The sequence below is a fragment of the Pseudomonas lactucae genome (assembly GCF_036688725.1).
Taxonomy (GTDB): Bacteria; Pseudomonadota; Gammaproteobacteria; order Pseudomonadales; family Pseudomonadaceae; genus Aquipseudomonas; species Aquipseudomonas lactucae.
Genome location: NZ_JAQQPT010000021.1, coordinates 53,536 through 109,915 on the forward strand (window position 1 = coordinate 53,536; position 56,380 = coordinate 109,915).

Here is a 56,380-nt window from a genome sequence, read left to right on the forward strand (position 1 = left end):
GCCAAGGCCTGTCGGTGAATAACACCTTGTATGCCTTGCCGTTTTACGGCGAAAGCACCGTCACTTATTACCGCACCGACCTGTTCAAGCAAGCCGGCCTGAACATGCCCGCGCAACCCACCTGGACCCAGCTCGGCGAATTCGCCGCCAAGCTCACGGCCAAGGACAAAGGCCAATACGGCATGTGCCTGCGCGGCAAGGCCGGCTGGGGCGAGAACATTGCGCTGCTGAGCACCATGGCCAACGCCTTTGGCGCGCGCTGGTTCGATGAGCAATGGAAGCCCGAGCTGACCAGTCCCGAATGGACCGCCGCCGCCAACTTCTACGTCAACACCCTCAAGCAGTACGGCCCGCCGGGCGTTTCCAGTAATGGCTTCAACGAAACCCTGGCGCTGTTCAACAGCGGCAAATGTGCGATCTGGGTGGATGCGAGCGTGGCCGGCTCCTTTACCACCGATGCCAGCCAGAGCAAGGTGGCCGACAACGTCGGTTTTGCCGCAGCGCCCACCGAGGTGACGGACAAAGGTTCCTCCTGGCTCTACGCCTGGTCATTGGCCATCCCGGCGACCTCTAAACACAAAGACGCCGCCAAGGCCTTTATCACCTGGGCGACGTCCAAGGACTACATCCAACTGGTCGCCGACAAAGAAGGCATCACCAACGTACCGCCCGGCACGCGCCAGTCCACCTACAACGACGCCTACCTGAAAGCTGCGCCGTTTGCCCAGGTCACGCTGGCGATGATGAAGCACGCCGACCCCGCGCATCCCTCGGCCAAACCGGTGCCATACGTGGGCATCCAGTACGTGACCATCCCTGAGTTCCAGGCCATCGGCACCTCCGTCGGCAAGTTGTTCTCGGCGGCGCTGACCGGCGGCATGACGGTTGATCAGGCGTTGGTGCAGGCGCAATCGACCACTGAGCGCGAGATGAAACGCGCCGGATACCCGAAGTGATTGTTACAGGACATCCTCATGAAACGACTTGAAGGTAAAAGTGCGCTGATCACCGGATCGGCGCGTGGGATTGGCCGCGCGTTTGCCCAGGCGTATATCGCTGAAGGCGCCACCGTCGCCATCGCCGATATCAACCTGCAACGCGCCCAGGCCACCGCCGCCGAACTCGGTCCCCAGGCCTATGCGGTGGCGATGGACGTCACCGACCAGTTCTCCATCGACGCCGCGATTGCCGCTGTGGTGGCCCATGCCGGCAAGCTGGATATCCTCGTCAACAACGCGGCACTGTTCGACCTGGCGCCCATCGTCGACATCACCCGCGACAGCTTCGAGCGGCTGTTCTCGATCAATGTCGCCGGTACGCTGTTCACGCTGCAAGCTGCGGCTCGGCAGATGATCCGCCAGGGCCATGGCGGCAAGATCATCAACATGGCCAGCCAGGCCGGGCGGCGCGGTGAGGCATTGGTGGCGGTGTATTGCGCGACCAAGGCGGCGGTGATCAGCCTGACCCAATCGGCGGGGTTGAACCTGATCAAACAAGGGATCAACGTCAACGCCATCGCCCCCGGCGTGGTGGACGGTGAGCATTGGGACGGGGTGGACGCGTTGTTTGCCAGGCATGAAGGGTTGGCGCCGGGGGAGAAGAAGAAACGGGTAGGGGAAGAGGTGCCGTTCGGGCGGATGGGCACGGCGCAGGATTTGACCGGGATGGCGATTTTCCTGGCATCAAAGGAGGCCGACTATGTGGTGGCCCAGACGTACAACGTCGATGGCGGTAATTGGATGAACTAGCGGCCTACACCGATCAAAACTGTGGGAGGGGCGGTGCGACGATTCGACTTGCCCCTCCCACATTTGAATTTCATTGTTCTTGAAAACAGGGCTACTCAGCAAAACTGCGATCAAAGAAGTAGATCTCCCCAGGCTTCAACATCTCCACCGTCGCCTGCGGCCTGCCGCCTTCACCCTGTTTTTTGCGCCCCGTCTCACGCAAATATCCCGCCTCGGTCAGCTTCAGCAAACGTTGGCGAACACTGGTCTTCAACACCGGCCGCGCCAGTACCAGTGAGAAGATCGTAGTCGCTTGCGGGGCACTGAACTCATCGCCCAGGAACATCAGCGGCAAGCTGCTGTACAGCGACTTGGACAACAACCGATCCTGCACCGCCGCCACGATCAGGTTGTGATCGAACGGCAGCTTGAGACTGCCGTTCGCCACCGCGTTCAGTGAAAACCAGGCTTGATGCTCGCCCAGTGTCACTTCATCCGCCACGATTGCCAGGTAGAACGTGGACGACGACCAGCAGCGCGGGTCGCGAAACGCGTCGCCCACCGTGCCCACCTGCTCGCTCCAGGCCAGGGTCAGGCCGACTTTGTCACTGGCGCGCAACCGTTCCACGGCATCCTTGAGGCTCAGATCTTGCACGCCGCCATTGACTACCACGCCTGGCAGCGCCCAATGCCCGGCGAAGGGTTCGGCGTCACGTTTGTTCAGCAGCAGTTTGAGTTCGCCCGAGGCGCGGCAGTAAAACAGTACGCACAGGTCGACGGTGTGGAGGTAAGCGCTAAGTGGCATGTGAAGTCCTTCCAAACGGCATTGGGGCACAGTCTAACGGATCGAACAGCGATGTCATGTACTTGCTCAAGCATAGATAAATAAATGTTTCTTGCAATGAAGGTACATGACGTGTACTTTTGTTTCCAGGCCATAGGAGAACCATCATGACCCTCGCGAAAACCGCCGTTGCTTCATTCGACGTCGACGCCCAAAAGAGCTTCACGCCGCTGTGCCCCAATGAGTTGCCTGTGGCCGGTGGCGATCAGATCGGCGCCGAGCTCAACTACATGGCCAGCCTTGCCGGCCACCGCGTCGGCAGCAAGGACGCGCACACCCCGCAGGCTCCCTGGGTGGTCGCACACCCGAGCGAGATGATGAAAGCCACCGGCCTCGTACATGCCGACCTCACCTGGGTCGCCCACTGCGTACCGGGCACCGAAGGCTTCACCTTGCTCGACGAACTGCCGACGCCGTATGACTACGATTACTTCGTCTGGAAAGGCGTCGAACCCGACCTGCACCCCTACGGCGCCTGCTACCACGACCTGCACGACAAGCTGTCCACCGGCGTGATCGAGTACCTCAAGGCTCAAGGCGTGGTCCGCGTGATTGTCGGTGGCCTGGCCCTGGACTACTGCGTCAAGACCACCGCCTTGCAATTGCTCAAGGCCGACCTGGAAGTGGTCCTGCACTTGCCGGCCTGCCGCGGTATCAGCGAGGAGGGCGGTGTACAGGCTGTCAATGAGTTGCTCAGGGCCGGTGCTGTCATCAGCAGCACCCGCGAAGAACTGGCCGCGATGGCCGCGCGTTGAGGAGAAACACCATGGAAAGTGCCTACGACTACGAATCCCCGGTTATCCAGGGCTTGCTCGACACTGACTACTACACCTTCACCATGATGCAGGCCGTGCTGCACCAGCATCCCAATGTGGATGTGGAATACAATTTCATCGTCCGCTCCAAGGAAAAACTCGGTCATCTGATCCCGCAATTGCGCGACGAGCTGGAAAAACTCGCCGGCCTGCAGATGCGTGAAGGCGAGCTGCGCTTTCTGTTCAACCCGCGCTTTCGCGAATACCTCACCCCGGACTATGAGCGTTTTCTTGGCCTGTTCCGTTTCAATCTGCGCTACATCCACGTCAGCGAGGTCGACGGCCAGCTGAACATCCGGGTGATCGGTCCGATGCTGCACTGCATCATGTTCGAACAACCGGTACTGGCGTTGGTGAGCGAGTTGCGCAACCGCGACAAATACCCCGACGTGAGCCTGGAAGACGTCACTCGCAAGCTCTATCGGAAATTCGACTGGCTGGAGAAAAACTTCAGTCGCGAGGAACTCGCCGATCTGCGCGTCTCTGATTTCTCCACCCGCCGCCGCCTGTCGTTCAAGGCCCAGCGCGAGGTCGTGGACATCATGCGCCGCGACTTCCCCGGCCAGTTCGTCGGCACCAGCAACGCGCACCTGGCCTACGAATTCGACTTGCCGCTGATCGGCACCATGGCTCACCAGTGGATGATGGTGCACCAGCAATTGGGCCGGTTGCGCGAAAGCCAGAACGCCGGCCTGGAAAACTGGGTGCGTGAATACCGGGGCCGCCTGGGTGTGGCGTTGACCGATACCATCAGCACCGATTTTTTCCTCAAGGACTTCGACCTGTACTTCGCCAAGCTCTACGACGGTCTGCGCCAGGACTCCGGCGACCCCATCGTCTGGGCCGACAAAGTGCTGGCCAAATACAAGGAACTCGGTATCGACCCGATGACCAAAGACCTTATGTTCTCGGACGGGCTGAACTTCGAGAAATGCCTGCCGATCCTGCGCCATGTGCGTGGCAAGGCCAAGTTCGGCTTCGGCATGGGCACCAGTCTTGCGTGCGATGTGGAGGGAGTGCAACCCCTGAGCATCGTGATGAAACTGGTGCGGGTCCACGGCGAACCGGTGGTGAAATTCTCGGATGATCCGATCAAGAACGTCTGCGAAGACGCCTCGTTTTTGCAGTATGCAGCCAAGGTATTCAACATCGGCAACGTGGAGGTGTGACATGCAAGACCGTATCGCGCAGGAACTGAATATCGACCGCACACTGGTGAAGGGCGGTGAGGCCAAGGAAATCCAACGGCGCATCGACTTCATCAAGACCACGTTGCGTCAGGCCGGCTGCACGGCCCTGGTGCTCGGCATCAGCGGCGGCGTGGATTCCCTCGCGGCTGGCCGCCTGTGCCAATTGGCGGTGGAGCAACTGCGCCGCGAAGACTACGCCGCGCGGTTTATCGCCATGCGCCTGCCCTACAAAACCCAGGCCGACGAAAGCGACGCCCAGGCCTCCCTGGATTTCATCACCCCGGACCACATCGACACCCTCAACATTGCCGCCAGCGTTGACGGCCTGATGGCCAGCCTGTCGGCAACCGAAGCCAGCGCCGCCCATGTCGACTTCGTCAAAGGTAACGTCAAGGCTCGCACCCGCATGATCGCCCAGTACGCCGTGGCCAACCTGCACAACGGCCTGGTGGTCGGCACCGACCACGGCGCCGAAGCGCTGATGGGCTTCTTCACCAAATTCGGCGACGGCGCCTGCGACCTGGCCCCGCTGTCCGGTCTGACCAAAACCCAGGTGCGCCTGCTGGCCAGCGCCCTCGGCGCCCCGGCGACCCTGGTGCGCAAACACCCCACCGCCGACCTCGAAGAACTGGCGCCGGGCAAGCTGGATGAGCATGCCTATGGCTGTTCGTACGACGAGATTGATGCATATCTGATGGGCGAGCCGGTGAGCGAGCGGGTCCGGGCGATTGTCGAGGGCGCATACCGCAAGACAGCGCACAAGCGCGCGCTGCCGATTGCTCCGGTTTAATCAGCGCTCGATCGACCGACTCCACCGCGCATTCCACTCCGGCCGTGCCTGGTTCACCTGGTCCCAATCGATCGAAATCGCCGTCTGCAAGTAACCCTGCATCGCTTCCACCCGTGCACGGGTCTTGTCAGTGGTGGGCGTGGTCGGGTTGGACGGGATCTGGTCGCCTTCTTCCAGCGCCGGCGCCTGGGCTTGGGCGGTAATCAGGAACGCCGCGAGTTTCTGCGCCAGTTCCGGCTGGTCGTTGCGCGCGATCACGCATTCGGCCACGTTGAGCACCACGGCGCCTTCCTTGGGTTGGGCATATTCCATCGGTACGCCGAGCAGCTTCTGGGTGGTGACCTGGGTCGGCGTCAGCGGAAAGATCGCCGCTTCGTCGGTCTGCACCATCTCGGAGATTTTCGCCGAGCTGGCGATGTACTCCAGCACGTTGGGGCCGACGGTGTTTGGCCAAGCCTTGAACCCCGGTTCCACGTTGGTTTCATCGCCGCCCTGGAGGCGGTTGAACATCAGGAAGCCGTGCAGGCCGAAGGTGGACGAGGCCAGGGATTGGAACACGACTTTTTCCTTGAAGCGCGGGTCGGCCAGGTCCATCCACGAGGTCGGCGCGGCCCAGCCTTTTTCCTTGAACATCTTGGCGTTGTAGCCCAGGCCGGTGACGCCCAGGGTCACGGCCACCGCTTCGTCCTTGATTTTTGCCTTGGCCGGGATCTGCGCCAGGGACGGGCTGGGCGCCAGCTTGTCGCACAGGCCCATGGAGATGGCGCGGTACATGATGCCGTCATCGAGGAACATCACGTGCATCTGCGGGTTGTCCTTGTTGGCCTGGACCTTGGCGAGAATGTCCGACGAGGTGCCGGGCACGATCACCACCTTGACGTTATTGGCTTTTTCAAACGCTGGCAGCACCTTGTCGGCGTAGACCCGTTCCATGGTGCCGCCGTTCATGCCCAGGTACAGCGTCGGCGCGGCGTGGGCGGTGGACGCGAGCAGAGCGAGGGACAAGCAGGACAACGCAATACGAGTACTCATGGATGTTCTTCCTCTCAGGCTTGGAAACGACGGATGGAAAACGCTTCGATGGGTTGGCGGCTGGCGCCTTCGCAGACGATTTCTGCCAGGGCTTCGCCGACGGCCGGGCCCAGCTGGAACCCGGCGCCGGCAAAGCCGAAACCGTGGAGCAGGCCAGGTTGGGTGCTGCTGGGACCGATCACCGGTTCGTGATCGGGCAGGTAACCTTCGGTGCCGCTCCAGGTCCGAATGGCCTGGGCGCCCTTGAGAAACGGGTACAGCTCGGCGGCGTTGCGCAGAATCTCCAGGACCGCCACCTGGCCCGGCCGAGCCTGCAAGGCCCCGAGGGCAAAGCCGCGCCCGCCGCCAAGGATGCAATTGCCCCGGGCGACCTGGCGCGCATAGATCCCGCCGCCTTCAACGCCCGTGCTGACGTCCATCACCACCGGCAACGGCTCGGTCACCAGCATCGCCGGGTGTGCCGAGGTGATCGGCACCGGCTCGCCAAACTGCGCCGCGACAGCACCGGACCAGGCCCCGGCGCAATTGAGCAGCCACGGCGCCTGCAGGTGCAGGCCGTTGGCGCAATGCACCTGGAACAGGCCGGCGTGGTGTTCGATTCGGATGACTTCGGCCTGTTCGAAAATCGACGCGCCGTGTCGGCGGGCCGCGCGAGCAAAGGCGGGCGATACCAGGCGCGGGTTGGCATGCCCGTCTTCAGGGCACAGCGAGGCGCCAACCGCCACATCCCCGACCCACGGGAAACGTGCGCGCAGCTCGGCGTGATCCAGCAGTTGCAAGCCCAGGCCATAGCCGCGGGTCTGCTCGGCGTAGGCCTGCAGCGCGGCGAAATCCGCATGACTGCGCGCCAGCTTCAAATGCCCGGAGCGCACATATTCACCGTCGATGCCGATCAACCCCGGCAAGTCCGCCCATAGCTGATGGGCGCGCTGCGACAGCGGCAACTGGTGCAACGGCCGTCCCTGGCGGCGCACGCCGCCGTAGTTCACGCCGCTGGAGTGCGAGCCACAGAAGTCCCGCTCGACCAGCGCCACACGCTGGCCTTTGTGCGCCAGCATCAATGCCGCCGACGCGCCGACAATCCCGCCGCCCAATACGATCACGTCGATCATGGCTGCACCTGCACGCCAAACGGCAGCGGCTTGATCGGCGCCTGGCCGCGCAGGCGACCCACGCTTTCGATCGCACGACCACTGCGCTCGGCCACAATCTCCGCCGCCGCCAACCCGCACATGCGGCCCTGGCAGCGGCCCATGCCCACCCGGCAATGGGCTTTGACCCGGTTGATTTCCCAATGGCCTTCATCCACCACCGTGCGCACATCGCCCGCGCTGACTTCTTCGCAGCGGCACACAATCAGCATATCCGGCGCCCGCGCCGCCCATTGCTCAGGGAAGGGGAACGCGGTTTCCAGGCCCTGGCGAAAGCGCTGGATGCTTGCCAATTGCCGCTCCAGAACGGCCGGGCGACGAGGGTCGCTCACGATGCCCGTATCCTCCAGCACCGCCAGTGCCGCGCGCTCACCGGCCATTTGCGCGGCATCCGCGCCCATGATGCCGGCGCCGTCGCCTGCCAGGTACACCCCGTCGATACTGCTGCGCCCGGCGCTGTCGCGCTGAGGCAGCCAGGCGCGGTTCAATGCGTTCCAGGCAAATTCGCAGCCGAGCAGATCCGCCAGTTGCGTCTCGCTGCGCAGCGCATGGGCGAACGCCACGGCGTCGCAGTCCAGGCTGCACTCACCAAAACGAATGCCGCTGACCCGCTGCTCACCATCGATCCGTTCAAGCGTCGCGCCCTGATGCACCGGAATCCCATGGGCCGTCAGCCAGGCGCGGTAGTACAAGCCCTTGGCCAAGGTTGCGGGTTGCCCAAGCAGGGCCGGTAACGCCCGGCATTGGGCGCTGAACGGTGCGCTGTCGAGTACCGCCACCACCGTGGCGCCGGCCTTGGCGTACTGGTAAGCCACCAGGTACAGCAACGGTCCGCTGCCGCAGAACGCCACACGCTCGCCAATCGCACAGCCCTGGAACTTCAGCGCGATCTGAGCCGCGCCCAGGCTGTAGACCCCGGGCAAGGTCCAGCCCGGTACCGGCAGGATGCGGTCGGTGGCGCCGGTGGCCACGATGAGCTGTGCATACTCGACGCTCTCGGCGCGGCCGTGATTGAGCATGTCCAGACGCCCGTCCTCGGCATTCCACACCAGGGTGTCGGGGCGGTAGTCGATCAAACTCGCCAGCTCGTCCAGGGTGCGATGCACAGCCTCGGCCTTGCTTGCCTCAAAACCATAGAGTTGCTTGGCGGTGCGTTGAAAACCCTGGGGTTGGCGCCGATAAATCTGCCCGCCACCGCGCAGGCTCTCATCCACCAGGCAGGGCTTGAGGCCATGGTCGAGCAAGGTACGCGCCGCGCTGATGCCGGCCGGGCCCGCGCCCACAATCACAATCGGTTTCATACCTGGCGCCCCGGATCGCGGCTGATCGCCTGGCCAGCTTCCAGCAAGGTCGAACAGGCGCGAACCCGCCGCCCATCCGCCAGCCGTACCCAGCAATCCTGACATGCACCCATCAGACAGAACCCCGCACGGCGCTCGGCACTGAAATCACTGCCGCGCAGGTGTTCGGCGCAGGTCAGCACGGCGGTCAGTACCGTGTCGCCGAGCAGGCCGGCGGCGGGTTGCCCGTCCAGCGTGAACGCCAGGGCAGGGCGCTGGGTTTCGGCCAAGCGTTTGAACAAGGCCATCAGTGTTTCCCCACCAGCACGCGGTCCAGGCCGTAGACCCGGTCGAGCAGAATCATGGTCGCCGCCGTCAGCGCAATCACCAGCGCCGACACCGCCGCCATCATCGGGTCGATAGACTCGGTGGCGTACACATACATGCGCACCGGCAGGGTTTGCGTGGCCGGCGAGCTGACAAAAATCGACAGCGTCACTTCATCGAAACTGTTGATGAACGCCAGCAGCCAGCCACCGGCCACGCCGGGCAGGATCATCGGCAGGGTGATCTGGCGAAACAGGGTAAAGCGCCCTGCGCCGAGGGATTCGGCCGCCTGTTCGGCACTGCGATCAATGCCGATGGCGGCGGCCAGCACCAGGCGCAGCACATACGGGGTGATGATTACCACATGGGCCAGCATCAGCCAGGTAAAGCTGCCGTTCACGCCCATCAGCGCAAACAGGCGCAGCATCGCCACCCCCAGCACCAGGTGCGGGATGATGATCGGTGAGAGGAACAACGCGCTGAAAAAATTGCGCCCCGCAAATTGATAGCGACTGATCGCCAGCGCTGCCGGCACCGCAATCAGCGTCGCCAGGCTTGCAGCGGTAAACGCCAGGATCAGGCTGTTGTAGAACGCCTGGATAAAGTCGGCACGCTCGAACACCGCGCGAAACCAGCGCAGGGAGAAGCCCGACGTCGGCAGACTCAAGGTGTTTTCCGGGGTGAACGCCACCAGGCACACCACCACCAGCGGTGCCATCATGAACAGCACCACCAAACCATGAAAACCCAAGGCCAAAGGACCGTTTCTGGACATGCGCTTAAACCCCCAGGGACTTTTTGTAGCGGCTTTCGACCACGCGGTTCCAGCTCAGCATGATCAACAGATTGACCAACAGCAGCACTACCGCGATGGTCGCGCCCATGGGCCAGTTGAGTTCCGAGAGGTACTGGTCGTAGACCACGGTGGCGACCATTTTCAGGCGCCGACCGCCCAGCAGGCCGGGGATCGCAAACGAGCTGGCGGCCAGGCCGAACACGATCAACGTGCCGGACAGTACCCCCGGCATCACCTGGGGCAACACGATCTTGCGCATCACCGTGGCCTGGCTCGCGCCCAGCGACAAGGCGGCTTGTTCGGCCGACGGGTCGAGCTTTTGCAGCGAGGTCCACACCGGGATGATCATGAACGGCAGCATCACGTGCACCAGCGCGATGATCACCGCGAACGGCGTGTACAGCAGTTTTACCGGACGCCCGCCGAGCAGTTGGATCAGTTGGTTGACCAGCCCGTCCGCGCCCAGCAGCAGGCTCCAGCCAAACGCGCGCACCACCACCGAAATCAGCAACGGGGTGAGGATCAGAATCAGGAAAATCGAGCGCCACGGGGTGCCCATGCGACTGAGGATGTAAGCCTCCGGCACCCCGATCACCACGCAGAGCAAGGTCACCAGCGCGCTGATCCAGAAGGTGCGCCAGAAGATTTCGTAGAAGTAGGCGTCGCTGAACAACGACAGGTAATGGGCCAGGGTCCATTCATCGGCCTTCACGCCCACCTGGTAGTCGAACACGTTGAACGACAGCACCAGCGTCAGGCCCAGCGGCAGCATCAGTAGCCCGGCGAACAGTACCAGCGCCGGCAGTGACAGCAGATAACCCCGGCTCATGCCGGCACCTCGTCCGCGGCCAACACCCGCAGCAACTGCGCCTGCCACTCCAGGCCGACCGCCGCGCCGTTGGCCAGCGGCGCGTTGCCGTCGTTACCGCGCACTACGGTGATTTCGCCAAGGTCAGTGTGGATGCGGTACAGCCATTGGCTGCCGAAGAAGTAGCGGTCGAGCACCCTGCCTTGCAGGCGACCCGAACCTGCGTCGACCAAGGTGATTTTTTCCGGGCGCAGGCTCAGGGTCAGCTCGCCGTCACCGTTTGCGTGACGCACCTGCGGGATGCCGTGTTGATCGTAATCGCCGGGCAGCAGGTTGGCCTTGCCGACGAAGTCCGAGATGAACCGTGTGCGCGGGTGTTCGTACAGCGTGTAGGGCGCGTCGATCTGGGTCACACGCCCGGCCTGCATCACCACCACGCGGTCGCTGATCGACAGCGCTTCGGCCTGGTCGTGGGTGACCATCAAGGTAGTGATGCCCACGGCGCACTGGATGCGGCGGATTTCGAACTGCATCTCTTCACGCAGGTTGGCGTCGAGGTTGGACAGCGGTTCATCGAGCAGCAACACCGGCGGCTCGATCACCAGTGCGCGGGCCAGGGCCACGCGCTGGCGTTGGCCGCCGGACAGCTCGCGCGGGTAACGGTCGGCATGTGGGGCCAGGCGCACCAGTTCCAGCACGGTCTTGACCTTGCTGGCGATATCGGCGGCCGACACCTTGCGCATTTTCAGGCCAAAGGCGACGTTGTCGCGCACCGTCATGTGCGGGAACAGCGCGTAGCTCTGGAACACCACGCCCAGGCCGCGGCTGGCGGGCTTGGCGTGGGTGATGTCGCGCCCGTCGAGCAGGATCTGCCCGCCGCTCACGTCGACGAAGCCGGCGATCATTTGCAGGGTGGTGGTCTTGCCGCAGCCCGAGGGGCCGAGCAGGGAGACGAACTCGCCTTTTTCCACGGCAAGGTCGGTGGCGACCACTGCATCGACGGCGCCGTAGCGTTTGCTCAAGGCGTTGAGTTGGAGAAATGCCATGCCTGCGTTCCACCTTTTTGAGTCGCGTCGAGACGCGCTTTTTTGTTTTGGGCAGATGCGAAAAGGTCTTGCCGGTGCGTTGGCGCTCGATCTCAAGTCGGCTGCCGGTTGTTGTTCATTTCGCCCCTGTGGACGCAGATTAGGACGAAGACTAGGATGCGCGGAAGATCAAATTTCATTGAATGGACTGCTAATTTCAGTTTTATTCATTCACTAGAATCCATGCAGGAATAAAGCGTTATGAATTCCACTGAGCGGAATGAAGTCGGTTCGGGTGGGGTGTCACGTCTGTTTGCTTTGTTGCGGGCTCTGGGTGATATCCCCGAGGGCGGTGAGCGCGTGACCCAGCTCGCCCAACAGGTCGGCCTGTCCCAACCCACCACCCACCGCCTGCTGCGCAGCCTGATGGACGAAGGCATGGTGGAGCAGGACGCACGCAGCAAGCGCTATCGCCTGAGCCTTGAGTTCTTCGCCCTGGCGGCTAATGCGGGCAAGACCGGCAACCTGCGTGATGTGGTACGCCCGAGCCTGTTGCGTCTGAGTGCTTCGCTGGGCGACTCGCTGTTTTTGCTGGCGCGCAGCGGGTTTGACGCGATCTGCCTGGATCGCAGCGAAGGGCCATACCCCATCCGCACGTTCACCGGCGATATCGGTGGGCGGGTGGCGCTCGGGGTGGGGCAGGGCAGCCTGGCGATCCTGGCATTCCTGCCGGAAGAGGAGCGTGAAACCGTGATTCGCTACAACCTGCCTCGGCTCAAGGATTTTCACCTGTATGACGAAGTGCTGCTGCGCTCGGAAGTGGAAAACGTGCGGCGCCTGGGCTATGCCGCGCGCAATACCGGCGTGCTTGAAGGCATGGCCGGCCTGGCGGTGCCTATTCTCAATCGGGATGGGCACGCGGTGGCGGCGTTGAGTGTGGCAACCATCAGCGATCGGCTGGGGCCGGGTCGGCTGCCGATGGTGGTGGAGTTGCTCAAGCGTGAAGCGGCGGCGATCGGGCCACGGATCAATCCGTTTGATCCGACGTTGCGCCGGCCTTCGCAGACCTTTGGCGGGTAGTATTCCTACGTATTTGGTGGGTGACTTCATCCACCGGCATGGTTCTTTTACACGGTACTGGACGCGGCCTTCGTACGAATAACTGTATATCTACCTGCTTTTTTTGGAACCGCCCATAGAGACGTCACCACAGAAGTAGCGTTGACCCGGTGGGGGTTTTTTACCGGGTTGATAGTTGAGTATTTCTATTATCTAAGGTGATGCTATGGCCGGACCATTTATGAGACTTACGCCCCCGTTCGACATGAACGTTGATGCTTTCTGCAATTACCCAGGCCGTGGCGCCGGCCAGCCCGCATATAACGGTAGCGGGCTGCCTGCCTCTCAAGTGGCGCAAGAGTTTGTCTCCAGCTTCAGTTACTTCCAGACGCCGGGTTCTTCTTTTGTCGCGCGTGATTCACTTGAACATGCGGCCGATCGTCCAATGACGGGCGATCCTTACCATGATCGAATGACAATGCTGGCTCGGGAGATAACCCGTAATCCTCAAATGAGTTCGATGTTGGACGGCATCAGCCAGGGTGGCCAACAAGACGGGCTTATCAGCCAAGGCGATGCAGACCACACACTCGCGTATCTGCAAGCCCAGGAGATGCCCTTCAGCGGCCCCTCTCAGAGGCAACAGTCTTGGGCAGACCACAACGGGGACAACGGTGGCATGCGGCATCCCTTGATGAATCCACCGTTTGCGCAAAACGCTGCCCAGCCGTCAGCGTTTACCGAACGAGCAGCCTTGCAGAACTCTTCGGCTGATTATTCCCAGTATGGCCAGGGTTCGATGTCTGCGCTTGGGCCCTATGCCAAGGACAGTAATGAGGATTTCGCCAATAAAGTACTGACTCGCTTTGGCGCCCTGGAAGACCCCAATACACCAGGCTTCATCACTGACAACTCACTCGGTTCGATCGCGAGCGGCTATCATTTGGACGGCCGACCGGCCACGCAAGATGAAATGGATCTCTCCCGGGAGATGCAGAACCGTGGCGGGCTATTCAAACAGCTCGACCAAGGTAAAACAGGCACCCTGGATGGACGTTTTTCCCGGGAGGATCTGGGTGATGCGTCGAACACGTTCCGGACCATGAGTGATCACGATCTTCTGCAAAATCTTAAGGAGAACTTCGGTCAAATAAGCCAGGGTACTTACAATGGCTATGTCAACTTTGACGAAGTGAGAAAGGCAGCAGGAGTCATGGCAAGTGATGCCACTTATAGTCCGCAGGTGCGTGAACTTGCCCAGGAGCTGCTCAAGCGCCAGCCTCTGCTGAATGAGTTGGACATCGGTACTAACGGCTACGGCGGTAAAGGTATTAAAGATCAGCGGTTCGATATCGACAATATCGATTTCCTGATGGAAAAGAGGCGATAACCAACCGTTTTTTCTCGACTTGTCTGCGACGGGTACAACTTGAACCCCCTGTTGGATTGAGTCGTCGCCGTTTCAGGCAAGCGCGCCTTTATGAAAAGCGAGTTGACCCACAGGTCGCTCGCGCCGTTAACCCGCCCGCCCCCTCGCAGCGGCCACTGCTGGATAAAGCGCAGCTAAATCGGATCCAATTACGGTATAACCCTCGGACGCTTTTGTTTTTCGAGGCCCCGTATTTCATGCAAAGCCCTTTGCAACGTCCGCTGTGGCAGGTCTACCTGATCTTTCTCGCACCGATGGTGCTGTCCAATTTCCTGCAGAGCTTTTCCGGCACCCTCAACGGCATCTACGTCGGGCAGATGCTCGGCACCCAGGCGCTGGCGGCGGTGTCGGGGATGTTTCCCATCGTATTTTTCTTTATCGCCCTGGTGATCGGGCTGGGGGCGGGCGCCTCGGTGCTGATCGGCCAGGCGTGGGGCGCCCAGGAAACAGGTTTGGTCAAGAAGATCACCGGTGCGACCCTGACCCTCGGCGCACTGGTGGGTTTGCTGGCGGCGGTGCTGGGCAGCGTGTTCGCGAGACCCGCGTTGCAGGCCCTGGGTACGCCGCTCGATGTGCTCGACGATGCGGTGGGGTATGCGCAGATGATGATGCTGATCATGCCGCTGCTGTTGGTCTTTATCCTGTACACCCAGTTATTGCGCGGGGTCAGCGATACGATTTCGCCGTTGTTGGCGCTGATGGTCTCGACCCTGGTCGGTCTGTTGCTGACGCCGGCGCTGATTCGCGGTTGGCTCGGCCTGCCGACCCTGGGTATTCAAAGCGCGGTGTACGCGGGCTTGGTGGGGAACGCCGCGGCGATGCTGTTCCTGGTACTGCGCCTGCGCCATAAACATCACGTCATGGCGCCGGATCGCGAGCTGCTTGCCGCCTTGCGCCTGGACCGCATCATTCTTGGCAAAGTGCTGCGCATCGGCTTGCCCACGGGCTTGCAGATGGTGGTGTTGTCACTCTCGGAACTGGTCATCCTGGCGCTGGTCAACGGCCACGGCTCCCAAGCCACGGCGGCCTATGGCGCGGTGACGCAGATCGTCAACTACGTGCAGTTCCCGGCTCTGTCGATTGCGATCACCGCCTCGATCCTGGGTGCCCAGGCGATTGGTGCGGGGCGCCTTGAGCGCATTGGGCCGATCCTGCGCACCGGGCTCGTGATCAACACCTGCCTCACCGGTGGCCTGATCGTGCTGGGGTACACGCTGTCGCACTGGCTGCTCGGCCTGTTCATCACCGACGACGCGGCGCGGGTCAACGCCGAGCACCTGTTGCACATCATGCTCTGGAGCATTCTGGTGTTTGGTTTCCAGGCGGTGATTGGCGGCATCATGCGCGCCAGCGGCGTGGTGTTGATGCCGGTGGCGATCTCGATCTTCTGCGTGCTGGGCGTCGAACTGCCGATGGCCTACCTGTTCAACGCGCACTTGGGCCTGGAAGGGGTGTGGATGGCGTTTCCGGTAACCTACCTGGCCATGCTGGTCTTGCAGACCGCTTATTATCGGTTGGTATGGCGGCATAAGCAGATCAAGCGGTTGCTGTGATACAAGGTTGCGCAATTTAAGGACAAAAGGCGTTCAAATCATGGCAAACCCTTACGCCGAGTTGTTCCAGGCGCCCGGCGCGCGTGCCTTTGTGCTGGCCGGCATGCTTGCGCGCATGCCGGTGTCCATGACCGGTATCGGCCTGATCACCATGCTCTCCCAAGTGCATGGCGGCTATGGCCTGGCGGGCGCGGTGGCGGCGGTGTTTGCCCTGGCCACGGCGTTTTGTGCGCCGCAGGTGTCGCGCCTGGTGGACCGTTACAGCCAGGGCAAGGTGTTGCCCGTAGCGGCGCTGATCGGCGGTGGCGCATTGTTGCTGTTGTTGCTGTGCACCCGCCTGCAGGCGCCGAACTGGACATTATTCCTGTGCGCCGCCCTGGCCGGCTGCATGCCCAATATGTCAGCCATGGTGCGGGCGCGTTGGACGCAGTTGTACCGCGGCCAGCCCAGGCTGCAAACCGCATTTGCCCTGGAGTCGGTGCTCGATGAGGTGTGCTTCATCATCGGCCCGCCGATTTCAGTGGGGCTGAGTGTGGTGCTGTTCCCCGAAGCCGGGCCTCTGGTGGCGGCGCTGTTGCTGGCGGTGGGCGTGACCGCCTTCGTGATGCAGCGAGCGACCGAGCCGCCGGTGCATGTGCATCAGGATGAGCACGCGGGCTGGCTGATCGCCTCGCCTTCGGTGCTGATCCTGATGATCCTGCTGCTGGCCATGGGCATGATCGTCGGCGTGGTGGATGTGGTCAGCGTTGCGTTTGCCCAGCATCAAGGCCAACCGGCGGCGGCGAGCATTGTGCTGTCGGTGTACGCCATCGGCTCATGCCTGGCAGGCCTGGCTTTCGGCACCCTTAAGCTCAAGGCGTCGCTGCCTCGGCAGTTCCTGTTCTGTGGCGTGGCCACGGCGTTGACCACCTTGCCGCTGCTGCTGGTCACCCACATTCCGGGCCTGGCGGTGGCGATCTTCGTCTCCGGGCTGTTCTTCGCCCCGACCCTGATTGTGTCGATGGCCTTGGTGGAGCGGATCGTGCCGCCGAGCCGCCTGACCGAAGGCATGACCTGGCTGATCACCGGCCTCAGCATCGGCGTGGCCATCGGGGCCGCCAGCTCCGGCTGGATGATCGACCATTCCGGCGCCGCCAGCGGGTTCTGGGTAGCGTTGGTTGCGGGGGCGGTGGTGCTGGGGGCGGCGGTGTCGGGTTATCGGCGGTTGGGATAATCAGCCAGCGGCTGGGTGTGCATCCGCGCAGTGATGCTGCAAAAACTCATTCAACGCCTGGCGAGTGAGGTCGTTGAGCGTCACTTTCTTTCGGCTCGCCGCCAGGGCCGCGGCCAGGTGCAGGTCATGGCCGGTTTGTGAGTCGTTCCTGAGTTTGATGTAACCCCTGATGACACCTCGCTCCATGCGTCTAAAGCGTCAGCGCACAGGCGCGGGTGCAGGTGGCCAGGGCTTGCTGCACGTCCGCCAGCAGGTCGGCGGCGTCTTCGAGCCCGACCGATAAGCGCACCAGCCCTTCGCTGATGCCGTGATGCATGCGCTCTTCGGGGGTGTAGGTGGAATGGGTCATGCTCGCCGGGTGCTGCGCCAGCGATTCGGCATCGCCCAGGCTGACGGCACGGGTGAACAATTTGAGCGCGTTCATGAAACGTCGTCCGCTGGCGATCCCGCCTTTGAGCTCGAAGGCGATCATGCCGCCGGCCTGGCTCATCTGCCGCGCCGCCAAATCGTATTGGGCGAAAGAGCGCAGGCCGGGGTAAGTCACCCAGGCTACGGCTGGATGCGCCTGCAAGGCTTCGGCCACCCGCTGGGCGTTGCTGCAATGGCGGTCCATGCGCAGGGCCAGGGTCTTGAGGCCGCGCATCAGCAGCGCGGCGTCCTGGGGCGACATCACCGCGCCGGTCAGGTCCTTGAGGCCCTGCAAGCGAATACGCTGGGCCAGGGCCTGGTTGCTCACGGCGATACCGGCAGTGATATCGCCATGGCCGCTGAGGTACTTGGTGGCCGAATGCACCACTACATCGGCGCCCAGCTCCAGGGGGCGCTGCAGGTAGGGGGTGCAGTAAGTGTTGTCGACCACCACGGTCACCTTCGGTTGCTGATGGGCGATGGCGGCGATGGCGGCGATGTCCACCAGTTGCAGGGTGGGGTTGGCCGGGGTTTCGCAATAGATCATGCGGGTGGCGGGGGAGAGCGCGGCTTGCAGCGCGGCCAGGTCGGTGAGGTCGACATGCCGCACCTTGATGCCGAACTCGCCGATGCCGTGGTGCAGCAAGGCGAACGTGCACCCGTAGAGCGTCTGGCTGACGATCACTTCATCGCCGGGGCGCAGCAGCGTCCAGAACGTCGCCGCAATCGCACCCATGCCGGAACTGAATGCCACCGCGGCTTCGCCGTTTTCCAGCGCCGCCATGCGCGATTCGAGCAGCGCCAGGGTCGGATTGGAAATGCGCGTATAGAAGTGGCCACTGGCTTCACCGGCAAAACAGGCCGCGCCATATTCGACGGTGGGAAAGGCAAACGTCGCCGACAGGTAAATTGGCGGCACGAGTGCGCCGTGGTGATCCTTGGGGTCGTAACCGTGGTGGATGGCGCGAGTGGAAAAGCCGAATGCATGGTGTTTATTGTTCATGTCGGACGCTCCTTATTTCCTACAATGCTATGCTCATAACCGCAGATGAACATTGCAAACTTTGCCGACAATTCCGGTATATCGGGATGAAAATGCGCAAACAATCACGAATAGAGGCAAATCATGCCCGTCACTCTGGACCGTACCGACAAAGCCTTATTAAACGCCCTGCAAGGCAATGCCCGTCTAACCGTGGCCGAACTGGCCGACCGCGTCGCCCTGACCACCTCGCCGTGCTGGCGACGGGTGCGCCATCTGGAGGAGAGTGGGGTGATCAGCGGGTACCAGGCGATCCTCTCGCCCAAGGCGCTGGGGTACGGGGTGACGGCGTTTGTCAGCATCATGATGGAGAGCCACACCCAGGAAATCGCCCGGGCGTTCGAGCAGCGGCTGTTGGAAATTCCCGAGATTGTGGCGTGTCATAACGTGTCGGGACGGTATGATTTCCTGTTGGAAGTGGTGGCCAGGGATCTGGAATCGTTTGGAGAATTTGCGCGTGAGGTGCTGCAGACACTGCCTTGCGTCAAGGAGATCTATTCGAGTTTTTCCTATAAGTCGGTGAGGCCGTTGCGAGTGATTCCGCTGCCGGAGTAGCCGTGGTTTTTAGCACGTACATCCCGTTAGCTGAAGGGATATGCAGGCTGAACCCCAAACAGCACGTACATCCAATTTTCCCCACCCCCATCCCCCGCAAACTCCCCTCATCGCTGAAACATCAAGGCAGAGGGGCACCCCATGGACCCAGCAGCAAAAACAGGGCCCGACGAAGTCGTCACCCTGGTCGTCAAACACCTGATAAAACAGGGCCAGGAAACCCATTATGAAGCCTGGTTGCGCCGCATCGTGCGCATCGCCGGCGAGCGCCCGGGCCACCTCGGTGTCGATGTGGTACGCAGCAAACAGAGCAACCTGACGTTGTTCACCTGTGTATTGCGCTACCGCTCCACCGATGACCTGCAAACCTGGCTCGACTCCGCCGAACGCAAAACCCTGATCGCCGAAGCCACGCCCATGCTGGCAGACGGCGACAAGACCGAAATCGGCGCGGCCAATGAGTTCTGGTTCTCGCCCCTGGCCGACAGCGCCGCCAAGCCGCCCCGTTGGAAGCAGGCGGTGGTCAGCCTGTGTGTGATTTTGCCGCAAACCCTGCTGCTGCCCTTTATCTGGGGACCGATCCTGCGGTTGCACCCGTTTCTGTCCAACTACGTGGTCTCCACCTTTCTGGTCACCCTGACCATCGTCCTGCTGGTGGTCTACCTGCTGATGCCGGCCGCCACCCGCCTGTTCGCTCCCTGGCTCGAAGCCTCTGTAAAGGAAACCCTATGAACGCCGATCTGATTCTGTTCAATGGCCAATTCCACACCGTGGACCGTGAAAACCCGCGCGCGACGGCCGTCGCCATCCACCAGGGCCGCTTCGTTGCCGTCGGCACCGACGGTGAAGCCATGGCCCTGAAGGGCAGCGGTACTCAGGTGATCGACCTCAAAGGCCGCACCGTCATCCCGGGCCTCAATGACTCGCACCTGCACCTCATCCGGGGCGGCTTGAACTATAACCTCGAACTGCGCTGGGAGGGCGTGCCGTCCCTGGCCGACGCCCTGCGCATGCTCAAGGACCAGGCCGATCGCACTCCCACGCCGCAATGGGTCCGCGTGGTCGGCGGCTGGAACGAATTCCAGTTCGCCGAAAAGCGCATGCCCACCCTGGAGGAACTCAACCAGGCGGCGCCGGACACGCCGGTGTTCGTGTTGCACCTGTATGACCGCGCCTTGCTCAACCGCGCCGCGCTGCGCGTGGCCGGCTACACCAAGGACACGCCGAACCCGCCGGGCGGCGAGATCGTGCGCGACAGCAACGGCAACCCCACCGGCATGCTGGTGGCGCGGCCCAACGCGATGATTCTGTATTCGACCCTGGCCAAGGGCCCGAAACTGCCCTTGGAATACCAGGTCAACTCGACCCGTCAGTTCATGCGTGAACTCAATCGCCTGGGCCTCACCAGCGCCATCGACGCCGGCGGCGGTTTCCAGAACTACCCCGATGACTACGCGGTGATCGAGCAACTGGCCAAGGATGAACAGCTGACGGTGCGCATCGCCTACAACCTGTTCACCCAGAAACCCAAGGAAGAACTCAGCGACTTCAAGAACTGGACCGGCAGCGTCACCCTGCATCAGGGCGACGACTACCTGCGTCACAACGGCGCCGGCGAGATGCTGGTGTTCTCGGCGGCGGACTTCGAAGACTTCCTCGAACCGCGTCCGGACCTGCCGTTGACCATGGAACAGGAACTGGAGCCGGTGGTACGCCATCTGGTCGAGCAGCGCTGGCCGTTCCGGCTGCATGCGACGTACGACGAATCCATCTCGCGCATGCTCGATGTGTTCGAGAAGGTCAACCGCGACATCCCGTTCAATGGCCTGCCGTGGTTCTTCGACCACGCCGAAACCATTACCCCGAAAAACATCGAGCGCGTGCGTGCCCTGGGCGGTGGTATTGCGATCCAGGACCGCATGGCGTTCCAGGGCGAATACTTCGTCGAGCGCTATGGCGCCAAGGCCGCCGAAGCCACGCCACCGATCAAGCGCATGCTCGCCGAAGGCGTTCCGGTAGGCGCAGGCACCGACGCCACGCGGGTGTCGAGCTACAACCCGTGGACTTCGCTGTACTGGATGGTCAGCGGCCGCACCGTCGGCGGCCTGGAACTGCACGCCGAAGGCCTGCCGCGCCTCACCGCGCTGGAATTGTTCACTCACGGCAGCGCCTGGTTCTCGTCCGAGCAGGGCAAGAAAGGCCAGATCAAGGTCGGCCAATTGGCGGACGTGGCCGCGCTGTCGGCGGATTTTTTCAGCGTCGATGAAGAAGCCATCAAGTGGATTGAATCGGTACTGACCGTGGTCGGCGGCAAAGTCGTATACGGCGCCGGCGACTTCGAAGATTACGCACCGTCGCGCGTGCCGGTGCTGCCGGACTGGTCGCCGGTGGTCAAGGTGCCGGGGCACTGGCGCCCGAGTTCGCCCTTGCAGGCTCAAGTACACCAATGCAGTGGCCCCTGCGGCGTGCATTCCCACAGCCATGAAAAAGCGCGCCTTTCCAGCGTGCCGGTCAGCGACTTCCAGGGTTTCTGGGGTGCGTTTGGCTGCTCATGCTTTGCGTTCTGACGATTAAAACCCACGAAGGAGTTAACCCATGACTTACAAGCGCTTGAACAAAGATGACGCCGTTGTCCTGTTGGTCGATCACCAGACCGGCCTGATCTCCCTGGTACAGGATTTCTCCCCCAACGAATTCAAGAACAACGTGTTGGCCCTGGCCGACGTGGCCAAGTTCTTCAAGTTGCCGACCATCCTCACCACCAGCTTCGAAAGCGGCCCCAACGGCCCGTTGGTACCCGAGTTGAAAGAACTGTTCCCGGACGCGCCGTACATCGCCCGTCCTGGCCAGATCAACGCTTGGGACAACGAAGATTTCGTCAAGGCGGTAAAAGCCACCGGCCGCAAGCAGATCATCATCGCCGGCGTGGTGACCGATGTATGCGTAGCGTTCCCGACCCTGTGCGCCCTCGACGAAGGCTTCGAGGTGTTCGTGGTCACCGACGCTTCCGGTACCTTCAACGAAACCGTGCAACAAGCGGCCTGGGCGCGCATGACCGCTGCCGGCGCGCAACTGGTCAACTGGTTCGCCGTGGCCTGCGAGCTGCAAGTTGACTGGCGCAACGACATGGAAGGCCTGGCCAACCTGCTGTCGCCGCGCATCCCCAACTACCGCAACCTGATGAACAGCTACTCGGCGTTGACTGCCAAGTAAGCTGCTCTCAAGCCTGCAGATAATCAATGTGGGAGGGGGCTTGCTCCCGATAGCGGTGTATCAGTCGCCACGGTTTTGACTGACACACCGCTATCGGGAGCAAGCCCCACTCCCACATTTGATTTGTGGTGTTGCGACTATCCAGTTATAAGTCCAATAAATGTCCACCGAGAAGCGACAATGAACCCCTTCGAAGACATGCGCCTGTTCTGCCAGGTCATGGAGTCCGGCAGTTTCACCGCTGCCGCCGAACAGCTGGGCCTGTCCAAACAGTTCGTCAGTCGCCGCCTGATCCAACTGGAAGACCGCCTGGGCGTGCGTCTGCTCAACCGCTCCACGCGTCGCCTGGATATCACGCCCCTGGGGCAGAGTTACTACGAGTCGGCCCTGCGCCTGCTCGGTGAAGTCGAGCAGGTGGAGCAGGGCATCGCCGGCCAGAACAGCGAGCCGCGCGGCACCCTTCGCCTCAGCGCGCCGTTGTCGTTCGCCATGGCTCACCTGGGCTGCCTGTTGCCGTTGTTCCTGCAACGCCACCCGCAAGTGGCGGTGGAAGTCGACCTCAGCGACCGCCCGGTGGACCTGATCGGCGAGGGTTACGACCTGGTGCTGCGGATCGGCACGCTGGAAGATTCCACGCTGATTGCCCGGCGCATCGCCAGCATCCCGCGGGTGTATTGCGCCAGCCCCGAGTACCTGGCGCTGCGGGGCACGCCGCACAAGCCTGACGACCTCGCCGAGCATGACTGCCTGCCTTATGGCCATGGCCGCCAGGTGCAGTGGCGCTTCAAAGGCAAGCTGCAAGCGCTGAATGTCAGCGGGCGCATGCGCGTGAATAACGGCGATCTGCTGCGCGACACGGCCATTGCCGGCCTGGGCGTCACCTACTTGCCGACCTTTATCGTCGGCGACGCGTTGAAGGACGGTCGCCTGGTCACGATTCTCGATGATTTTGCGCCTGAGGCCCTGACCCTCTCGGCGGTCTATCCCCAGCACCGGCAAAGCTCACGGCCGGTGCAGGCACTGGTGGATTTTTTGCGCGAACGCCTGGCTAGCGGCTGTTGAACGGCCGGGCGACGAGGTTTTCCAGGGCTTGGCCACTCAGGTAGCGGTGCAGGTTGGCCAGAAACGTATCCGCAATCTCCTGCCGGCTGTTGGTCGAAATCGCCGACGTATGCGGTGACAACCGCACCCGTGGATGGGTGTACAACGGGTGTCCGTCCGGCAACGGTTCCGGCTCGGTCACGTCCAGCGAGGCCAGGCCGATCCGGCCGTTGTCCAGCGCTTGCAGCAGTGCCTCCTGATCCAGCAGCCCGCCGCGCGCAATGTTGATCAGGTGCAGACCCGGCTTGGCGCTGCCCAATACGTCGCGGTCGACGATGTTGCGTGTGGACTCGTTAAGCGGTGCTGCCAGCACCAGATGGTCGGCGCGGGCGAACAGGTCGTGGATATCCTTGGCGGCTTCCACGCCTGCTGCAAAAGGCGCCTGGCTGTGTCGCAGCGCTAGCACCTTGATGCCCAATGCCTGGGCCTTGTGCGCCAGGCTCTCGCCAATCGCGCCAAAACCGAAGAGGCCCAACGTCGTGCCCTTGAGCGGGCGCAATGGGGTGAAATTCCACTGTGAGTCTTTCACCCAGATGTCCGGCAGATGCTTGGACGCGGCAAAGATCGCCGCCAGGGCGAATTCGGCCAGGTTATCGGCAGCGCTGCCCCGGGAAGTGGTGACCGGCGGGCCGTTGAACAGCCATTGCGGATAGAAGTCGATGCCCGACGAGACCAGATGCACCCACTGCGTGCCATAGGGCCAGCCCGGTGGCGGGGTGCTTGGGGCGGTGTAGCCGCGCACATTGATCGGGCGCAGCAGCAGGATATTCGCGTGGGGCGCCAGGTCGCTCGGCACGCCGACGGGCACACCGATCACCTGGGCCTCGGGGTGCAGCGACGCCAGGCGTTCGCGGATCACCTGGTTGAAGTCTTCGTCCAACTGGCTGGCAATAATCACCTGACTCATGTGCGGGCCTTCTGACGTTGAGCGAACACGGCTTTGCCGACGCCTTGCAGCACGGCGTCGTTCTGCGGGGTATGCACGCGGCTGCACAGCACGTCGCGGTAGTGCCGCTGCAACGGGCTGTTGCGTGACAGGCCGGGGTTGCCCGAGGCCTCGATGGCCAGTTCCACCGCGTGAATAGCGTTATGCGTCACCAGGTACTTCAACTGCGCCGCATTGGCCGCCGGGGTGTGGCCTTCGGCGGCGGCGTCGAGCAGGCAGCGGTTGGCAAACAGCAGGGTGTCGATATGCCCGACGGTTTCCTGGAAGCGCGGCAAGGTCGACAGCGCGGCACCGAGGTTGGACGGCTGGCGTTCTTCCAGCCAGTTCACCAGCCAGTCCCGCGCGGCCTGGGCCACGGCGTCGTACACCGAGGACAGCAACACCGACATCCAGCGCAAACCTTCGGCATCCAGCTCCGGCTGCGGCGCGCTCCAGGGGCTGACGCTGACCGCGTGGTCCAGCGGCACCAGCACGTTGTCGAGCACTACATCATGGCTGCAGGTGGCGCGCATGCCCAGGTGGTCCCAGGTGTCGATGATGCTTACGCCGGGGCTGTCCTTGGGCACCAGCCAGGCGCCCACCAACGGGTCGGCATCGTCGCTGCGCGCCCATACGCTGAACCAGCTGAGGCCGTGGCTGCCGGTGGAGTAAACCTTGCGCCCGCTGATGCGCCAGCCCTCGGCGGTGCGCACGGCGGTGGTCGCCGGCAGGCCGCCACGGGCCGGGGTGCCGAGGTCGGGCTCGACGCGCAACGCGTTGATCAGCGCGCCGTTGCGTACCGCGTCCGTGGCCACTTGGGTGCGCAGATAGGCAGGCCAGCTCTTGCTGTCTTGCAGTCGCGTGTGCTGCAGGTATTGCATCACCAGGATCAGCGCCGTGGACGGCTCGCCCTTGGCAATTGCACTGATCGCCTTGCGCGCCTGGAGCAGGCTGGCGCCGCCGCCGCCGAGCGCCTTGGGCACGGTGAGGGCAAGCAGGCCGTGCTCATGCAAGCGCTTGAAATTGGCATGGGGGAAGGCGCCGCTTTCATCGTATTGCGGCGCGGTGCCGGCCAGCTCCAGGCTGAGGCGTTCGAGCAGGGCGTCGAAGTGGGCGACTTCCACGGAGCGTAGAGACGGTTGGGTCATAAGAAGGTACTCGGTCAAAAATGTGGGAGGGGCCGTTCAAGCCCGTGCCTTTTGAGGGGCTTCAACCGCGCTGTAGCGGTTCTCCGGTACTTCCAGGCCGAGGTTGTCGCGCAGGGTCTGGCCGCTGTATTCGCTGCGCAGCAGACCCCGCTGTTGCAACAGCGGCACCACCAGCTCGGTGAAGTACTGCAAGCCGTCCGGCAGCACCGAGTTGATGATGAAACCATCGCTGGCGCCGGTCTCGAACCAGGTCTGGATCGCATCGGCGACTTGTTCCGGGGTGCCGACAAAATCGCGCTTGGGCCGCGAGAAATGCAGGGCCACTTCGCGCAGGGTCAGGCCTTCGTCGCGGGCCAGTTGCTTGATGCGGTCGGACCCGCCTTTCTGGCTGTTGGAGCCCAGGTCGCCGAGTTCCGGAAAGGGTTCGTCCAGCGGGTATTGGCTGAAGTCATGGTCGTTGAACGGGCGGCCCAGGGCGACAATGGCGTCTTCCACGGTGACCAGGTCCACCGCTTGCTGATAGCGGCTCTGCACCTCGGCCGCGTCGCGGCCGATAATCGGGCGGATGCCCGGCAGGATCGACAGTCTGTTCACGTCACGGCCGAAGCCTTTGGCGCGGCGCTTGAGGTCCTGCGTATAAGCCAGGCCTTCTTCGATACTGTCGACATGCACAAAGATCGCGTCGGCGTTTTCGGCGGCGAAGTTACGCCCGTCCTCCGAGGTGCCGGCCTGGAAAATCGCCGGCTGGCCCTGGCGTGAACGGGCAATGTTCAACGGCCCCTTGACCGAGAAAAACTCACCCTTGTGGTTCAGCGCGTGCAGCTTGTGCGGGGTGAAAAACTCGCCGCTGCGCTTGTTGTAGGCAAAGGCGTCGTCTTCCCAGGAATCCCACAGGCCCTTGACCACATTCAGGTGTTCCTTGGCGATGCGATAACGCACGGCATGGGGCGGGTGTTCGGCTTTGCCGAAGTTGTCGGCGGTGCCGCTGAGCCACGAGGTGACCACGTTCCAGCCGGCGCGACCGCCGCTGATATGGTCAAGGGAGGCAAACTGGCGCGCCACCTGGTAGGGCTCGGTGTAGCTGACGGTCACGGTGGCCACCAAGCCGATATTCGTCGTCAGTGCGGCAAGGGCCGAAAGGATGGTCAGCGGCTCGAAGCGGTTGAGGTAATGCGGGCTGGACTTGGCGTGGATATGCAGGCTGTCGGCGATGAACACAAAGTCGAATTTGGCGGCTTCGGCCAGCTCGGTCTGCTGCCTGTAGAACGCAAAATTGGTGCTGGCATTCGGTTGCGCCTGCGGGTGACGCCATTCGCCCCAGCCGTGGCCGACGCCATGGACCATGGCACCCAGTTTCAAATGGCGTGGTTTGGATGGATGTGGCTTGCTCATGTTCTGCTCCTTCAGCGCGAGGCTTGATCGTTGGGGGCACGCGTGGCGTTAAAGCTCTTGTCGAAGCCCTGGGACACGTCGATGTGGCGGGGCAACAGGCCTTCTTTCTGGTACGTGTCGGCGGTGGCTTGCAGGCCGCTGATCACGCTGTCGTCAATCTTGACCGGGGACAGGTGCGTGTCCTTGGCCACCTCGATGTGCACGGCCAGCGGCAGGCCGGTGATTTTTGCCTGGGCCGCGGCGTACTCCTCGGGATGGGTATTGGCCCAGGCATAGGCGCGGTCGACACGGGCGACGAAGTCGTCCAGCTGTGGGCGCTTGTCGGCGATGGCTTGGCTGGTGGCGGCGAAGTACAGGTGATTGCTCAGCAGCTGCTTGCCGCTGACCAGTACCCGCGCGTGGCTTTGCGAGGTGACGACGGTGGTGTAGGGGTCCCAGGTGGCCCAGGCATCGACGGTGCCGTTATCCAGCACCAGGCGGGATTCGGCGGGCAGCAGAAAGATGAATTGCACGTCCTGGCTGGTCAGGCCGGCGCTGGCCAATGCCTTGATTGCCAGGTAATGCCCGATGGAACCGCGCCCAGTGACGATTTTCTTGCCCTTGAGATCGGCCGCCGTCTTGATCGGCGAATCCTTGGGTACCACCAGTGCCGTGGTGTTGCGCCCTTCGGCGTGGATGATGCTGACGACTTTGAGCGTGGCCCCGGCACCCAGGGCGAACACGTACGGCGCATCGCCCAGGGCACCGATATCCACTGCGCCGGCGTTCAAGGCTTCGCCCAGCGGCGAGGCGGAGGGGAATTCCGACCATTGGATGGTGTAGGGCACATTGCTGGTTTCGCCTGAGGCTTCCAGCAGTGCCTTGATCGTGGATTTCTGATTGGCCACCCGCAACGGTTGCAGGTCGGCGGCGTGGGCAGTGGTCACCAGGCCGAGGGCCAGAGCGGTGCCCAATAGCAGGTGTTTGAAAGGCGTGGCGAATGTCATGGGCGATAGGCTCCAGGCAGATCTTGAAAGGTGTGGGTTACCTCCGCCGGGAAAGGGGTCGGTGCGGCCTGCACCGGTCAGGTGCAGGCGTGAAGACAGGTCAGATCACATAGAAACCATGGGTACCGTCGCGGGCCAACTGGTCGACCAGGCCGAACTCCCAATCCAGGTAGGCCTGCATGGCTTCCTTGGGGTTGTCGGTGCCTTCGTACGGGCGGCGATAGCGGTCGATACGCGGTGAGGCCAGGTGGGTTTCACCTTCTTCCAGCGGCAGTTGCGCGTTGATCCACGCGGCCGTGCCACCTTGCAGCAGGAACACTTGCTTGCCGGTGAGCGCTTGGACGTCGGCCACCGCCAGGCGCGCCAGTTGGCTGCTGCCGCAGGTCAACACATAGCGTTCGGTGGTGGGCACCTTGGCCAGGGCCTGGGGCAGTTGCGCGCGCAGCACCCACCAGGCACCGGGGATATGGCGTTTCACATAGTTGGCGCTGGCGGTGAAATCCAGCACCACGGTATCGCCATGGGCCAGCCAGTCGGCGAGGGTGTGCGGGCTGATCAGTTCGGCCTGGGGCGGGGCGGGCACCGGGGCGACCCAGGCGCCTTTCTCGCTGAAGTGCGCAGGTTGCAGATCGTCCAATACGTGCACCTCCCAACCCAGCTGGGCGAGCCAGGACGCCGACATGTTGGCGCGCACGCCGTCATCATCCGCCAGCACCAGCCGCGCGCCGCGCACACTGGCGACGTGGTCGGTTTCCTGCACCAATTGCCCACCCGGCGTTGAGCGCGCGCCGGGCAGGTGGCCGACCTCGAATTCTTCCGGGGTGCGCACATCGAACAGGTAGGTGGTGCGTGTCGGCTCCTGCTGCCAGCGTTGCAGGTCTGCCAGGCTGGCGCGGCCGACGCGGGCCTTGTCGGCGACGCGGCGTGCGTCCCGGGCCGCGATCTGGCGGTGTTCCTCCGCGGTCGGCGCAAAGCGTCGCGACTGGCCATGGGCGAGCTTTTGCCCGGCCAGGGTCCAGCCGATGGTGCCGTTGCGCAGGGCTGAGACGGGGTTGGCCACGCCGGCGTTGATCAGCGATTGGGTGCCGATAATGCTGCGGGTACGCCCGGCGCAGTTGACGATGATGCGGGTCGCCGTGTCGGGCGCCAATTCACGGGCACGCAGCACCAACTCGGCACCGGGCACGCTGATGCCGGTGGGGATGCTCATGGTCTGGTATTCGTCGAAACGGCGGGCATCAAGCACCACCACATCGGCCTGGCTGTCGAGCAGGGCCTGCACGTCTTCGGCGGCCAGGGACGGCGTGTGGCGCTCGCTCTCCACCAGTTCGCCAAAGGCTTTGCTCGGCACGTTCACATCGATAAACAGCTCGCCGCCGGCGCTGCGCCAACCGTTGAGGCCACCTTCAAGCAGGCTGACCTGGGTGTAGCCCAATGCAAGCAGGCGCTCGGCGGCCCGGTCGGCCAAGCCTTCACCGTTGTCGTAGACAGTCACCGGGGTGTCGCGCCGTGGAATGCGCGAGTACACCTCCAGTTCCAGCTTGGACAGCGGGATATTCGCCGCGAACAATGGGTGGGATTCGGCGAAGGGCGCTTCTTCGCGTACGTCGATCAGGGCGAGTTCTTCGCGGTCCAACAGGGCCTGGCGGATCTGGGCGAAGCTGCGGGTCGGTGTGCTCATAGGGCAGGGCTCTTTTCTTTGGACAAATCCCAGATGTTCGGGAGAAAGGCGTTGGAATAACCGGAGATAAACAGTTTTTCAGTGCCGTCGGGCTGGTACACCGCGCGGCGCACCGCACCGATATTGGCGCCGTACACATGAATGCTGATCGACACCTGGTCACTGTGGACGTTGCTCACCTGGTGGATATCGCCGACCTTGGGCGATACCGCCTCTACCTGGCCGGGCGCCAGCTCAATGGGCTTGCCCTCGGCGACCAGGCGGCCGTCGGGGGCGCGTTCAAAGCCTTGGGACAATTCCGCGCCACGCAGCATGCCAATCAGCCCCCAGACCCGGTGATCATGAATCGGCGTGCTTTGCCCCGGCCCCCACACAAAGCTGACGACGCTGAAACGCTGGCGTGAATCGGCATGCAACAGGAACTGCTGGTAGCGCTCGGGGTCGGGTTGGGCAAACTCATCGGGGAGCCAGTCATCATGGCTGACCAGTTGCGCCAGCAGCTTGCCGCCACGGTGCAGCAGGTCGCCTTCGCGTGGGTTGCCGTCGATCAGTTCCGCCAGGGCACCTATGAAGGCTCTGAGTCGCTCGGGGTGTCGGGCCTGGGTCATGAGAATTCCATCGGTCTGCTGTGATGGGTTTATCTAAGCATAATGTTTATATTTAATATGCTATTTTTTAATGATTAGCTTATAGCTGAAGGTAATTTAGAATCGGTCGGACTAGGCTTAGACGTTATCGATCCCAGGGCAGGCTATCCAGATGCCGTTTGCGCAACTATGCTTCGCACACATCTTAATGACTGTTCTCTATGTGCGGCCCAAATGAAAATTGACGATATCGATGCCTTTGTCGAAGTGATTCGTTGCCAATCCATCAGCCATGCCGCCGAGTCGTTGCAACTGACCCAGCCGGCCATCACCCGCCGCGTGCAGAACTTCGAGCAGGCGTTGGGGGTGGAGCTGTTCGACCGCAACACCAAACCCTTGAAGCCCACCTTGATCGGCACCCGCGTGTATGAACAGTGCCGGCTGATCCTGCGCGAGATGGACGCCCTGCGCGAACTGGTAGCCACTGACGCGCCACCCACCGGCCTGTTGCGCCTGGGTGTGCCGCAGACCCTCGGCGACGTGGTGCTGCTGGATGCGCTCAAGCATTTGCGCGGGGCATACCCTGAACTGCGCGCGCAAGTCGCCACTGGCTGGGGCAGTCAATTGGTGGGCAAGATCGAGCGCGGCGAGCTGGATGCGGCGGCGGCGTTGTTCCCGGCGGGCAAGATCTTCCCGGACAACATCATCGGCGAGTCCATCGGCAAGATGGAACTGGTGGTGGTATGTGCCAAGGCGCAACTGCCTAAAAAGCCGTGCAAGCTGGCGGATGTGTACCAGAACGGTTGGGTCCTCAACCCGGACGGTTGTGGTTTTCGTGCCGGCTTGCAGCGCACCTTGTCCGACCAGGGCCTGGCGTTGCGCGTCAACCTGGAGACCTTCGGTACCGAGCTGCAACTGGGCCTGGTCGCCGATGGCCTGGGCTTGGGCCTGGTGCCGCGCCCGTTGCTGGAGCGCAGCGCGCACCGCGAATACCTGGCGGTGATGCCGCTCAAGGATTTCAAGCCGGTGATGGACCTGTGGCTGATCTACCCGCACTTCCTGGGCAACCTGCAAGGGCCGGTGGATGCGTTCGGCCAGTTGGTCGCGGCGTCTTTGCAGAAGATCAAGGACGCGGCTTGATATGAAAAAAAATAATAATTAGCTTAGATTAAAATGTGCTTTTTATTATTTTTGGCAAACCCCTAGGCTTGCCTGGAAGTCCTTAAGGCCATCCAGGAAGTTTTGCCATGAGCAGCGTCACCTCCATTTCCAGCGTTTCCAGCACCGTCCGCCAACGCGTCACGCCAGAAGAGTGGGACGTGCGCGTCAAACTGGCCGCCGCCTACCGCCTGGCGGCCCTGTACAAGTGGACCGACCACATCTACACCCACTTTTCCGCCCGCGTGCCCGGCCCGCAGGAGCATTTCCTGATCAATGCCTTCGGGCTGTTGTTCGATGAAATCAACGCCTCCAACCTGGTCAAGGTCGATCTCGACGGCACGATCGTCGACGACCCCACGGGCCTGGGCATCAACTACGCAGGCTATGTGATCCACAGCGCCATCCACGGCGCGCGACATGACCTGCAAGCGGTGTTGCACACCCATACTCGCGACGGTATCGCGGTGTCGGCGCAAAAGGACGGCCTGTTGCCGATTTCCCAGCATTCCATCGCCTTTTCCGGGCGCGTCGCCTACCACGGTTACGAAGGCATCGCCCTCGATCTGGACGAACGCGAGCGACTGGTCGCGGATCTGGGTGACAAGAGCGTGATGATCCTGCGCAACCACGGCTTGTTGACGGCCGGTATCAGCGTCGAGCATGCGTTCCAGCAACTACAAAGTCTGGAGCGTGCGTGCAACATTCAGATCGCGGCACAGGCGGCCGGCAACGCGGAGTTGGTGTTCCCGCCGCAGGCGGTAGTGGCGAAGGTGGAAGAACAGGCCAAGGCCCACAGCAGCGGTGAAGGCCCTGGCGTGGCGCGGCATTGGAATGCACTGATTCGCCAGCTCGAGCGGACCGATACCGACTACAAAAACTGATCGCTGGCTTGGCAACGGTCCCTTGCGGAGAGCTGGCTTGCCTGCGATGGCGAATGGGCTATCGTGGTGAGCGGGGCAAGCCCGCTCACCACAGGATGGATTTTCAGCTTTTAAAGTTGTGTAGATATCTTCACAACTTTGGCGTGGCCCTGAACCTGTGGCGAGGGAGCTTGCTCCCGATGGCGGCCTGACAGCCGACCAGGATGTTGGATCAGACCGAGTACATATCCATTCCTGCGGTAACGGCCACACCGGGGGGCAACAGCAATAGCGCAGAAGCAAGAGCACGCAGTTGTGTAGATACCTATGGCCATCGCAGACAAGCCAGCTCCCACATTTGTGGTTTGCGTTATGCCTAAGCGACCTGTTTAGCCTGTTCGCGTTCTGCAATCAGTTGGCGGGTGAGGGGGATCAATTGCTTGCCGTACTCAATCGCATCATTGAGCGGATCAAACCCACGGATCAAGAACGTGGTGATACCCAGGTCGTAATAATCCACCAATGCCTCTGCCACCTGTTCGGCGGTGCCGACCAACGACGTGGAATTGCCCTGCGCGCCCAGCAACCCCGCAATGCCTGTCCACAAACGCTTATCCAGCCGCGCCCCTTGCGCCGCCGCCGCGAGCAACCGGCGCGAACCTTCATTCGGCGGTTCGCGCCGCACAAAGCCATTCTGCTCGGCCAGTTCCGTGGCCTGTTGCAGGATAGTCTCGGCGCGCGCCCACGCCAATTCCTCGGTCTCGGCCAGGATCGGGCGCAGCGACAAACTGAAGCGAATCGTGCGCCCATGCCTGGCCGCTTCGGCACGCACCTGGGTCACAATCTGGCGCACCTGCTCATAGGTTTCGCCCCATAACGCGTACACATCCGCATGTTTGCCGGCCACCTCAATCGCGGCGGCGGAAGAACCGCCGAAATACAACGGAATATGCGGCTGCTGCGGCGACTTCACCGACGAATGCGCGCCTTCGACCTGGTAGTAACTGCCGGCAAAATCGAAGGGCTGTTCGGCAGTCCATTCCTGACGCACCACGCTCAGGTATTCGTCGGTGCGCGCGTAGCGTTCGTCCTTGCCGATATGGCTGCCATCGGCACGCAGTTCGCGGTCATCGCCCCCGGTGATGATGTGCACGGCGGTACGCCCGCCGTTGAACACATCGAACGTGGCGAACTGACGCGCGGCCAGGGTCGGCTGGACGAAACCCGGTCGGTGAGCGATGAGAAATTGCAGCTTTTTCGTCACGCTGGCAGCGTGGGCGGCGATCAACGTGCTGTCCGGGCTGTTGGAATGGAAGGCCACCAGGGCGCGGTCGAAACCGGCCTCTTCGTGGGCGCGGGCAACGGTTTCCACGTAATCCGGTTGCAGGGTAGGGCCGCTGCGCGGGTGGATCTCGGAGGCGTGGTGACCGCCGATATAACCGATGAATTCAATGCTCATGGTCTGTCCTTGTCGAGTAGGGTGATCAACACCTCCGCCGGGTAGGGGGTCGGTCATGCTCGTTCAAGGTAGGGGCAGCGAATGGCGGTGTAAAATGCCGTTTGGTTCTATCCTCATTATTAAAAAATAGAATCATGTAGGCAATATTTGATCAGATAAATGCATTTAGCATGTGTGCCGGCACGGGTGTCGCCCATCCTGGACGCTCATGTGCGCTCCCGGGTGTCGGATATGTGGGCCAGCAACTCTGCGGTCTTGACCTGCAGGTAGTGGCTGTCGCCGCGGCTTTCCACGCACAGGCATACAGACAGGGCGTCACTGACCTGTAACTTGAAACGCCAGTCGGCAAAAACCATGGACAAGCCCGTGCACGACTCATCGCTGTCCAGGGAGTTGTCGGCATATAACACGTGCATGCGTTCAACGACATGCGTCGAGTTATTGACCTCGACATGAATATTTCCCGAAGAAGGGAATACGCCAATACGCTCTACCAGTAACTTTGATGTGTTCATGGCCGTCCCCTCGCTGTTGCATTCAGGAGGTACTTTATTATGCGAGGGTAAAAAAGTACTGGAATGTTATTTTTAGTCGGCTATGCCAATGCGGGTTATTTTCGACGTGTACGACAGACGCTTGAAGTTGACGACGTGTGGTTGTAAATGGCTGATGGTGGGCGTTCAGTTAAGGCTTTTGACTGCGTTGAGCGGCAAGCCGACCCGGTGCTCGCGATGCAGGAGATTGATCAGCACAATCGCGCGTTCCTCGCCTGTCATACCCAGGAATACGCCCTCGAGTTCAGCAAATGGCCCTTCATTGATACGCACGTTCTCCCCAGGAGCCAACAGCGGTGTCACAAGGGGCTGGTGATTGCGTCGCTGCAATTCGTCGATCAGTTCATCGCCCACCGGCAGTGGATCGCCACCAAATGCAACGATGCGCGAAACCCCACGCGTGGAGCGCAGAGGGCTCCAACTGTCCTGCGAGCTCAACTGAATAAACAGATAACCGGGGAACAGCGATTCAGTCATGACCCGACGCTCGCCTTTTAACAGGCGCTCACGTGTGCAGATGGAGCGAAAGCAGGTGTAGCCCTGGCGCTGCAGATGCGCTTCGGCGCGTTCATCCTGCCTGGCTTTACACTGAACCAGATACCAGGCTTTGGCGGCGAACTCTGTCGTTGCGGTCATGGGATGTCCTTATGGCGGTGAGCCTGTTCAGCCGGCACTCGGATGCCACGCGTTGCGTTAGTTATTGACTGTTCGTCGTGTCATGTTGATCGAACTAACGCCGGCAGTGCGTAAATGTTAGAAATTGTCGGTGGCGGGTATTAATAACAAATAAGTGCCCGAGCAGGCGCAGTGTTATTTTTTGTCCGTTTAAAAACTTGGGTGCCGCCCAAGGGGCGTGATAAATAAGTACCGCGTTAAAGTTGTAAAGCGGGCTTTGCTGTTTCTGTGCCTGTCGATGGCAGGCTTGTACGTGGTTAAAAACTCTTATGTTCGGCAAGTGCGACGTCACCGCCAAAGTTGAAAAGACGGGGAAATTATCTTGCTTAAAAGAGTGTTGATTGTCTGTGTCGGCAATATTTGTCGCAGCCCCATGGCGGAGCATCTGTTGCGTGAGGCACTCACTCGTTCCGATATCGAGGTGAGTTCCGCCGGCCTGTCCGCATTGGTTGGCGAGCCCATCGAATCGACGGCACTTGCGGTGCTGGCGGCGCATGGCCATGCGCCCAACGTGCACCAGGCGACTCAACTCGCGCCCCAGGCGATCACCGAGGCTGATCTGATTCTGGTGATGGAACAAAAGCACATCCGCGGCGTGCTCGGCATGGCCCCCGAAGCGCGAGGCAAGGTGTTGATGCTGGGGAAGTGGCAAAGCGACCGAGAGATAAGAGACCCCTACCGTCAAGGTAAAGCTGCCTTTGTACACGCGTATGCGTTGATCGAAGAAGCGGTAAACGCGTGGGCGCTGCGCCTAGCAAAGTGACAACCCCCTTTCTTGAATCGTATTAAGGCAAAGAATCCGACTTATGCAGCAAGTGCCAGTAGCCACCCTACGAGAAGACGACGCCGACGAGATTGATCTCCTTGGTCTGTTTGGAACACTGATCGACCATAAAGGGTTGATTGCAGCGATTACGGGCGCGTTTATGCTGACGGGGGCGGCCTACGCGGTGCTGGCGACGCCGGTTTTCCAAGCGAATGCGTTGTTGCAGGTCGAGGCCAAAAAGAACGATTTGCTGGGTTTCTCCGACGTCAGCAGCATGCTCGGAAAAGAGTCGCCGTCCGCGACCGAAATTGAACTGATCAAGTCACGTGCAGTGATCGGCAAGACCGTGGACGAGCTCAAACTCGCCATCCTGATCGAGCCTGAGTACTTTCCCATTATCGGCGGTTTTCTTGCGCGGCGTTTTAAAAATACCAACCCGGGTGAAGTCTCCAGCCCATGGTTGGGTCCGACCCGTTACGCGTGGGGAGGCGAGCTGCTGAAAATAACCCGCCTGGACCTGCCGCCCAACTTGCTCGCCAAAAAACTGACCTTCATTACGGGTGAGGGCGGGGCGTTCACATTGCTCGATGACGATGATGAACTTCTGGCGCAAGGGCAGGTGGGCGAGGCTGTCGAGCAGCATGGCGTTGCGCTCTTCGTCGAAGCGCTACAGGCCAATCCGGGGACTCGGTTCAGCATCGTGCGCAAACCCCGATTGACCAGCATTCTGGATTATCAGGAGGCGCTGGATGTCACTGAGCGCGGAAAAGAATCGGGCATTATCGGGTTGGCGTTAGAGAGTACCGAGCCGGAACTCGCGGTAAAAATCCTCAACAAGATTTCTGCGCTCTATGTCGAACAGAATGTGCAGCGTACTTCGGCTGAGGCGGCGCAAAGCCTGGAGTTTTTGAAAGAGCAATTACCTCAGGTCAAGAGTGACCTGGAAAAGGCCGGCAATGCGCTCAACGCCTACCAGACGCGCACAAAGTCGGTGGACATCAGCCTGGAAACCAAAGCGATCCTGGACCAGATTGTGTCGCTGGATACGGCCATCTCTCAGTTGAAACTCCAGCAAGCCGAGATGGACCGCAAATTCACCCGCCAGCATCCGGCCTATCGTGCATTGCTCGCGCAGATCGGTGAGTTGAGCAGCAAGCAACAGAGGCTGTCCGAGAAGGTCCAGGACCTTCCTTCGACACAGCAAGAACTGCTCAGCCTGAACCGCGATGTCGAGGTCGGCACGGCGATCTATACGCAGTTGCTCAACAAGTCCCAGGAACTCGACGTGATGCGAGCGGGCACGGTGGGTAATGTGCGTTTGATCGATGCGGCGGACGTAAACCTCATCAAACCGGTCAAACCCAAGAAAGTGTTGATTGTTCTGGTCGCAACGTTCCTGGGCTTATTCCTGGCGGTGGTGCTGGTGCTGTTACGCAAAGCCTTGAACAGAGGCATAGAAAGCCCGGAGGCTATTGAGAAACTTGGGCTTGCGGTCTATGCCTCCATACCCTACAGCACGCTTCAAAAAGACCTGGAAGAACAACCTACCGCTACGCAAAAACGCCCTGCTCGCAGTGGTGGGTTGTTGGCCATCAACCATCCCACGGACCTGGCGATTGAAGCGCTGCGCAGCTTGCGCACCAGCCTGCATTTTGCGATGCACGAAGCCAGCAACAATCGCCTGATGATCTCCGGTCCCAGCCCACAAGTGGGCAAGACCTTCGTGTCGGTCAATCTGGCAGCCGTGATCGCTCAGACAGGCCTGCGCGTGTTGGTCATCGATGTTGATATGCGAAAAGGCTACATCCATAAAGTCATGAACACCTCCAGCGTCAATGGGCTTTCCGATGTGCTCGCCAAGCGCTGCGATCTGACAACGGCCATTCATAAAACTGCGATCGAACATTTTGACTTTATCAGCCGTGGGCAAATACCGCCTAACCCGTCGGAATTGCTCATGCATCGAAACTTCACGGAACTGCTATCGCAGGTCAGTGAACAGTATGACTTGGTCATCCTGGATACCCCTCCGTTGTTGGCGGTCACCGATGCGGCGATTGTAGGGCGCCAGTCAGGAACGAACTTGATTGTGGCGCGGTTCGGTTTTAACCCCGCCCGGGAAATAGAACTCACCATGCGTCGGTTCGCCCAGAACGGGGTTAACTTGAAAGGCGCTATCTTGAACGGTATTGAAAAAAGAGCGTCGGCGAAATACGGGTATGGTGCGTATGGTTACTATACGTATGAATATAAGTCGGATGTTAATTAAGGCCTGTGGGGCGGGCTGATATAAATACACGTCGTCATGAATATGGGGTTCTCAGGGAATGACGCTAAACCCTGGGGCGGTAGCGTGGGTTTTTCAAGTTTGTATGACGCACTGTCTGCGCCTGGGACCTGGCCACGGGAGAGAGACGAGCCTGTGTTTTGTTGAACACAGGTGGTTTTGATCCGATTGATAGTTGAGAGAAAGATGGCCATAGCAAATAAACAGGGCTTCTACGTAGAACTCGAGTCCATTCGTGGGGTGATGGCGTGGTGGGTTGTATTTGGGCACCTCTACTCTTGCTTTCGTCCCGCCATGGGGCACGTTCCTGCGTTGATTGATAAGGTTCTATTGGCGACCGCTATCCCGGTAGATATCTTTATTTGTTTGAGCGGTTTTTTTATCGCGATGGCGTTGAGCGGGAAAAGCAGCGGCTACCGTTCTTATATTATTCGGCGTGCGTTCAGGATTATCCCGATTTATCTATTGGCCATCGCGCTTGCCGCGCTGTTGTTCAATGAACGGATGAGTGTCCGCATGGAACTGCCGTGGAACACGCCAGCCCAAGCAGCGGCAGTTGAACAGTATTGGACAAGTATCACGGGTAATATCACCGCGTACCTGCTGCCTTGTCTGGTGCTGCTTCAAGGCGTGATCCCGGATCAATGGCTGCCCCACGCAGGTGATGCGTTTTTGGCGCCGGCCTGGAGCCTCACACTCGAATGGCAGTTTTATCTGATCGCCCCTGTGTTAGTCGCCGCTTTTGCATTTGGGCGCGCCAAGGAACTGCTGGTGGCGGTGGCGGTGTTGGCGTTTTTACTGCTGGCATACTCCGGCCTGACCTTCTCTTATGGCAGTTTCATATTAATCAAGTTACCGATTTTCATGATCGGCATGTTGACCCACGATCTGTTTCGTCGCGATGAGGGCGAATGGCGTAACGCGATGTTGATCATGGGCATTGTAGTGGCGGTGGGTCTGATTACCCGTTCGTTCGCCAGTTTTGCCTCGATTGCGTTATGGGCAATAGTAGCGATAGCGTTCAAGTTGAATGACAAACTTAACCCGCCATTGCTCGGCCGGTGGTTGGCACTGCTTAAAATGCCGTTTAGGAACCCTGTGTTGCTCAGGTTGGGCGGGATGTCATACCCCACCTATCTGATGCATATTCTGATTATCGATGGGGTGCTGATAGTGGCGAAGAAATGCGGTTATCTCAGTAATGATCGGGTGGGGGTGTTGATCCTGCTTTCGATAGGGCTGACGTATGGTGTTTCATGGGCGGTTCATAAATGCCTTGAAGTGCCGTGTATTGAGATAGGTAAAAGATTGTCCGGGTCCGTTTATTCGCGAGCATTGAAATGCGAGTAACCGCGCTGGTAAATTATTTTTTGTTTCCGCTGCTCTTGGTGGCTACGGCATTTAACTTGCGGTATCGGCTGACCGGGGCGGAGATACACCTGGGTGGCGCCGAACTGTCGGTTGCGCCTTACGATATTTTTCTTTTGCTGATTTTGGTATCCATTGTTTTTTTCAGTAAAAAAATCAATCTGGAGAAAATCAAGATCGACAGAATCACCACCCTGGCGATTTTTTTTGTGGTGCTGTCTTCTGTGTCGATCATTAATTCGCAAGCGGTGAGTTTCACGCTGTACGAAATCGTTCGCCATTGGAAAATCATTGTTTTGTTTCTGGTGGTGCGGTCGGTTTTCCATGATGCGAAATCGATGGATAAATTCACCCGGGTGGCGGCGCTGTTAATTCTGTTTGAGACGCTGTATGCGGCTTATCAGTTGGCAACCGGTGATATGACCGAGGATGCTCAACAGGTCAAAGAACTGTTCGTGGAGAACGGCATTACCCGAGTGACCGGTACGTTACGACACCCCGCCTTGTTATCGTTGTTCACGGTGCTGTTGTTGCCATTTTGCGTGTATGGCGCAGTGAATGGGCGCGGCAGGTTGCTGTATATAAGCGCCATCGCGGCGGGTTTTGTGGTGATTTGCCTGACCTACTCCAGAACTCAAATTGTGTTGTATTTTTTTGTGGTCGGGCTGTGCCTGTTCTACTTCAAGCGGCCCAATGGACGTTCTATTTTAAGAAACAAAAAGATCATCTATACCTCGCTGGTGTTTGCCTTGGTCATCATGGCCGGTGCCATTTATAACCTGGAAAATCTCTATGCCCGATTTTTCGATGCGCCAGAGTCGAGTACCACCTCCAGGCTGATTTTGGCCAAGATTGCCCTGAATATGTTTGTCGCCCATCCGATTATTGGCGTGGGGTGGAATAATTTTGTTGATGTGATGGATAAATACGATGAGTTCGGCGCCTCGCAGAGCTTCAGGTACCCTGCCCATAATATGTACCTGCTGGTCATGTCCGAGACGGGGTTGCTGGGCATTGTGAGCTATTTACTGCTTATATGGAGTGTCTACAAGCTGCACAAAAATACGATAAAAAGGCATGTCGGTGTGTCGATTAACAATGCTTCCGCGGCGGCGCTGGTTTCGATCATCGCAATATTGATAACCGGTATCCAGGGCTGGTCATTTCGAGCGGACAGTATACAAGCGATTATCTGGATAAATTTCGGCATCATCTGCGGCCTCAACGATAGGGCAAAACAGCATGTGTAGACGATACTTCCTGTGCCTCTGTCTGTTGGCGATCAGTTTCGTTGCCCAGGCCTCTACCCAACAGGCCGACACCTATAACGCGGGCAAGCAGTTACGCGGTTTCAATATCGATTTGAATTTGAACGAAGAGGATTTCAAACAGTTGGACGGCTTGAACGTAAACGCCGTGCGCGTGGCGTTTGCATCCCACCCACTGTTTGACGACAGGGGCGGGCTTGATGATGTCGCGGTCAAGGTGCTTGATACCTATGTGCGCTACGCGAAGCAGTACAATATTTTACTTCTGGTCGATGTTCATACCTTTCCCGGCAACGTCAAGAAATATTCAGGGTCGACTGAAGACGCATATTGGCGTGACGCCGAACTCATGGGAAACCTGATTGCCAGCTATGCGCAACTGGCGCAGCGCTACAAACATGAAAGCATGGTTATCGGCTATGACATCGTCAACGAACCGGCGCCCATCGAGCGCGGCGTTTATCTGGATTTTATAAAGAAGGTCAGCGCAACCCTGTTGCAGATCTCGCCGGACAAGGTTGTGCTTATCCAGCCGCGTATTACGGTTCAACCCAATGGTATTCCCAATGGGCAACGGTCCAATTGGAATGAAATCACGCCGTTGATAGACGACCACTCAATAATAGGAAGCCTGCACTATTACGACCCTGGCAACTTTACCCATCAGGGCGTGCGTGGCTTTCCGGCGGATCAACGGTTGCCCTTCTTACTGAGAGGCGAGGGCGCTTTGAGTATGTACTTCAAGAAGACACTGTCCCAAGTGCTGAAACATCCGGGACCAGTGATCGTTGGGGAGTTCAGCGTATCGAATTACAGCCCGGTGGACGATGCGGGGCTGTATATGCAGACATTAATCGATCTGTTCGAGCAAAAGCGTTGGAGTTGGTTTTATCACGCTTATAAAGAAGCGGATATCTGGAACCCTCAGGTCACCCTGACAAACACCGGCTTGGCCCCCGATTCAGCCTCTAAAAAATATGTGCTGTTGAAGCGCTATTTCAAATTGAACGATCGATTTCAGAGCTCCGACTGAGGGCGTGCAGGAGTTTTTCCTTGAAGGCGATTCAATTATTGATCTCATCGTTTGGCGCTGCGGGCGCAACGTTCTTGCTTCAGGTCATCCTCAGTAGAGCCTTGGATGCCGCCAGCTTTGGTCTGGTCTCATATGCCAACGCTATTACCATCACGCTCGGCGCTTTGGCGTTCAGCGGTGTGAACAGTTTGCTGTTGAGACGTGTCAGCCGCGCACCTGGCGAATATGCGCCGTCGATGCGGGTTGCTTATGTTTGCCTGTCAATCAATACGCTGGCGGCCTTTGCAGTCAGTGTGGTGCTGTTATGTGGTTCGGGAATGGATGGGTTCGTGGCCGTTGCACTGGCGACGGGCGTGGCGGCATTGGCGGCGCAGGCGATCGTCATCACTCAAGGTCAGCTCAGGAGCAGCCCGCTGCGGATTTCCGTGGGGCAAGTGCTGGTACCGGTATCCCGGATCATAGCGGTTGCAGGGGTTTTTTATGCGCTGACTCCGAGCCTCGCGAACACCGCCATGGCCCTGGGGGTTGCCAACGTTTCATGTGCGATGTTGTGTTTGATGCTGATGACACGGCACGGCAAACAGGCGGCTTTGAAGGTGCGAAGCTTTCTGAAAGACTCCGTTAAATATTCGTTGAATGGCGCACTGAATATAGCCCAGTTGCAAATCCCCATTTCGTTGCTGGGGCTTATCTATGGGTCGACGTATTCCGGGTATTTAGCCATTTGTAATACGCTGCTCACGGCGCTGTATATCGCACCCAATACGATTTTTAACACCTACCTTATAAAAAAGTACCACGCACTTTCGGGTGCTGAAAAAAACCTGCCCCTACAGCATGCGCGGTATTCATTGGGCGCGGGGGCGCTGGTTGGCATTGGCCTGAGTGTGTATTCCCATGACCTCGTGCACCTGGTATTTGGTGGCGACTATGTGTATGCCGCGCAGGTGTTGCAAATCGCCGCGCTGTCCATTGGCTTCAGGTTTTTCGCAACACCTTTAGGGGCGGCGTTATTGAGCGAAGAGTGGGTCAGCAAAAAAATAATGGTCGCCAGTGTCGGCGTGGCGTTGCAAGTGGGCTTGTTTGTTGTGTTGATGCCCTTTGAGGCGAACGGTATTGGCGCAAGTATTGTGGCCAGCGAATGCTTTATCGCCGTCTCGTATTACATTCTTTATAAAAAGAGCATGCGTGCATGAACATTGTGATCATTGGCTACTATGGCAATAACTTTGGTGATTTGCTCATGCTCAAGTCACTGTTGTCTGAGCGACATGCGGGTGTGGTGTATACGGTATTGACCTATGGCGATGGCGAAGCACTTAAACAACAGGGTTTCATTCGCCAAGGTGCGATTACTGTGGTGGAACTCAACAAGGCCAACCGCTGGCTTGCCTACAAAACAGTGATTAAGTGTTCTGCCATCGTGTGGGGTGGCGGAACATGTTTCATGGATGAGGGCGGCACCGGAGGGGTCAAATACATGGCATTGGCTCGCCTGTTCGGTGCTCATGTCATCTACGCAGGTATTGGCGTCGACAATCATAAAAAGCTGAAAACCCGTTTGATTTTATTTTTTGCGACCGTCATGGCCACAGCCTTTTATATTCGCGATTCAGCCTCGCTGCTGGCGGTGAGGAAAATCAACCCTTGGGCCCGCCGTGAAAAAATCAAACAATCCGTGGACCTGGCCTACGCGCTGGGTACTGACGACGCCGGCGCAGGGGGCGATCTGGAGAGTGCAGGGGACTACATCATTGTGTGTCTGCGCGATCTGCAAGGGTATGGCGAGCAATCCAGTGGCGACATTTATAGCCAATTGCTAGACGTATCCATCAGGATTTGCTGGCGGTTGCGTATTAACCGGATCGGCATATTCAATGCGGATGCAGAGGTTGATACCGGTGTGTCGCGGTACGCACAAAGCGAGTTGAAAGACCGGGGCTTTACGGTTTTCAACATCGCCGGTTCGGATATCGACCGCTCCATGGCGTATATAAAAGGGGCGCGGCACATACTGACGGCGCGGCTGCATCCCGCCGTGGTTGCGTATTCGTTAGGTACGCCGTTTTCCCTATACAACTACTCAGACAAAAATAAGAAATTTACCGCAGAGACTCAGACCGAGACGTGTTTGATTGAGCGCGGTGCGATAGACGAATTTATGCCGACTTACACGGTGGGTGTCAGTGCGGTTGCCACTAAGCAGAGGCAACGGGCGCAGTCGACGATCAGCGAAATATATCGGTTGTTAAATTAAGCGGATAAGGATTTTCTCATGGGGCAATTGGCTTATTTCATCATTGAACCGGTTGGCGGGCACGGCGGAATGAATTACTACAATACCGGCCTCGGACAAGGGCTGGTTTGGAATGATGCCTGCGTCAATCTGTATACGTGTCCCGAGTCGCAGGAGCAGAGTTCGAATAATTTCACGATCAATAAGTTTTTCAAGGGTGTGTATGGTCAGTCCAACAAGTTCCTGAGGTTCGCTCGCTTCATCGTTGCCTTGCTCAGGTCGATCGCGGATATCAAGAAAAAGGGTGGAAAAACCTGCCACCTGCATTTTTTTCAATATTCGCTACTGGAGTTGATCACCTGCCGGTTATTGCGTTTGAGCCGGATAAAAATCATTGCAACCATTCATGATGTCGAATCTTTTGCAGGCGCGTCTCTGACCCGCACCCATGCGGCCATTCTGCGGGCCCCGCGGGAATTTATTGTGCATAACGAATTCTCGCGGCGCGAGTTGCAGGGGGTGCTTGCTGCTCAAGGTCTGAAGACGAACATCACCGTCATTCCCCATGGTAATTATCTGCCCTTCGTGAAACGGCGCGAGGGCGTCATTTCGCGTCGGCGTCTGGCGCTGCCTGAAGATAAGAAAATCATACTTTTTTTTGGCCAGATTAAAAAAGTAAAGGGGTTGGATGTACTGTTGAACGCGATGCAGATCGTCGCCAAGCGTGAGCCCCAGGCGGTGCTATTGATTGCCGGCAAGGTGTGGAAGGATTCATTCCAGGATTATGAGAGTTTAATAAAGTCGAACAACATCTCTGACGTGGTTATTCCGCATATTCGATACATCAAGGATGAGGATGTCGACTTTTATTATTCTGCCGCCGATATTGTGGTCCTTCCCTATAAGAAGATTTATCAAAGTGGCGTACTGCTGATGGCCATGTCGTATGGCTGTATTACGGTGTCTTCACGGTTACCGCCGATGGTCGAGGTTGTCGACGAAAATGAAAACGGGTTTCTGTTTGAAACGGATAACCCGCACGATTTGGCGCAACAAATAATCAACGCGCTGGGTTCCAGCACTGCGCGGCACATTTCGCAGCGCGCTCGCACCACGATGGTCGAAAAACATGATTGGTCACTGGTCGCGCGTCAGCATATTAAGGTGTTCGAAAACTATGAGTAGGCATTTGCTGGTTCTTGGAATAAGAGGTATCCCGGCGCAGCACGGCGGCTTCGAGACATTTGCCGAAAAGTTAGCGGTGTATTTGCAGGCTAAAGGTTGGCGCATCACGGTTTACTGCCAGGAAAGCGGCACGGGCAGCGTCACTGAAACCGAGTGGAACGGTATCCGCCGTGTTCATATCCCGGTGTCTCGGGAGGGTGCGTTGGGCACGGTTATATTCGACTTGAAGGCTGTTTGGCACGCGCTGGGTGAGCGCGGCCTGTTTTTGACGCTGGGCTATAACACCGCTGTTTTCAATAGCCTTCAGCGGCTCAAAGGCCAAGTGAATATTATTAATATGGACGGTATCGAGTGGCATCGGCAGAAGTGGGGGAAGATAGCCAAGGCGTGGTTCTGGTTGAACGAAAGAGCCGGTTGCTGGATCGGTAACCACTTGGTGGCCGACCACCCAAGAATTAAGGAACATCTTGCGACGCGGGTCAGTGCCGACAAGATCACCATGATTCCCTACGGAGGAGATGAAGTGACGTCGGCGGCGGCTGAGGTGTTAAGTACGTTTGCGCTGGAGCCAAATCACTTCTCGATTATTATCGCCAGGCCCGAACCGGAAAATTCTTTTTATGAGATGGTCCAGGCATTCAGTGCGAGCGTCAGGCAGCACAAACTGGTGGTGCTTGGAAACTTCACGCCGAGTACCAATGAATACCATAAGAAAGTGATGGAAGCGGCCAGCGCTGAAGTGGTCTTTCCAGGGGCTATCTACGACGCCAAAGTCGTCCAGGCGCTGAGGTATTTCAGCCGTTTTTATCTGCACGGTCATCGTGTCGGCGGAACCAACCCCTCTCTGGTCGAGGCGTTGGGCGCCGGTTGCGCAATCATTGCGCACGACAACCCCTTCAACCGCTGGGTAGTGGGTGGGGGCGCTGCGTATTTTTCCGATAGCCAGGCGCTTTCTCGATTACTCGATGAACTATTGGAAGACCCACAACGCACCCTGGCATTGAAACAAGCCGGTGCGGCCAGGTTTGCCGAATGCTTCAAGTGGGAGCAGGTGTTGAGTGCCTATGAACAGCTGTTAATTGAATGGTATCCCGCCTGAGCCGTTGATCATTTCAAGCTGATCCTGACGTTTACTTTTCGATGAGGTGTCACATGATTCCGGTGATTTTATCTGGAGGCACGGGTTCGCGCCTGTGGCCGTTGTCGCGTCAATTAAACCCCAAGCAATTTTTATCGTTGGTGGACACTGACATCTCTCTTCTTCAGGCCACTATCCAGAGGTTGAAGGGGCTGGATGTACGGACACCCAGGCTTGTTTGCAACGAAGAACATCGCTTTCTGGCCGCTGAACAACTGCGCAAGTTGGGGCTGGAAGACGCGAATATACTGCTTGAACCCGTCGGCCGTAATACGGCGCCGGCGCTGGCATTGGCGGCATTGCAGGCCACTGCCGATGGGGAGGACCCCTTGCTGTTGATCTTGCCGGCGGACCACACCATCAAGGATGTGCAAGCGTTTCAAGCAAGTATCAACTGCGCCCTCCCATTGGCCCTGGACGGTAAGTTAGTCACCTTCGGCGTTGTTCCGACGTATGCGGAAACCGGCTACGGCTATATCGAGAAGGGCGAGCCTGTCGGCGAGTGCGGCTTTCGCGTGAACCGTTTTGTCGAAAAGCCGGACTTGGATCTGGCTCAACAATACCTGTTGGCCAAAACATTCTTCTGGAACAGCGGCATGTTTCTGTTTCGTGCCAGCCGTTATTTGGAGGAACTGCAGAAGTTCTGCCCGCAGATCCTTTCTGTTTGCAGTGAGGCGCTGAACAACGGTTCCAGGGATTCGAGCTTCACCCGAGTTGACCGTGATGTGTTTGCTACTTGCCCCGAAGACTCCATTGACTACGCGGTGATGGAGCGCACCGCAGACGCGGTCATGGTCGTGATGAACGCCGGTTGGAGTGATATCGGCTCGTGGTCCGCGCTCGCCGATACATTCGTCAAAGATGCCGAAGGCAACGTATTGAAGGGCGATGTCGTTGCCCAGAACACGTTCAACACCTACGTTCACGCCAACAGCCGCCTGATTGCAACGGTCGGTGTCGAGAACTTGGTCATTGTCGAAACCAATGACGCGATCCTGGTCGCGCACAAAGACCAGGTACAGGACGTAAAGAAAATAGTCGAGCGGCTCAAGCAATCCGCCCGGCACGAGTACGTCAATCACCGCGAAGTCTATCGCCCCTGGGGCATGTATGACTCGATAGACAAAGGCCACCGCTATCAAGTCAAACGTATCACTGTGCAACCCGGCGCCAAGCTTTCGGTACAGATGCATCATCACCGGGCGGAGCATTGGATCGTCGTGAGCGGTACGGCCAAGGTGACCAATGGAGAGAAGACCTACTTGGTCACTGAAAACCAGTCCACTTACATCCCTATCGGTCAAGTGCATGCGCTTGAAAACCCGGGCGTGATCCCGCTTGAACTGATCGAAGTACAGTCCGGCTCCTATCTGGGTGAGAACGACATCGTGCGCTTTGAAGATAAATATGGCCGAGCGTGAACGCCGGCGATCCGCTGATCAATAACGGGCCTCGATCGAGTTTTATTCCACCCTCAGGATCTTCACTCATGTTTAAAAAAATCCTCGTTACCGGTGGCGCCGGTTTCATTGGATCAGCCGTGGTCCGCCACCTGATAAATGAAAACCACAGCGTCGCGAACCTCGACTTACTGACCTATGCGGGGAATACCGATTCACTCGCCAGTGTCGAAAACTCGTCGCGCTATCAGTTCTTTAAAACCGATATAGGGGACGGCCCGGCACTGGACCAGATTTTCATGACATTTCGCCCGGATGCGGTAATGCATCTGGCGGCGGAATCCCATGTCGATCGTTCTATCGATGGCCCCGCTGACTTTATCCGGACCAACATTGTCGGGACATATACGTTGCTTGAAGCGGCCCGGCGCTACTGGAGTGCGTTGGCGTCTGACGCAAAAAACCGGTTTCGCTTCCACCACGTTTCGACAGACGAGGTCTATGGCGACCTGGACGGCCCCGATAGCCTGTTCACGGAAACCACGCCTTATGCGCCCAGCTCGCCCTATTCAGCGTCCAAGGCCAGTTCGGATCATTTGGTTCGGGCCTGGCAGCGTACGTATGGCTTACCCGTGCTGGTGACCAATTGTTCAAATAACTACGGTCCTTATCACTTCCCCGAAAAGTTGATCCCCCATGTGATTCTGAATGCCATTCATGGCCGGCCGCTGCCGGTATATGGCGATGGTTTGCAGGTGCGGGACTGGCTGTTTGTTGAAGATCATGCGCGTGCGCTGTGTGAAGTCCTGTGCCGGGGCGCGGTCGGCGAAACCTACAATATTGGCGGCCACAACGAGAAAACCAATATTGAAGTCGTGGAAACGCTTTGCGCGCTGCTCGAAGAGTTGGCGCCCGACAAACCGGCCGGCGTGGAACGTTATCGTGACTTGATCACCTTTGTTAAAGATCGGCCAGGTCACGATCTTCGTTACGCCATTGATGCCGGCAAGATTGCGCGTGAGCTGGGATGGCAGCCTCACGAAACGTTTGAAAGCGGTATACGCAAAACCGTCCAGTGGTATTTGCAAAACAAGACGTGGTGGCAACGCGTACTCAATGGTCAGTACCGGCCGGAGCGCCTGGGTCAGAACGCTTGAACTGGTTAAACACTGCCTCACCCATCGACATTTTCAAAAAGGAAGCACTCCATGAAAGGCATTGTTCTGGCGGGCGGTTCCGGCACGCGCTTGCATCCCATTACCCGCGGCGTCTCCAAACAGCTGCTGCCCATCTACGATAAGCCGATGATCTATTACCCGTTGTCGGTTTTAATGCTGGCCGGTATCCGCGAGATATTAATTATCTCGACGCCGCAAGACTTACCCAGTTTTCGAAGCCTGCTGGGCGATGGTTCTTCTTTCGGCATTGAGCTCAGTTATGCCGAACAGCCGTCCCCGGATGGTTTGGCGCAAGCGTTTATCATCGGCGAAGACTTTATCGGCGACAGCAATGTTGCGCTGATATTGGGCGACAATATTTTCTATGGCTACGGCTTCAGCGCGTTGCTGCATGAAGCGTCCCAGCGCAAGAGCGGCGCTACCGTCTTTGGCTACCGTGTCAGCGACCCCGAGCGTTTTGGCGTGGTCGACTTCGACAGCCACGGCAAGGCGATCAGCATTGAAGAGAAGCCTGAGCGTCCCAAGTCCAATTACGCGGTCACGGGCCTGTACTTTTACGATAACGACGTGGTGAACATTGCCAGGCAGGTCAAGCCCTCAACGCGTGGCGAGCTGGAAATCACCGACGTGAACAACGCTTACATGCAGCGTGGGGATTTGCACGTCAGCGTGCTGGGGCGTGGGTTCGCGTGGCTCGACACCGGCACCCATGACTCCTTGATGGAGGCCGGGCATTTCGTTCAGACCGTGGAAGCACGCCAAGGGCTCAAAGTGGCTTGCCTTGAGGAAGTGGGCTACCGCCAGGGCTGGTTGTCGGCGGCGCAACTGGATAGACAAGCCACGGATTTACGCAAAACCGGTTATGGCCAATACCTGGCACAGGTACTCGCTTCGGAGCCTGCGAAATGAATGTCATCAAAACCAGGTTGCCCGGTGTGCTGATTATCGAACCCCGCGTTTATGGTGATGCCCGCGGGTTCTTCCTGGAGAGTTACCAGCAGCAGCGTTATCGCGACATTGGGATTGAACAGCCGTTCGTGCAAGATAACCACTCGCGCTCCGCACAGGGCGTGTTACGTGGGCTGCATTTCCAACGCAGCCGTCCTCAAGGCAAGTTAGTGCGGGTGACCCGAGGCGCGGTCTACGATGTGGTCGTAGACATCGACCCGGCGTCTGCGACCTGTGGTGAACACGTGGCGGTTGAATTGACCGCCGAGGACCACCTCCAATTGTGGGTACCGCCGGGGTATGCCCACGGTTTTTGCGTGTTGAGCGATACCGCCGACTTTCAATACAAATGCACCGATCTGTATGACCCGAAAGACGAGGGTGGGCTTGTTTGGAATGACCCGGACCTGGGCATCGCCTGGCCTCTGGGTTCGCCGTTGTTATCGGAAAAAGATCAGCGCCACCCGCGCTTGCGCGCCTTGCTGAGCGGAGAATGACCATGCGTGTAATCGTCACCGGAGCACAGGGGCAGGTCGGGCGCGAGCTGCTGCTCAGGGCACCGTCCGGGTTCAACGTGATTGGCTATGGTTCGGGTGAGCTGGATATCAGTGACTCGGTTCAGGTCGAGGAGGTCCTGGCGCGGATCAAGCCGCAACTGCTGATCAATGCGGCGGCTTATACCGCTGTAGACAAGGCTGAGAGCGATATCGAGCGGGCTTATGCGGTGAACCGCGATGGCGTTGCGCACCTGGCGCGCGCAGCGCAGGCACAGGGTATTGCCGTGCTGCATATTTCTACCGATTACGTATTCGATGGCAACCACACGCTCCCCTATACACCGGCTGACGTCACCGCACCTTCAGGCGTTTACGGTTCCAGCAAGCTGGCGGGTGAGCAGCAGTTGCAGCAGCATTGTTCGCGCCATGTGATTTTGCGAACGAGTTGGGTGTTCGGCGCGCATGGCAACAACTTTGTTAAAACCATGCTTCGCCTTGGACGTGAACGCGATGAGCTGGCCGTCGTCGCGGACCAGCGTGGTTGCCCGACTTCCGCCGGCAGTATCGCCGACACCCTGTGGGCGCTGGCGACGATTTTTCGCCGCGACGGCATGCTCAAATGGGGCGTGTACCACTACAGCGGTGCGCCTGCTTGCACCTGGTATGACTTTGCCGATGAGATTTTCAACCAGGCGCGGTCAGAGGCGCTGCTTGAAAAGAAACCTCGGTTGAAGGCGATTACCTCCGCCGAGTTCCCGACGCAAGCCAAACGTCCGGGCTGGTCCGTGCTGGATTGCCAGACCCTCGAACAGGATTATGGGGTGTCGACGCGCAGTTGGAAGGTAGAGCTGCAACAGGTATTGCAACAACTGGGAAGTGCATCATTTGTTATCTAAACTGCCCGGTCAGGGCCGTGATACTTGCGCCTGTTAATACTGGGTTTTCACGGGCGAATGTTATTTTTTGTCGCGGTACGCGTGAATATCATTATTTAACAGAACGCCGTTTCGGTAAGGCTGACGAATAATAACAGTGGGGCGGTTGGCTCGGACGCTGGCGGCTGCAACATTGCGCGTAACATCGCTGTTATAGCGCTGAAAGTCCGCAAATATCCTTAAACGTGTTCAATGTTCGCGACGGGTTCTGCGGCCTGTGCGTGATGCATGCAAAGTGCTGTTGTATGGCATGCAGCACTTATAAATGACATGCTCCAAACGAGACTGGCGCATAGCTGAGTGTGTTCGGCTGATACGCCAAAGTCTATATACCTGCTGTTCCATCACCGTCTCTTAATATCAACTTGTTGATGTTGAGGAGGAGTCTGCTATGAAGAAACTGTTTACCGCCAGCTTGCTGGTTTTAATGAGCACCACCGTATGGGCGGCTGAAGAGCCCCTAAGCTTGAGCACCCCGGTGGTAGGCGCTGTCACGGTCGGTGAGACCGTGGTGGCGGCGGTGGTGGTAGCCGGCGCCGTGGCGGCGGCATCAAGCTCCGGAGGAAGCTCCAATGGCGGAACCACAGGGACCTCGGGCACCACCGGAACTACGGGTACCCGTTGAACCCCCTGCGAAGTGTGTTGTTCAAGATCACTCAGAACCTTCTGGGTGATCTTGTTTGGACTTGTCCCCGACTAGTGTAGTGCCATTATGACCCGAAGGCTTTTTGCTGTGACGCTGGCAAGTATTACCTTGCACGGCTGTATGTTTTCCCCTGGCCAACATATGGACACCAGTCAATTGACACGTGACGGCTCTCCCGAGAGTAGCCGGGTGGAGCTTATACCCATCACGCCGAAGCTGATTGCCATGGATGCCGCCCTGCATGTTCGCGAGACGGTTGCCCCCGAACTGCTGTCGTATATTCCGGGCGGTTATCGCGTCGGCGCCAATGACTTGTTGTTTATTACGGTGTGGGATCACCCCGAGTTGACGGCGCCTTCCGGCCCGCAACAACAACTGGATGCCAACGGCCGTCTGGTGCGGCCGGATGGCACGCTGTTTTACCCCTATATCGGCAATGTCCCGGCCGCCGGTAAAACCATCGAAGAGCTACGGGCGTATATCGCCGAGCGACTGTCACAGTTTGTAGAAAGCCCTCAGGTGGATGTCAGTGTCTTGCGCTTTGCCAGCCAGGTAGTGGTGGTTTCCGGCGCCGTGGCAAAAGCGGGTCAACAGTCGATCACTACCAATGCGCTGAGCGTGGTGGAAGCTATCGGCGCCGCTGGGGTAGACCCGATGAATGCTGACCTTTCGGGGCTGACGCTGACGCGCGATGGTCGCGAATACACGCTGGACCTGGACACCCTCAACCGCCGGGACTCGCCACTGCATAAGGTCTACCTCAAAGGCGGTGACCAGTTGTACTTGCCTTACAACGACCTCAAACGGATCTACGTGATGGGGGAGGTCAACCAACCCCGGGCGTTGAGCTTCAAGAGCAAGTCGATGAACTTGTCTGATGCGTTGGGCACCGTGGGCGGTTTGAACCAGACCACCTCCAATGGCAACGCGGTGTACGTGATCCGAGGCGCGGGCAATCTGGAAACCGAGCCGGCCCAGGTGTTCCAACTGAATGCCGAGTCGCCGTCCGCCCTGGTATTGGCCACCCGTTTCGACCTGCAACCGCAAGATATCGTGTATGTCGGCCCGGCCGGCGTGACCCGCTGGAACCGCCTGATCAGCCAGCTTCTGCCTACGGCCAGTGTCCTCGGGACCGGGGCCAGCTCGGTCAACAATCTCAGTGAAGCCAACAGCAGATAAGGCTTAGTCAATCCGTGAAAACTTTGCATACCGGTGCCGTTCTGACGACGGCGCTACTGCTGTGTGGGTGCAACCCCTTGATGAAGGCTTCATGGGACACGTTCAAAGCGTCCGCCCAGGGGCCTGCCTCGCTGGAGTTGACTCCGGCCCAGGTAGCGGCCGTGCCGTATCCGCAAATTCTGGTGACGACCGTTACCAGCGAGGGCGTGATGGCCATGGCGCGTCGACGTGGCGACCTGCAGTTCTGGCTCGCATCCGGCAACCAGGTGTTGCTGATGCGCGACGGCCTGGTGGTGCGCACGGTCGGGTTGGGGGTGTCGCTCGATGGCACGCGCTTTGATGGAGAGTCGCCGTTCAAGCACGGTTTGCAGCATCTGCACGACGGGCATACCAGCACGCGCTGGATCGATATCTACCAAGGCTACCGCGTCGGCCTTAGCGTCAATAGCCGTTTCAGCAGGCACGACATCGAACCTATCCGGATTCTGAACAGGGACTACGCCTTGCTGCGAATCGACGAGCAGGTGGCGATACCCGATCTGGATTTTCGCGCGACCAATCGTTACTGGGTGGACCCCCAGGACGGTTTCATCATGCAAAGCGAGCAGCACCTGACGCCGCAGATTTTTCTGAAAATAGTGCAATTGCGCCCTGATCGGGAGGCTGTCCGGTGAAGTATCCAAGCCTTTTATTGCTCGGCGCGTGCATGTTCGCCACGGGGCTAAGCCAGGCCGACATCGCCGTCAGCGGCGATGTCCGAAGCCCCGGCAACCTCGCCGTCCAACCCGGCACACGTCTGCGGGACGTGATCCTTGCAACCCAGCCCAACGCCGAAAGTTACTGGTTGGGCGCGGCGTGGCTGCACCGTTCCCTGGAAGGCCCGCAGGCCCGCTTGAAGGCCGGGGTGTTGTTCGATCTGAAATTGCTGCAGCAAGTCGCCTTGCTGGAGGGGCGTGATACTCGCGCTGCATTGAGCGCGCGTTTGTATAAGCAAGTGGAGCGGTTGCCGGTTACCGGGCGCCAGGTTGCGGTGCTTGATCCGATCGCCCTGGAGGTAGGGTTTGCGCTTGATAGCCCGCTCGATGAGGGCGACCGCCTGATTTATCCGGCTCGGCCGTCCACCGTCGAAGTGTGGGGAGCGGTGGAGCAGACCTGTCAGGTGCCTTATGCCGCAGCGCAAGAAGCCTGGGTGTACGCCCGGCGCTGCGCGATTCTCAGCGACGCCCAAAGCGATTATGTGTGGTTGATTCAGCCCGATGGCCACGTGAGGCGCCTGGGCGTGGCGCCATGGAACCATGAGGAAGGTGTTATGCCTGCCCCCGGCAGCCGGATCCTGGTGCCTATCCGAAGTGATGATCTGCAATCGCCGACACCTGAACTCAATGAACAGTTGGCCGAGTTTCTCGCCACTCAACCCTTGGCTGAGGTGGCCCCTTGAAGCTACGTTTTGCTGCTGCATTGCTCTTGCCGTGTGGGCTGGTTCATGGCGAACCGCGCTACACCCAAAATGACTTTGGCGGTGTCGGTCTGTTGCAGACACCCACCGCGCGCATGGCGCCTGTCGGGGAATTAAGCGCTACCGCCAGTCGTACAGACCCCTATTCGCGCTACAGTTTTTCCTTCCAGCCCTTTGATTGGCTGGAGGGTTCGTTCCGCTATACCGCGATCACTAACCGGCAGTACGGCCCGGAGGCGTTGAGCGGCAATCAAAGCTTCAAGGACAAGGCCATCGATGTGAAAGCGCGGCTTTGGGAGGAGAGCCACTGGGCTCCGCAAGCCGCAATCGGCGCCCGTGACATCGGCGGGACAGGCTTGTTCTCCAGCGAGTATTTCGTCGCCAACAAGCGTTACGGCGACCTTGATTTCAGCCTGGGTCTTGCCTGGGGTTACTTGGGCAACCGGGGCGATTTCAGCAACCCGCTGGCGATAGTGGGCAGCCAATTCAACGACCGGCCGCAAAGCGATGCGGATGTGGCCAGGGCGGGTGAAGTGAACACCAACGCTTACTTCAGGGGCCACCCCTCGTTGTTTGCCGGGATTGCCTATCAGACCCCCTGGGAGCCGCTGAGCCTGAAACTTGAATACGAAGGCAATGATTACAAGAATGAGCCGCTGGACAACCCGATCAAGCAAGACCTGCCGATCAACGTCGGCGTCGTCTACAAGTTGGCCGACAGCGTCGACCTGAGCGCGGCTTGGGAACGCGGCAATACTGCGATGTTCGGCATTACCTTGCACACCAACTTTTTCAGCCGCAAGGCCCCCGTCAAAACCTATGACTCTCCTGCCGAACCGCTGCCGCCGCAGGTGCCGTCGACCCCGTTGGATCAGGTGAACTGGGCGAATGTGTCCAGCCGGTTGCAGCAAAACGCCGGCTACCAGGTCAAGCGCATTGCCCAGCGCGGTCCGGAGTTGTTGGTGTATGGCGAACAGTCCCGTTACTTCAACCCGGCCAAGGCGGTAGGGCGGGCTAGCCGAATTCTCGACAACAGCGTTAACCAGGACGTCGAATGGTTCACCCTGGTCGATCAGCGTTACGACATGTCGATAGAAGAGACCAGCGTGCCGCGTGACACCTTCCGCGCGGTGCTCAAGAATGATCGGCCGCTGCAGGATCTCCACCGCGCAACTGAGGTCAATCCGGCGCTCGCCCATCGGGAGACAACCCTCTATACCCAGGCCCTGGACCCGTTTACTTATGGCGTTGGCCTGGGCTACAAACAGAACATCGGCGGCCCTGACGGGTTGCTCTATCAGTTCAGCGCCGATGCCGACGCGCAGTACCGTTTTACCCGCGATATCTGGTGGAGCGGCATGCTCAGCGCGAACCTGTACAACAACTATGACAAGTTCACCTACGATGCGCCGAGCGGGTTGCCGCGCGTGCGCACCGACCTGCGTAAGTACCTGACCACCTCCGACGTAACGATGCCGACGTTCCAGCTCAACCATGCGGTGCAGTTGGATCAGAACCTGTATGGCATGGTCTACGGCGGTTATCTGGAATCCATGTTCGCCGGGGTCGGCGGCGAAGTGCTTTATCGGCCCGTGGGGCAAGGCTGGTCAGTAGGCGCCGACGTGAACGTCGTGCGCCAGCGTGACTTCAACCAGGGGTTCGGGCTGCGTGACTATCAAACGGTGACCGGCCATGTCACCAGCTACACCGAACTGCCGGGTGATGTGCAGGCGGCTGTCAGTGTCGGGCGTTATCTGGCGCGTGATTGGGGATCCACCGTGGATCTGTCGCGCGAGTTCAAGAACGGCGTGAGATTTGGCGCATGGGTCACACTCACGACCGCCTCGAAGGCGGACTACGGCGAGGGCAGTTTCGACAAAGGGATCTATATTTCCATCCCGTTCGACGAATTCATGAGTACCTCGACGATGCGTCGCGCCAATATAGTCTGGTCACCCCTGACCCGCGATGGCGGGGCACGCCTCAACCGTGCCTACTCATTGCACACGATGACAGAGGGGCGTGACAGCGGGCGGTTCTACAACAACTTCGAGAAGATCACCGAGTAGACAGG

The 56,380-nt window shown here is 59.4% G+C and carries 53 protein-coding genes and 1 pseudogene (1 of these 54 cut by a window edge); 35 read left to right on the forward strand and 19 right to left on the reverse strand.

The window, feature by feature from the left end:
• On the forward strand, positions 1-956 hold the 3' portion of the coding sequence (locus V6M90_RS22855; RefSeq protein WP_332847173.1) for an ABC transporter substrate-binding protein. It extends 355 nt beyond the left edge of the window; only the last 956 of its 1,311 coding nucleotides appear in the window; its start codon lies off the left edge, out of view; its stop codon occupies positions 954-956.
• Between the two features lie 18 nt (positions 957-974).
• Entirely contained in the window at positions 975-1,748 is a 774-nt protein-coding gene (locus tag V6M90_RS22860) for an L-iditol 2-dehydrogenase (protein WP_003173431.1), read from the forward strand.
• A 91-nt stretch (positions 1,749-1,839) separates the two neighbouring features.
• On the opposite strand, the gene V6M90_RS22865 is transcribed toward V6M90_RS22860, so the two are convergent.
• Positions 1,840-2,532 (reverse strand): NUDIX hydrolase, encoded by a 693-nt coding sequence (locus V6M90_RS22865; protein ID WP_003173432.1) that lies wholly within the window; start codon positions 2,530-2,532, stop codon positions 1,840-1,842.
• Between the two features lie 146 nt (positions 2,533-2,678).
• On the opposite strand from V6M90_RS22865, the gene V6M90_RS22870 reads away from it, so the two are divergent.
• The 3 genes from V6M90_RS22870 to nadE are packed head-to-tail and all read left to right on the forward strand — an operon-like array spanning position 2,679 to position 5,366.
• Positions 2,679-3,326 carry an isochorismatase family protein gene (locus V6M90_RS22870; protein WP_141064502.1) on the forward strand — a complete coding sequence of 216 codons (648 nt, stop codon included), beginning with the start codon at positions 2,679-2,681 and terminating at the stop codon, positions 3,324-3,326.
• Between the two features lie 11 nt (positions 3,327-3,337).
• Positions 3,338-4,555: a nicotinate phosphoribosyltransferase gene (gene pncB, locus V6M90_RS22875; RefSeq protein WP_003173434.1), complete on the forward strand. Its 1,218-nt coding sequence runs from the start codon at positions 3,338-3,340 to the stop codon at positions 4,553-4,555.
• Between the two features lies 1 nt (position 4,556).
• Positions 4,557-5,366, forward strand: coding sequence for an ammonia-dependent NAD(+) synthetase (gene nadE / locus V6M90_RS22880; RefSeq protein WP_003173436.1), 810 nt, complete (start codon positions 4,557-4,559; stop codon positions 5,364-5,366).
• Here the strand turns inward: nadE and V6M90_RS22885 are convergent, their stop codons facing one another.
• Genes V6M90_RS22885 through V6M90_RS22915 form a run of 7 tightly spaced genes read right to left on the reverse strand, consistent with a single transcriptional unit; the run spans position 5,367 to position 11,806 of the window.
• A complete protein-coding gene (locus tag V6M90_RS22885) occupies positions 5,367-6,398 on the reverse strand; it encodes an ABC transporter substrate-binding protein (protein ID WP_003173437.1) in 1,032 nt (343 codons plus the stop codon).
• Between the two features lie 14 nt (positions 6,399-6,412).
• A complete protein-coding gene (locus V6M90_RS22890) occupies positions 6,413-7,510 on the reverse strand; it encodes an NAD(P)/FAD-dependent oxidoreductase (protein ID WP_305429308.1) in 1,098 nt (365 codons plus the stop codon).
• Positions 7,507-8,850 (reverse strand): FAD/NAD(P)-dependent oxidoreductase, encoded by a 1,344-nt coding sequence (locus tag V6M90_RS22895; protein WP_332847174.1) that lies wholly within the window; start codon positions 8,848-8,850, stop codon positions 7,507-7,509. The genes V6M90_RS22890 and V6M90_RS22895 overlap by 4 nt, the downstream gene beginning before the upstream one ends.
• On the reverse strand, positions 8,847-9,137 hold the full coding sequence (locus V6M90_RS22900; RefSeq protein ID WP_003173441.1) for a (2Fe-2S)-binding protein: 291 nt from the start codon (positions 9,135-9,137) through the stop codon (positions 8,847-8,849). The genes V6M90_RS22895 and V6M90_RS22900 overlap by 4 nt, the downstream gene beginning before the upstream one ends.
• Positions 9,137-9,931: an ABC transporter permease gene (locus V6M90_RS22905; RefSeq protein WP_003173442.1), complete on the reverse strand. Its 795-nt coding sequence runs from the start codon at positions 9,929-9,931 to the stop codon at positions 9,137-9,139. The genes V6M90_RS22900 and V6M90_RS22905 overlap by 1 nt, the downstream gene beginning before the upstream one ends.
• Before the next feature lie 4 nt (positions 9,932-9,935).
• Positions 9,936-10,781, reverse strand: coding sequence for an ABC transporter permease (locus V6M90_RS22910; protein WP_003173443.1), 846 nt, complete (start codon positions 10,779-10,781; stop codon positions 9,936-9,938).
• Positions 10,778-11,806 (reverse strand): ABC transporter ATP-binding protein, encoded by a 1,029-nt coding sequence (locus V6M90_RS22915; RefSeq protein WP_003173444.1) that lies wholly within the window; start codon positions 11,804-11,806, stop codon positions 10,778-10,780. The genes V6M90_RS22910 and V6M90_RS22915 overlap by 4 nt, the downstream gene beginning before the upstream one ends.
• A gap of 240 nt (positions 11,807-12,046) precedes the next feature.
• Between V6M90_RS22915 and V6M90_RS22920 the strand changes: the two genes are divergently transcribed.
• From V6M90_RS22920 to V6M90_RS22935, 4 genes are all read left to right on the forward strand, one after another.
• A complete protein-coding gene (locus tag V6M90_RS22920; protein ID WP_003173445.1) occupies positions 12,047-12,865 on the forward strand; it encodes an IclR family transcriptional regulator in 819 nt (272 codons plus the stop codon).
• A gap of 205 nt (positions 12,866-13,070) precedes the next feature.
• The gene (locus tag V6M90_RS22925) at positions 13,071-14,234 is read left to right on the forward strand and encodes a hypothetical protein (protein WP_332847175.1); all 1,164 of its coding nucleotides are present in this window, start codon (positions 13,071-13,073) and stop codon (positions 14,232-14,234) included.
• A gap of 236 nt (positions 14,235-14,470) precedes the next feature.
• Complete coding sequence (locus tag V6M90_RS22930; RefSeq protein ID WP_003173447.1) at positions 14,471-15,826, forward strand: MATE family efflux transporter; 1,356 nt, start codon at positions 14,471-14,473, stop codon at positions 15,824-15,826.
• A gap of 40 nt (positions 15,827-15,866) precedes the next feature.
• Positions 15,867-17,039 (forward strand): MFS transporter, encoded by a 1,173-nt coding sequence (locus tag V6M90_RS22935; RefSeq protein WP_332847176.1) that lies wholly within the window; start codon positions 15,867-15,869, stop codon positions 17,037-17,039.
• On the opposite strand, the pseudogene V6M90_RS22940 reads toward V6M90_RS22935, so the two are convergent.
• Positions 17,040-17,177 (reverse strand): annotated as a pseudogene (locus V6M90_RS22940) (toxin-antitoxin system HicB family antitoxin); the annotation flags it as partial.
• A gap of 52 nt (positions 17,178-17,229) precedes the next feature.
• Positions 17,230-18,450, reverse strand: a complete 1,221-nt coding sequence (locus V6M90_RS22945) for a methionine gamma-lyase (RefSeq protein ID WP_332847177.1) — start codon at positions 18,448-18,450, stop codon at positions 17,230-17,232.
• Between the two features lie 123 nt (positions 18,451-18,573).
• On the opposite strand from V6M90_RS22945, the gene V6M90_RS22950 reads away from it, so the two are divergent.
• The 5 genes from V6M90_RS22950 (at position 18,574) to V6M90_RS22970 (ending at position 23,319) form a co-directional block, all read left to right on the forward strand.
• On the forward strand, positions 18,574-19,044 hold the full coding sequence (locus V6M90_RS22950) for an Lrp/AsnC family transcriptional regulator (protein ID WP_003173452.1): 471 nt from the start codon (positions 18,574-18,576) through the stop codon (positions 19,042-19,044).
• Between the two features lie 141 nt (positions 19,045-19,185).
• Positions 19,186-19,776 carry an antibiotic biosynthesis monooxygenase gene (locus tag V6M90_RS22955; protein ID WP_003173453.1) on the forward strand — a complete coding sequence of 197 codons (591 nt, stop codon included), beginning with the start codon at positions 19,186-19,188 and terminating at the stop codon, positions 19,774-19,776.
• Positions 19,773-21,611, forward strand: coding sequence for an amidohydrolase (locus V6M90_RS22960; RefSeq protein WP_003173454.1), 1,839 nt, complete (start codon positions 19,773-19,775; stop codon positions 21,609-21,611). Before V6M90_RS22955 ends, V6M90_RS22960 begins: the two co-directional genes overlap by 4 nt.
• Before the next feature lie 28 nt (positions 21,612-21,639).
• Positions 21,640-22,257: an isochorismate family cysteine hydrolase YcaC gene (ycaC, locus tag V6M90_RS22965; RefSeq protein WP_141064494.1), complete on the forward strand. Its 618-nt coding sequence runs from the start codon at positions 21,640-21,642 to the stop codon at positions 22,255-22,257.
• A 180-nt stretch (positions 22,258-22,437) separates the two neighbouring features.
• Positions 22,438-23,319 (forward strand): LysR family transcriptional regulator, encoded by an 882-nt coding sequence (locus tag V6M90_RS22970; protein WP_003173458.1) that lies wholly within the window; start codon positions 22,438-22,440, stop codon positions 23,317-23,319.
• Here V6M90_RS22970 and V6M90_RS22975 read toward each other — a convergent pair.
• From V6M90_RS22975 to V6M90_RS23000, 6 genes are all read right to left on the reverse strand, one after another.
• Complete coding sequence (locus V6M90_RS22975; protein ID WP_141064492.1) at positions 23,306-24,265, reverse strand: D-isomer specific 2-hydroxyacid dehydrogenase family protein; 960 nt, start codon at positions 24,263-24,265, stop codon at positions 23,306-23,308. The genes V6M90_RS22970 and V6M90_RS22975 overlap by 14 nt on opposite strands.
• Complete coding sequence (locus V6M90_RS22980) at positions 24,262-25,431, reverse strand: acyl-CoA dehydrogenase family protein (RefSeq protein WP_141064491.1); 1,170 nt, start codon at positions 25,429-25,431, stop codon at positions 24,262-24,264. Before V6M90_RS22980 ends, V6M90_RS22975 begins: the two co-directional genes overlap by 4 nt.
• A 36-nt stretch (positions 25,432-25,467) precedes the next feature.
• Positions 25,468-26,823 carry an LLM class flavin-dependent oxidoreductase gene (locus tag V6M90_RS22985; protein ID WP_141064490.1) on the reverse strand — a complete coding sequence of 452 codons (1,356 nt, stop codon included), beginning with the start codon at positions 26,821-26,823 and terminating at the stop codon, positions 25,468-25,470.
• Between the two features lie 11 nt (positions 26,824-26,834).
• Positions 26,835-27,809, reverse strand: coding sequence for an ABC transporter substrate-binding protein (locus tag V6M90_RS22990; RefSeq protein WP_003173464.1), 975 nt, complete (start codon positions 27,807-27,809; stop codon positions 26,835-26,837).
• A 100-nt stretch (positions 27,810-27,909) separates the two neighbouring features.
• Complete coding sequence (locus V6M90_RS22995; RefSeq protein WP_332847178.1) at positions 27,910-29,490, reverse strand: rhodanese-related sulfurtransferase; 1,581 nt, start codon at positions 29,488-29,490, stop codon at positions 27,910-27,912.
• Positions 29,487-30,098, reverse strand: coding sequence for a cysteine dioxygenase family protein (locus tag V6M90_RS23000; protein ID WP_003173466.1), 612 nt, complete (start codon positions 30,096-30,098; stop codon positions 29,487-29,489). The genes V6M90_RS22995 and V6M90_RS23000 overlap by 4 nt, the downstream gene beginning before the upstream one ends.
• A gap of 213 nt (positions 30,099-30,311) precedes the next feature.
• On the opposite strand from V6M90_RS23000, the gene V6M90_RS23005 reads away from it, so the two are divergent.
• Both V6M90_RS23005 and V6M90_RS23010 read left to right on the forward strand, forming a co-directional pair.
• Positions 30,312-31,217, forward strand: coding sequence for a LysR family transcriptional regulator (locus V6M90_RS23005; RefSeq protein ID WP_003173467.1), 906 nt, complete (start codon positions 30,312-30,314; stop codon positions 31,215-31,217).
• 107 nt (positions 31,218-31,324) lie between these two features.
• Entirely contained in the window at positions 31,325-32,119 is a 795-nt protein-coding gene (locus V6M90_RS23010; RefSeq protein WP_003173468.1) for a class II aldolase/adducin family protein, read from the forward strand.
• Between the two features lie 355 nt (positions 32,120-32,474).
• Here the strand turns inward: V6M90_RS23010 and V6M90_RS23015 are convergent, their stop codons facing one another.
• The 3 genes from V6M90_RS23015 to rfaH form a co-directional block, all read right to left on the reverse strand.
• Positions 32,475-33,557: an LLM class flavin-dependent oxidoreductase gene (locus tag V6M90_RS23015; RefSeq protein ID WP_003173470.1), complete on the reverse strand. Its 1,083-nt coding sequence runs from the start codon at positions 33,555-33,557 to the stop codon at positions 32,475-32,477.
• Positions 33,558-33,763: 206 nt separating this feature from the next.
• A complete protein-coding gene (locus tag V6M90_RS23020) occupies positions 33,764-34,072 on the reverse strand; it encodes a phosphomannomutase (RefSeq protein WP_305429322.1) in 309 nt (102 codons plus the stop codon).
• A gap of 165 nt (positions 34,073-34,237) precedes the next feature.
• Positions 34,238-34,747 (reverse strand): transcription/translation regulatory transformer protein RfaH, encoded by a 510-nt coding sequence (gene rfaH / locus V6M90_RS23025; protein ID WP_332847179.1) that lies wholly within the window; start codon positions 34,745-34,747, stop codon positions 34,238-34,240.
• A gap of 361 nt (positions 34,748-35,108) precedes the next feature.
• On the opposite strand from rfaH, the gene V6M90_RS23030 reads away from it, so the two are divergent.
• From V6M90_RS23030 to V6M90_RS23120, 19 genes are all read left to right on the forward strand, one after another.
• Positions 35,109-35,549, forward strand: a complete 441-nt coding sequence (locus V6M90_RS23030) for a low molecular weight protein-tyrosine-phosphatase (RefSeq protein WP_080547082.1) — start codon at positions 35,109-35,111, stop codon at positions 35,547-35,549.
• 43 nt (positions 35,550-35,592) lie between these two features.
• Entirely contained in the window at positions 35,593-37,821 is a 2,229-nt protein-coding gene (locus V6M90_RS23035) for a polysaccharide biosynthesis tyrosine autokinase (protein WP_332847180.1), read from the forward strand.
• A gap of 204 nt (positions 37,822-38,025) precedes the next feature.
• Positions 38,026-39,189 carry an acyltransferase family protein gene (locus V6M90_RS23040; protein WP_141064481.1) on the forward strand — a complete coding sequence of 388 codons (1,164 nt, stop codon included), beginning with the start codon at positions 38,026-38,028 and terminating at the stop codon, positions 39,187-39,189.
• The gene (locus tag V6M90_RS23045; RefSeq protein ID WP_332847181.1) at positions 39,180-40,457 is read left to right on the forward strand and encodes an O-antigen ligase family protein; all 1,278 of its coding nucleotides are present in this window, start codon (positions 39,180-39,182) and stop codon (positions 40,455-40,457) included. The genes V6M90_RS23040 and V6M90_RS23045 overlap by 10 nt, the downstream gene beginning before the upstream one ends.
• A gap of 25 nt (positions 40,458-40,482) precedes the next feature.
• Positions 40,483-41,508, forward strand: a complete 1,026-nt coding sequence (locus tag V6M90_RS23050) for a glycoside hydrolase family 5 protein (RefSeq protein WP_003173477.1) — start codon at positions 40,483-40,485, stop codon at positions 41,506-41,508.
• Positions 41,509-41,528: 20 nt separating this feature from the next.
• Complete coding sequence (locus V6M90_RS23055; RefSeq protein ID WP_078732850.1) at positions 41,529-42,704, forward strand: MATE family efflux transporter; 1,176 nt, start codon at positions 41,529-41,531, stop codon at positions 42,702-42,704.
• The gene (locus V6M90_RS23060; protein WP_332847182.1) at positions 42,701-43,765 is read left to right on the forward strand and encodes a polysaccharide pyruvyl transferase family protein; all 1,065 of its coding nucleotides are present in this window, start codon (positions 42,701-42,703) and stop codon (positions 43,763-43,765) included. The genes V6M90_RS23055 and V6M90_RS23060 overlap by 4 nt, the downstream gene beginning before the upstream one ends.
• An 18-nt stretch (positions 43,766-43,783) precedes the next feature.
• Positions 43,784-44,929 (forward strand): glycosyltransferase family 4 protein, encoded by a 1,146-nt coding sequence (locus V6M90_RS23065; protein ID WP_332847183.1) that lies wholly within the window; start codon positions 43,784-43,786, stop codon positions 44,927-44,929.
• A complete protein-coding gene (locus tag V6M90_RS23070) occupies positions 44,922-46,028 on the forward strand; it encodes a DUF1972 domain-containing protein (protein WP_305429335.1) in 1,107 nt (368 codons plus the stop codon). The genes V6M90_RS23065 and V6M90_RS23070 overlap by 8 nt, the downstream gene beginning before the upstream one ends.
• Before the next feature lie 53 nt (positions 46,029-46,081).
• Complete coding sequence (locus V6M90_RS23075) at positions 46,082-47,488, forward strand: mannose-1-phosphate guanylyltransferase/mannose-6-phosphate isomerase (RefSeq protein WP_017527337.1); 1,407 nt, start codon at positions 46,082-46,084, stop codon at positions 47,486-47,488.
• A gap of 68 nt (positions 47,489-47,556) precedes the next feature.
• A complete protein-coding gene (gene rfbB / locus V6M90_RS23080) occupies positions 47,557-48,624 on the forward strand; it encodes a dTDP-glucose 4,6-dehydratase (protein ID WP_332847184.1) in 1,068 nt (355 codons plus the stop codon).
• 51 nt (positions 48,625-48,675) lie between these two features.
• Positions 48,676-49,554, forward strand: coding sequence for a glucose-1-phosphate thymidylyltransferase RfbA (gene rfbA, locus V6M90_RS23085; RefSeq protein WP_065878778.1), 879 nt, complete (start codon positions 48,676-48,678; stop codon positions 49,552-49,554).
• Entirely contained in the window at positions 49,551-50,090 is a 540-nt protein-coding gene (gene rfbC / locus V6M90_RS23090; protein WP_332847185.1) for a dTDP-4-dehydrorhamnose 3,5-epimerase, read from the forward strand. Before rfbA ends, rfbC begins: the two co-directional genes overlap by 4 nt.
• A 2-nt stretch (positions 50,091-50,092) precedes the next feature.
• Entirely contained in the window at positions 50,093-50,986 is an 894-nt protein-coding gene (gene rfbD / locus V6M90_RS23095; RefSeq protein ID WP_332847186.1) for a dTDP-4-dehydrorhamnose reductase, read from the forward strand.
• A gap of 430 nt (positions 50,987-51,416) precedes the next feature.
• On the forward strand, positions 51,417-51,650 hold the full coding sequence (locus V6M90_RS23100) for a hypothetical protein (RefSeq protein WP_042944548.1): 234 nt from the start codon (positions 51,417-51,419) through the stop codon (positions 51,648-51,650).
• Between the two features lie 87 nt (positions 51,651-51,737).
• Positions 51,738-52,850 carry a polysaccharide biosynthesis/export family protein gene (locus tag V6M90_RS23105; protein WP_017527342.1) on the forward strand — a complete coding sequence of 371 codons (1,113 nt, stop codon included), beginning with the start codon at positions 51,738-51,740 and terminating at the stop codon, positions 52,848-52,850.
• Between the two features lie 14 nt (positions 52,851-52,864).
• Positions 52,865-53,524 carry a YjbF family lipoprotein gene (locus tag V6M90_RS23110; protein WP_003173489.1) on the forward strand — a complete coding sequence of 220 codons (660 nt, stop codon included), beginning with the start codon at positions 52,865-52,867 and terminating at the stop codon, positions 53,522-53,524.
• A 32-nt stretch (positions 53,525-53,556) separates the two neighbouring features.
• The gene (locus V6M90_RS23115; RefSeq protein WP_408637333.1) at positions 53,557-54,288 is read left to right on the forward strand and encodes a capsule biosynthesis GfcC family protein; all 732 of its coding nucleotides are present in this window, start codon (positions 53,557-53,559) and stop codon (positions 54,286-54,288) included.
• Positions 54,285-56,375 carry a YjbH domain-containing protein gene (locus V6M90_RS23120; RefSeq protein ID WP_305429345.1) on the forward strand — a complete coding sequence of 697 codons (2,091 nt, stop codon included), beginning with the start codon at positions 54,285-54,287 and terminating at the stop codon, positions 56,373-56,375. Before V6M90_RS23115 ends, V6M90_RS23120 begins: the two co-directional genes overlap by 4 nt.
• Positions 56,376-56,380: the final 5 nt, after the last annotated feature.

What these genes read in the sequence shown, in the direction of transcription:
- V6M90_RS23010 (WP_003173468.1), top strand. Translation starts at nt 31,325, where the DNA reads ATGAGCAGCGTCACCTCCATTTCCAGCGTTTCCAGCACCGTCCGCCAA.
- V6M90_RS22970 (WP_003173458.1), top strand. Translation starts at nt 22,438, where the DNA reads ATGAACCCCTTCGAAGACATGCGCCTGTTCTGCCAGGTCATGGAGTCC.
- V6M90_RS22890 (WP_305429308.1), bottom strand. Translation starts at nt 7,510, where the DNA reads ATGATCGACGTGATCGTATTGGGCGGCGGGATTGTCGGCGCGTCGGCG.
- V6M90_RS22990 (WP_003173464.1), bottom strand. Translation starts at nt 27,809, where the DNA reads ATGACATTCGCCACGCCTTTCAAACACCTGCTATTGGGCACCGCTCTG.
- V6M90_RS23100 (WP_042944548.1), top strand. Translation starts at nt 51,417, where the DNA reads ATGAAGAAACTGTTTACCGCCAGCTTGCTGGTTTTAATGAGCACCACC.
- V6M90_RS23105 (WP_017527342.1), top strand. Translation starts at nt 51,738, where the DNA reads ATGACCCGAAGGCTTTTTGCTGTGACGCTGGCAAGTATTACCTTGCAC.
- V6M90_RS23020 (WP_305429322.1), bottom strand. Translation starts at nt 34,072, where the DNA reads ATGAACACATCAAAGTTACTGGTAGAGCGTATTGGCGTATTCCCTTCT.
- V6M90_RS23075 (WP_017527337.1), top strand. Translation starts at nt 46,082, where the DNA reads ATGATTCCGGTGATTTTATCTGGAGGCACGGGTTCGCGCCTGTGGCCG.
- V6M90_RS22985 (WP_141064490.1), bottom strand. Translation starts at nt 26,823, where the DNA reads ATGAGCAAGCCACATCCATCCAAACCACGCCATTTGAAACTGGGTGCC.
- rfbB (WP_332847184.1), top strand. Translation starts at nt 47,557, where the DNA reads ATGTTTAAAAAAATCCTCGTTACCGGTGGCGCCGGTTTCATTGGATCA.
- V6M90_RS22980 (WP_141064491.1), bottom strand. Translation starts at nt 25,431, where the DNA reads ATGACCCAACCGTCTCTACGCTCCGTGGAAGTCGCCCACTTCGACGCC.
- V6M90_RS23040 (WP_141064481.1), top strand. Translation starts at nt 38,026, where the DNA reads ATGGCCATAGCAAATAAACAGGGCTTCTACGTAGAACTCGAGTCCATT.
- rfaH (WP_332847179.1), bottom strand. Translation starts at nt 34,747, where the DNA reads ATGACCGCAACGACAGAGTTCGCCGCCAAAGCCTGGTATCTGGTTCAG.
- rfbA (WP_065878778.1), top strand. Translation starts at nt 48,676, where the DNA reads ATGAAAGGCATTGTTCTGGCGGGCGGTTCCGGCACGCGCTTGCATCCC.
- V6M90_RS22950 (WP_003173452.1), top strand. Translation starts at nt 18,574, where the DNA reads ATGCCCGTCACTCTGGACCGTACCGACAAAGCCTTATTAAACGCCCTG.
- V6M90_RS22930 (WP_003173447.1), top strand. Translation starts at nt 14,471, where the DNA reads ATGCAAAGCCCTTTGCAACGTCCGCTGTGGCAGGTCTACCTGATCTTT.
- V6M90_RS22895 (WP_332847174.1), bottom strand. Translation starts at nt 8,850, where the DNA reads ATGAAACCGATTGTGATTGTGGGCGCGGGCCCGGCCGGCATCAGCGCG.
- rfbC (WP_332847185.1), top strand. Translation starts at nt 49,551, where the DNA reads ATGAATGTCATCAAAACCAGGTTGCCCGGTGTGCTGATTATCGAACCC.
- V6M90_RS22935 (WP_332847176.1), top strand. Translation starts at nt 15,867, where the DNA reads ATGGCAAACCCTTACGCCGAGTTGTTCCAGGCGCCCGGCGCGCGTGCC.
- V6M90_RS22975 (WP_141064492.1), bottom strand. Translation starts at nt 24,265, where the DNA reads ATGAGTCAGGTGATTATTGCCAGCCAGTTGGACGAAGACTTCAACCAG.
- V6M90_RS22925 (WP_332847175.1), top strand. Translation starts at nt 13,071, where the DNA reads ATGGCCGGACCATTTATGAGACTTACGCCCCCGTTCGACATGAACGTT.
- ycaC (WP_141064494.1), top strand. Translation starts at nt 21,640, where the DNA reads ATGACTTACAAGCGCTTGAACAAAGATGACGCCGTTGTCCTGTTGGTC.
- V6M90_RS22920 (WP_003173445.1), top strand. Translation starts at nt 12,047, where the DNA reads ATGAATTCCACTGAGCGGAATGAAGTCGGTTCGGGTGGGGTGTCACGT.
- rfbD (WP_332847186.1), top strand. Translation starts at nt 50,093, where the DNA reads ATGCGTGTAATCGTCACCGGAGCACAGGGGCAGGTCGGGCGCGAGCTG.
- nadE (WP_003173436.1), top strand. Translation starts at nt 4,557, where the DNA reads ATGCAAGACCGTATCGCGCAGGAACTGAATATCGACCGCACACTGGTG.
- V6M90_RS23015 (WP_003173470.1), bottom strand. Translation starts at nt 33,557, where the DNA reads ATGAGCATTGAATTCATCGGTTATATCGGCGGTCACCACGCCTCCGAG.
- V6M90_RS22860 (WP_003173431.1), top strand. Translation starts at nt 975, where the DNA reads ATGAAACGACTTGAAGGTAAAAGTGCGCTGATCACCGGATCGGCGCGT.
- V6M90_RS22955 (WP_003173453.1), top strand. Translation starts at nt 19,186, where the DNA reads ATGGACCCAGCAGCAAAAACAGGGCCCGACGAAGTCGTCACCCTGGTC.
- V6M90_RS22870 (WP_141064502.1), top strand. Translation starts at nt 2,679, where the DNA reads ATGACCCTCGCGAAAACCGCCGTTGCTTCATTCGACGTCGACGCCCAA.
- V6M90_RS23060 (WP_332847182.1), top strand. Translation starts at nt 42,701, where the DNA reads ATGAACATTGTGATCATTGGCTACTATGGCAATAACTTTGGTGATTTG.
- V6M90_RS22885 (WP_003173437.1), bottom strand. Translation starts at nt 6,398, where the DNA reads ATGAGTACTCGTATTGCGTTGTCCTGCTTGTCCCTCGCTCTGCTCGCG.
- V6M90_RS23065 (WP_332847183.1), top strand. Translation starts at nt 43,784, where the DNA reads ATGGGGCAATTGGCTTATTTCATCATTGAACCGGTTGGCGGGCACGGC.
- V6M90_RS23000 (WP_003173466.1), bottom strand. Translation starts at nt 30,098, where the DNA reads ATGACCCAGGCCCGACACCCCGAGCGACTCAGAGCCTTCATAGGTGCC.
- V6M90_RS23005 (WP_003173467.1), top strand. Translation starts at nt 30,312, where the DNA reads ATGAAAATTGACGATATCGATGCCTTTGTCGAAGTGATTCGTTGCCAA.
- V6M90_RS22960 (WP_003173454.1), top strand. Translation starts at nt 19,773, where the DNA reads ATGAACGCCGATCTGATTCTGTTCAATGGCCAATTCCACACCGTGGAC.
- V6M90_RS22865 (WP_003173432.1), bottom strand. Translation starts at nt 2,532, where the DNA reads ATGCCACTTAGCGCTTACCTCCACACCGTCGACCTGTGCGTACTGTTT.
- V6M90_RS22900 (WP_003173441.1), bottom strand. Translation starts at nt 9,137, where the DNA reads ATGGCCTTGTTCAAACGCTTGGCCGAAACCCAGCGCCCTGCCCTGGCG.
- V6M90_RS23115 (WP_408637333.1), top strand. Translation starts at nt 53,557, where the DNA reads ATGTTCGCCACGGGGCTAAGCCAGGCCGACATCGCCGTCAGCGGCGAT.
- pncB (WP_003173434.1), top strand. Translation starts at nt 3,338, where the DNA reads ATGGAAAGTGCCTACGACTACGAATCCCCGGTTATCCAGGGCTTGCTC.
- V6M90_RS23045 (WP_332847181.1), top strand. Translation starts at nt 39,180, where the DNA reads ATGCGAGTAACCGCGCTGGTAAATTATTTTTTGTTTCCGCTGCTCTTG.
- V6M90_RS23035 (WP_332847180.1), top strand. Translation starts at nt 35,593, where the DNA reads ATGCAGCAAGTGCCAGTAGCCACCCTACGAGAAGACGACGCCGACGAG.
- V6M90_RS22945 (WP_332847177.1), bottom strand. Translation starts at nt 18,450, where the DNA reads ATGAACAATAAACACCATGCATTCGGCTTTTCCACTCGCGCCATCCAC.
- V6M90_RS22915 (WP_003173444.1), bottom strand. Translation starts at nt 11,806, where the DNA reads ATGGCATTTCTCCAACTCAACGCCTTGAGCAAACGCTACGGCGCCGTC.
- V6M90_RS22995 (WP_332847178.1), bottom strand. Translation starts at nt 29,490, where the DNA reads ATGAGCACACCGACCCGCAGCTTCGCCCAGATCCGCCAGGCCCTGTTG.
- V6M90_RS23070 (WP_305429335.1), top strand. Translation starts at nt 44,922, where the DNA reads ATGAGTAGGCATTTGCTGGTTCTTGGAATAAGAGGTATCCCGGCGCAG.
- V6M90_RS22905 (WP_003173442.1), bottom strand. Translation starts at nt 9,931, where the DNA reads ATGTCCAGAAACGGTCCTTTGGCCTTGGGTTTTCATGGTTTGGTGGTG.
- V6M90_RS22910 (WP_003173443.1), bottom strand. Translation starts at nt 10,781, where the DNA reads ATGAGCCGGGGTTATCTGCTGTCACTGCCGGCGCTGGTACTGTTCGCC.